The organism is Pseudomonas sp. LS_2, assembly GCF_042709235.1.
Classification (GTDB): Bacteria; Pseudomonadota; Gammaproteobacteria; order Pseudomonadales; family Pseudomonadaceae; genus Aquipseudomonas.
This window is the reverse complement of sequence record NZ_JAVAYC010000009.1, coordinates 1-56,874: the sequence shown is the minus strand read 5'-3', so window position 1 is coordinate 56,874 and position 56,874 is coordinate 1. Positions and strand designations below refer to the sequence as shown.

The window sequence follows — 56,874 nt, the reverse complement described above, 5'->3', positions numbered from 1 at the left end:
CAGCGGCTACCGCTGCGTCGACACGGTCTACGAGCATGGCGAGTTCGCCGTGCGCGGCGCCCTGATCGACCTGTTCCCGATGGGCAGTAAGCTGCCCTACCGCATCGACTTGTTCGACGACGAGATCGAGACCCTGCGCACCTTCGATCCGGAAACCCAGCGCTCGATCGACAAGGTCGACTCGGTGCGCCTGCTGCCGGCCCGCGAATTCCCCATGCAGAAAGAGGAAGTGACGCGCTTCAAGGCGCGCTTCCGCGAACGTTTCGACGTGGATTTTCGCCGCAGCGCGATCTTCCAGGACCTGACCAGCGGCATCATTCCGGCCGGCATCGAGTACTACCTGCCGCTGTTTTTCGAGGAAACCTCGACCCTGTTCGACTACCTGCCGAGCAACACCCAGGTGTTCTCGCTGCCGGGCGTCGAGCAAGCTGCCGAACACTTCTGGAACGATGTGCGCGGGCGCTATGAAGAACGCCGCGGCGACCTCACCCGCCCACTGCTGCCGCCCGCCGAGCTGTTCATGCCGGTCGAAGACTGCTTCGCCCGACTCAAGCAATGGCCGCGCGTGGTGGTCGGTGCCAACGACGTCGAGCCGGGTGGCGGCCGCGAGCGCTTCCCGGCCCGCGCCCTGCCGAACCTGGCGATCGAGGCCAAGGCCAACCAGCCGCTGGCCGAGCTGGCCAACTTCCTCGACCAGTTCCCTGGCCGCGTGCTGTTCACCGCCGAGTCCGCAGGCCGCCGCGAAGTGCTGCTGGAACTGCTCGAACGCCTGAAGCTGCGCCCACAGACTGTCGAAGGCTGGGCCGACTTCGTCACCGGCAAGGAACGCCTGGCGATCACCATCGCTCCGCTGGACGATGGCCTGCTGCTGGACGACCCTGCCCTGGCCCTGGTGGCCGAGAGCCCGCTGTTCGGCCAGCGCGTGATGCAGCGCCGCCGCCGAGAAAAGCGTGGCGAGGCGGCCAACGATGCGGTCATCAAGAACCTCACCGAGCTGCGCGAAGGCGCCCCCGTGGTGCACATCGACCATGGCGTGGGCCGCTACCTGGGCCTGGCCACCTTGGAAATCGACGGCCAGGCCGCCGAGTTCCTCACCCTGGAGTACGCCGAGGGCGCCAAGCTCTATGTGCCAGTGGCCAACCTGCACCTGATCGCCCGCTACACCGGCAGTGACGACGCCCTGGCGCCGCTGCACCGCCTGGGCTCGGAAGCCTGGCAGAAAGCCAAGCGCAAGGCCGCCGAGCAGGTGCGCGACGTCGCCGCCGAACTGCTCGACATCTATGCTCGCCGCGCCGCACGCAAGGGCCACGCCTTCGCCGACCCGGCAGCCGACTACGCCACCTTCAGCGCCGGCTTCCCCTTCGAGGAAACCCCGGACCAGCAAGCCGCCATCGAAGCGGTGCGCCTGGACATGCTCGCAGGCAAGCCCATGGACCGCCTGGTGTGCGGCGACGTTGGCTTCGGCAAGACCGAAGTGGCCATGCGTGCAGCTTTCATCGCCGTGCACAGTGGCCGCCAGGTAGCGGTACTGGTGCCCACCACCCTGCTCGCCCAGCAGCACTACAACAGCTTCCGCGACCGCTTCGCCGAATGGCCGGTCAAGGTCGAGGTGATGAGCCGCTTCAAGTCGGCCAAGGAAATCAGCAGCGCGGCAGCGGACCTCGCAGAGGGCAAGATCGACATTCTCATCGGCACCCACAAGCTGCTGCAGGACGATGTGCGCTTCAAGGACCTGGGCCTGGCGATCATCGACGAAGAGCACCGCTTCGGCGTGCGCCAGAAGGAGCAGCTCAAGGCCCTGCGCAGCGAGGTGGACATCCTCACCCTGACCGCAACGCCCATCCCGCGCACCTTGAACATGGCGGTATCGGGCATGCGCGATTTGTCGATCATCGCCACCCCGCCGGCGCGGCGCCTGTCGGTGCGCACCTTTGTCATGGAGCAGAACAAGAGCACGGTCAAGGAGGCGCTACTGCGCGAGCTGCTGCGCGGCGGCCAGGTGTACTACCTGCACAACGACGTCAAGACCATCGAGAAATGCGCTGCGGAACTGGCCGAGCTGGTGCCCGAGGCGCGCATCGGCATCGGCCACGGGCAGATGCGCGAGCGCGAACTCGAACAGGTGATGAGCGACTTCTACCACAAGCGCTTCAACGTGCTGATCGCCTCGACCATCATCGAGACCGGCATCGACGTGCCCAGTGCCAACACCATCGTCATCGAGCGTGCCGACAAGTTCGGCCTGGCCCAGCTGCACCAGCTGCGCGGCCGGGTCGGACGCAGCCACCACCAAGCCTACGCCTACCTGCTCACGCCCCCGCGCCAGCAGATCAGCAGCGACGCCGAGAAACGCCTGGAGGCGATCGCCAATACCCAGGACCTCGGCGCAGGCTTCGTCCTGGCCACCAACGACCTGGAGATCCGCGGTGCTGGCGAGTTGCTCGGGGAAGGCCAGAGCGGGCAGATCCAGGCCGTGGGCTTTACCCTCTACATGGAAATGCTCGAACGCGCAGTCAAGGCCATTCGCAAGGGCACCCAGCCGAACCTCGAGCAGCCCCTGGGCGGCGGCCCGGAAATCAACCTGCGCCTGCCGGCGCTGATTCCCGAGGACTACCTGCCCGACGTCCATGCACGGCTGATTCTGTACAAGCGCATCGCCTCGGCGGCCGACGAAGAAGGCCTCAAGGACCTGCAAGTGGAGATGATCGACCGCTTCGGCCTGCTGCCGGAACCGACCAAGAACCTGATGCGCCTGACCCTGCTCAAGCTGCAAGCCGAGAAGCTGGGCATCAAGAAGGTCGATGCCGGCCCCAACGGCGGCAAGCTGGAGTTCGAGGCTGAAACGCCGGTCGACCCGCTGACCCTGATCAAGCTGATCCAGGGCCAGCCCAAGCGCTACAAGTTCGAGGGGGCCACCCAGTTCCGTTTCCTGGTACCGATGGAACGCCCGGAAGAACGCTTCAATACCCTGGAGGCGCTGTTCGAGCGCCTGACCCCACAGCCTGCCTGAAGGAAGATCCATGCGTGTCATTCATTGCCTGACCCTGTTGCTGGCGCTGGTCGCGCCGGCCGCCTTCGCCGAAGGCCCGTATCAGGTAGAGATGCTCCTGCTGCGCCAGAACGCAGTGCCCGCAGTGACCAGCCCGTTCGCCCCGGAGGACTGGAGCGCTGGCGCACCGCGCCTGGAAAAGGCCGCCGAGCGGCCGTTGGCACTGGTTGACGAGGCGACCCGCCTGGAAGCCACGCCAGGCTACACGGTGCTGCTGCACAAGGCCTGGCAGCAGCAGGTCGGCAACGGCCCCAGCCGCATCGCCCTGGGTGCAGGCACCGAACAGTTCGGGCACTTTCCTATCGAAGGCCACCTGAGCATCAGCGAAGGCCGTTTCATCACCCTTGAGGCCAACTTCTGGGTCAACCAGCTCGATGGCAATGGCAGCGTGCTGCAGAGCGAGCAGTTCAAGCAGAGCAACAGCACGGTCAAGGCCGGTCAGCTGACGTTCCTCGATGGCGGCCACTTGGCCGTGCTGATCAAGGTCGCACCGGCCGGCATGCGCAAGGTGCCGGTGATGGACCCGGAGATGATGGAGCAGTGATGTGAGCGAGCACGAGGCACGAGCGCTTCTGCAAAGCGACGCGTCATGGATGGACGATTTCCCCAGTGGCGCACTGGGTCGAGGCTTCGACTATGCAGATGAAGGCCGGGTCACCTTGCACGGCGTACAAGGCCTCTCCATCGAGGCCACCTGCAAAGGCTCGCCGGGCAACCTCTACAGCCAGACCATCCGGCTTGTAGTGAATGCCGGTAGCGTGCGCGTGTTTGGCCGCTGCTCCTGCCCGGTCGGCATCAATTGCAAGCACTGCGCCGCCGTGCTGGTTCATCTGCAAACCGAACGGCAAGAGCAGTTGCCGCCTGAACAGGCGGCTCTGTCATTGCCCCACGACCTGAGCAAGTGGGTCGAGGCCCTGGCCAACCCCGTCCCCGACTCGACCTCTCGCGAGCCAGCACGCAAGGGGCCAGCGCTGTATTACCAAGTCAGCTTCGAGCGCGACCAATGCATGCTGAAAGTGCTGAAGGGCACCCGCCAGGCCGACGGCGAGTTGAAACTGAGCCGCATCACCTCGCTGCCCGAGATGATCTACTACACCCCGCGCTACGTGACCGAGGAAGACGCTCGCCTGCTGCGCCTGATCGACGCCCGCAGCAAGGGCTCGACGGGCCCCAACGTAGCCTTGGCAGGCAAGCCTGGCGCCGAGTTGTTCGAATACGCACTGGCAACCGGCCGAGCCTTGTTCGAGGACAACGGCACACCGCTTGTCGCCGGCCCGACACTGCACGCCGAGTTTCGCTGGGTGCGCCTGGAAAACGGCAGCTACCGGGGCGCCTGGCACCACGACGACCAGGTAGCACTCAACGCTTTGCCGCTGGAGCCGTTGTACTACGTCGACCCCAAGACCCTGCAAAGCGGCGAACTCACCCATGACCTCGACCCCTTCATAGCCAGCCAACTCGCGCGCGCACCGGTCGTGCCTGAACGCCTGGTCGTGCCCTTGAGCCATCGCCTGAACGCCTTGAACCGCCAGGTACCAACGCCAACAGCGGTGCGCAGCGAAGACATCAGCGACATCCCGCCGACCGCGCACCTGACCCTCGGCAGCATTGAATTCAGCGCCTACATGCCCAAGACAGGCCGCATGCAGCGCCAGATGCAGCACCGCGCCGCCCTGGCGTTCGATTACGACGGCCTGCGTGCCAGTGGCAACGACGACAAGCCGCTGACCCGCCTGGTGGACGCCACCAGCCAGCGCATCCGCCGCCAGCCCCAGGCCGAGCAACACCTGCGCGAGACCCTGCGCAAGCTCGGCTTCAAGCCCGCAACCCGGCAGAGCAAGGCCCTGCCCGACAGCGCCGGGGACATGTTGCAGCTGCCTGACGACGACGCCTGGCTGCGTTTTGCCCGCCATGGCCTGCCGCGCCTGCGCGAGGCGGGTTGGCACATCGACATCCACCGCGACTTCACCTTCAACCTGCAAGAGGTGGACGACTGGTACGCCAAGGTCCAGGAAGCCCCCGGCCATGAGTGGTTCGACCTGGAACTGGGCATCGTGGTCGACGGCCAGCGCCACAGCCTGCTGCCGATCGTACTCCACCTGCTGCGCAGCAACCCCGAGCTGCTGCGCCCCAGCGAACTGGCCCGGCGCAGCGACGACGAACACCTGCTGGTCGACATCAACCGCCTGCGCCAGGACAGCCCCGCCTTGCGCGTAGCCTTGCCCTACGGCCGTATCAAGGCGCTGATGGGCACCCTCGGTGGGTTATACCTGCACGAAGACACCATCGGCCCCAGCGTACGCCTGGACCGCGCCGACGCCGCGCGGCTGAACGAGATAGAACAACTGCCCTTGCAATGGGAAGGGGGCGAGCAGGTACGCGACCTGGGCCGCCGCCTGCGCGATGCCCGCGACCTGCACGTGCTGCCGCCCAAAGGCCTGGCCGCAGTCCTGCGCCCGTACCAGCAACAAGGCCTGAACTGGTTGCAGGCCCTGCGCGAGATGGGCACCGGCGGCATCCTTGGCGACGACATGGGCCTGGGCAAGACCCTGCAGACCCTCGCCCACCTGCTACTGGAAAAGGAAGCCGGGCGCCTGGTACGTCCGGCCCTGGCCGTCATGCCCACCAGCCTGGTACCCAACTGGCTCGACGAAGCCCAGCGCTTCGCCCCCGGCCTGCGCGTGCTGGCCCTGCACGGCCCTGGCCGTACCAAGCATTTCGCCACGCTGGGCGAGTACGACCTGGTGCTGACCACCTATGCCCTCGCCCCACGCGACCTCGAGCACCTGCGCGCCCAGCCCTGGCATGTGCTGGTGCTCGACGAGGCACAGAACATCAAGAGCAGCAACAGCAAGGCCGCCCAGGCCGTGCGTGAGCTGCAGGCCAGCCAGCGCCTGTGCCTGAGCGGCACGCCCATGGAGAACAACCTGGGCGAGCTGTGGTCGCTCTTCCACTTCCTGATGCCGGGCTGGCTGGGCGATAGCAAGCGCTTCACCCAGGACTATCGCACCCCAATCGAACGGCACGGCGATAGCGAGCGCATGGCCCACCTGGCCAGCCGCATCCGTCCATTCCTGCTGCGCCGCACCAAGGAGCAGGTGGCCCGCGAACTGCCGCCGAAGACCGAGATGGTCCACTGGGTGGAACTGAGCGATGCGCAACGCGACACCTACGAAGCCGTGCGGGTGGCGATGGACAAGAAAGTGCGCGACGAAATCGCTCGCAACGGCGCGGCGCGCAGCCAGATCGTCATCCTCGACGCCTTGCTCAAACTGCGCCAGGTATGTTGCGACCTGCGCCTGGTCAAGGGCAGCGAGGCCAAGGGTAGCTTCGCTGACAAGGGCAAGCTGGGCAGCCTGCTGGAAATGCTCGATGAACTGCTCAGTGAAGGGCGCAAGGTGCTGTTGTTCTCGCAGTTCACCTCAATGCTGGCGCTGATCGAGGCGGAACTGGAGAAACGCGGCATCCGCTACAGCCTGCTGACCGGCGACACTCGTGACCGCCGCGCACCGGTCCAGCAGTTCCAGAACGGCGACAGCGAGGTGTTCCTGATCAGCCTCAAGGCAGGCGGCACCGGCCTTAACCTCACCGCCGCCGACACGGTGATCCACTACGACCCGTGGTGGAACCCGGCCAGCGAGAACCAGGCCACCGACCGCGCGTACCGCATTGGCCAGGACAAGCCGGTGTTCGTCTACAAGCTGATCACCCGCGGCACGGTTGAAGAGAAAATCCAGCAGTTGCAGCACGAGAAGGCGGCGCTGGCAGCCGGGCTGCTTGAGGGCGGCGAGGCTGGGCAATGGCGGCTGGGCGATGAAGAGATCGAGGCGCTGTTCGCCCCTCTGCCGGGCAAGCGCAGCCGCTAGCCCGGCAGAGCAGCGCCTTGCCCGTCGAAGCGGGCTTGCTCGCGAAGGCAACAGCGCGGTGCATGGCACCGGCCGTGCCGATGTTCGCGGGCAAGCCTCCTACAGCCTCCCACGGGTACGGGGCAACCCTCGGACAGCGTCTCAATCGACCAACTGCGCCTCTCTCAACGCCCCCAGCGCCTCCAGCCAGCGCGGCTGCTGCCGGTAATCGGTACGCGCGAACCCGCGCCCACGCATCCCGGCCACCCGAGGCGACGGCGCTACCTTCAAGCGCTGCGCCGCACTCAACGCCAGCTCGGCCGCCGCCCGATCGTTGCACACCAGGCCCATGTCGCAACCGGCGCTCAGCGCCGCCTCGATGCGGTTGGCCGCATCGCCCACCACATGCGCACCCGCCATCGACAGGTCATCGCTGAAGATCACGCCCTGGAAGCCCAGCTCACCGCGCAGGATGTCCTGCAACCAACGGCGGGAGAACCCTGCTGGCTGGTTGTCGATCTGCGGATAGATGACGTGTGCCGGCATCACCGCCGCCAACTGGCCACGCAGCTGGGTGAACGGCACCAGGTCGGCCTCGCGCAATTGTTCAAGGCTACGCTCGTCGTTGGGGATGGCCACGTGCGAATCCGCCTCGGCCCAACCATGCCCTGGGAAATGCTTGCCACAGGCAGCCATCCCCGCAGCGTTCATGCCGCGTATGAACGCGCCAGCGAGTTGCGTGGCGCGTTGTGGGTTGCCCTCGAAGGCGCGGCTGCCGACTACCGCACTGCGCTGGTGGTCCAGGTCCAGCACCGGGGCGAAGCTCAGGTCCAGGCCAACCGCCAGTACCTCGGTCGCCATCAGCCAGCCGCATTGTTCGGCCAAGTACTCTGCGTTGGCGTTGTCGGCGATCGCGCGCATCGCCGGCAGGCGCACGAAGCCCTGGCGCAGGCGCTGGACCCGGCCGCCCTCCTGGTCGACAGCCAGGATCAGGTCGGGGCGAATGGCGCGGATCGAGGCGCAGAGTTCACGCACCTGGCGTGGGCTGTCGATGTTGCGGGCAAAAATGATAAGGCCAGCCACTTCGGGCTGGCGCAGCAGGTGACGGTCCTCGGCGGTCAGCCATTTACCGGCGATATCCACCATCAGGGAGCCTTGCAGGCGGGCAGTCATAGGGTGTCCTTGTTAAGAGCGAGGAAGGCCCATTGGGGGCAGGCGGCCTCATCGATGCGCACCGGGCAATGCGCCGGTACACGCTCGAACAGGTCCAGCAGGTCGTGGGTGTGCAGGCGCACGCAGCCATGGGACAACGCAATGCCGAGGGGTTCGGTGTCCGGCGTGCCATGAAGGTAGATGTAGCGACGGAAGGTATCGACGCGGCCAAGGCGATTGATACCCGGCTCGCAGCCGCTGAGCCAGAGAATGCGGGTGAGGATCCAGTCTCGGCCAGGGCATTGTGCATGCAGGGCGGGTGACCAGGTTTCACCGGTCCAGCGTCGGCCTTGCAACACGGCACCCGGCGGCAGGCCTGCGCCGATCTTCGCGCGTACCTGGTGCAGGCCTCGCGGGGTGCAGCCCGAGCCGTTCAACTCGCCAGCGCCGTTACGCGCGGTCGAGACCGCCATGCGCACGCGCAACTGCCCACGGGCGAAGCCGTAGAGGCATTGGTCAGCGAGGGAAATATGTAGGAAATCGAGGTCGTGCATGGGCGCCTAGCTTAGCCGAAGCGCCCTGCCCCGCCCAGTGCTCAAGCCTTGGCAGGCACCGCGCTGCTCTTGCTGCGCGGTCGCAACTGAGCGTTCGCCATGGCCTCGTCGGTGACGCCGCTGTCGGCCCGCATGCCCGCAGCCAGGAACGGCACCATCAGGCGCATCACCTGCTCGATCGAGGTGTTGACGCCGAAATCGGTCTCGGCGATGGCTCGCAGGGCCTTGATGCCCGACATGCTGAACGCCGCAGCACCAAGCATGAAGTGCACCCGCCAGAACAGCTCCAGCGGCGGCACACGAGGAGCGGCCTCGTTGACCAGCAGCATGTAGCGGCGGAATACCTTGCCGTACATGTCTTCGAGGTAACGCCGCAGGTGGCCTTGGCTCTGACTGAAGGCAAGGCCCAGCAGGCGCATGAAGATGGACAGGTCGTTGTTGCTGCGCGGCTGCACGGCCAACGCCTGCTCCACCAGCATCTCGAGCAGCTCCTCAAGGCTTGGCTTGTGCTCCGGACGCCCCTGGCGGCGCTCCAGCTCACGCTCGAGGCTGGCGCAGAACGGGCCGAGGAAACGCGAAAAGACCGCCTGGATCAGCGCCTTCTTGGAGCCGAAGTGGTAGTTCACCGCCGCCAGGTTGACCCCGGCCTTGCTGGTGATGAGGCGCAACGAGGTTTCAGCGAACCCCCTCTCCGCGAACAGCTGCTCGGCTGCATCGAGAATGCGTTCAACGGTTTCCGATTGGGCCATGACTTTTCCGCCTGACAAACAGTTGTTTGAAACATACGTTTCAACCCAACGACTGTCAAGGCTCGGTGACCACGCGGTCGCCATTTAACCACAGCGCCGCGCATTACGCTGCAAGGCACGAATCGCGCAGGCTCAGGAGCCCAACGGAGTTTCCGGCAAAACACAGTGCTTGCAGCGCGCCATGTACTGTATATAATCCCAGTCACTGTATAAAAAGACAGAGCCACTCGCCATGCTGAAACTGACGCCACGCCAAGCCGAGATCCTGGCTTTCATCAAGCGCTGCCTCGAAGACAACGGCTTTCCGCCCACCCGCGCGGAAATCGCCCAGGAGCTGGGGTTCAAGTCACCCAACGCCGCCGAGGAACACCTCAAGGCACTGGCCCGCAAGGGTGCGATCGAAATGACCCCAGGCGCCTCGCGCGGCATCCGCATTCCCGGCGTCGAGGCCAAGGCAGAAGAAAGCGGCCTGCCGATCATTGGCCGTGTCGCTGCCGGTGCGCCAATCCTCGCCGAGCAGCACATCGAGGAATCCTGCAACATCAACCCGGCCTTCTTCCATCCCCGCGCCGACTACCTGTTGCGTGTGCACGGCATGAGCATGAAGGACATCGGCATCGTCGACGGCGACCTGCTTGCCGTGCATACCTGCCGTGAAGCGCGCAACGGCCAGGTGGTGGTTGCACGCATCGGTGACGAAGTCACCGTGAAGCGCTTCAAGCGCGAAGGCAGCAAGGTCTGGCTGCTTGCCGAGAACCCCGAATTCGCCCCCATCGAAGTCGACCTGAAAGAGCAGGAACTGGTGATCGAGGGCTTGAGCGTCGGCGTCATTCGCCGCTGATCCAGGAGGCGTCATGCAGCAGTCTATTTACCAGCCCCAACCGGCCCAGCTTCCCCTGTTCGAAGCCTTCCTTGCGCAGCCGGTGCTACCAGGCCTGAAACACCGCGAGCAGCCACCCAAGCCAGCGAAGCCGGAGCTGTTCAGCGAATTGTCCCTGCGTGGCGCACCAGGCCACTGCCAGAGCCTGCTTGCCCCTATGCTGCGCGAACTGAGTGAAGAAGATGACACTCGCTGGCTGACGCTGGTCGCGCCACCTGCCAGCCTGACCCAGGCCTGGCTGCGTGATGCCGGCCTGAACCGTGAACGCATCCTGCTGCTGCAACCCGGCAGCAATCAAACTGCACTGCAGTTGGCTTGCGAAGCATTGCGCCTGGGCAACAGCCATACCGTGGTCAGTTGGCTGGACAATACCAGCACTGTCGCCCGTCAGCAGTTGAGCCGCGGAGCCACCTCCGGAAACGCAAAAAGCCTGAACATCCGCCTCGGCTGATGTTCAGGCTTTGCCTGTAATCTTTTACCGTTCGCCTCGTCGAGGCGGCGCGCTCAATGCAGAACGCGCGGACCTTCTTCGCGCTCGAAGTCGCCTTCGATCAACTTTCCAGCCATCTGCACGCCCACGCTGAGCATGGCCTTGGCCACTTCCACGTGCTGCCCCTGCAGGAAAGCCTTGGCGTCTTCGGAGAAGTCCAAGGTTACCAGCGAACCCTCGTCCTCAGCACGGCGCAGCTCGATCCGGCCATCCGGCAACTCGACAATTTCTAGAAAGGACGTTGACATATAGGGCCTGCTCTTCACGAAAGGCGATTATTGTACCAGCGCCGGCGCCCCTCAGCACTCACTCAACGCATCACGAAAACGGCGCACCAGGCCTTTCAGATCAGTACGCCAGCTTTCCAGTTCTTCCCGAGACAGCGGCACTTGCTCGACTTCATCCAGGTTGACCGCCTGGATCAACGGCTGGGTGACATCGCCTTTCGCCGTTTTCTTCGCGACCGGCGGTCGGAACAAATCGGTATAAGCCTCGATCAGCTGCGCGAGCCAAGTCTGCGGTTGACGTGCCAGCTCCAGCATTTCGGCCATTTCCGGTATGGCCACGCTTTTGAGCACCTCGTCATTGAGCAGCAGCTCGGCACGCGACGCCCCCGCCTGGGGCAGCCGGTAGAACCCCGCAATTTCATGGCACAACCCCAGCAAGGCGCCATACAGGTGAAACAGGGCCGACTCGCGCTCGGCCTGGATCAGGCCCTGGGCGTTCATGGCGCCGCTTTGCTCGGCCTTGGCCATGGACTCCAGAGCCAGCCCTGCAAAGAACAGTTTCTGGTTGGTGCGGGTATAGAGTTCCTGGGACATTTTGCAATCACCTCCCATCAAGGCGGTAAGACGTGGGGAACTACCCGCCCCTTCGCGGGCAAGCCCGCCACCGCAGGTTACGGCGAACCTGCAGGAGCGGGCTTGCCCGCGAAGGGGCACACAGCGGCCCCAGTTACATCAATTCAGCGCTTGTCTTCGACTTTCCAGGCCTTGCCATCGTAGAACGCCTTCCAGCCGGTCGGCTTGCCATCGACCTCGGTCTGCACGTACTGCTCCTTGGTCTTGCGGCTATAGCGGATCACTGCAGGACGACCCTCAGGGTCTTTCTGCGGCGCGTCGCACAGGAAGTGGTACTTCGGGTCGATTTCGTGCTTGTGCGGAATGATTTCCAGCACCAGCGGCGCACGGGTCTCACGATTCTTCGGGAACTGGCTGGCGGCCAGGAACAGCCCCGAGGCACCGTCGCGCAGCACATAGGTGTCGTCGACCTTCTCGCACTTGAGCTCCGGCATGTCCACCTTGTCCATCTTCGGTGGCGCCGCCTCGCCGCTCTTGAGCAGCTTGCGGGTGTTCTTGCACGTCGGGTTGGTGCAGCCGAAGAACTTGCCGAAACGACCGGTCTTGAGCTGCATCTCGCTGCCACACTTGTCGCACTCCAGGCTCGGCCCTTCGTAGCCCTTGATACGGTAGCTGCCCTCTTCGATCTCGTAACCTGCGCAGTCCGGGTTGTTGCCGCAGATGTGCAGCTTGTGCTTTTCATCCAGCAGGTACGCATCCATCGCCGTGGAGCAGATCGGGCAACGGTGCTTGCCACGTAGCACCAGCGACTCGGACTCACCCTCGTCATCGGCAGCGATCTCATCCCCCGGCACCAGGTTGACGGTGGCCTTGCAACGCTCCTTCGGCGGCAGGCTGTAGCCGGAGCAGCCAAGGAACACGCCAGTGGAAGCGGTACGAATCATCATCGGCCGGCCGCATTCCTTGCATGGAATGTCGGTCATGGTCGGCTGGTTGGCGCGCATGCCGCTTTCGCTGGACTCGGCATTGAGCAACTTCCGACTGAAGTCGCCATAGAACTCATCGAGCACGTTCTTCCAGTCACGCTCGCCCTGGGCAACGTCGTCCAGGTGCTCTTCCATGCCGGCAGTGAAGCCATAGTCCATCAGGTTGGAGAAGCTCTCGGACAATCGCTCGGTGACGATGTCGCCCATCTTCTCGGAATAGAAACGACGGTTATGCAGGGTCACATAGCCGCGGTCCTGGATGGTGGAAATGATCGCCGCATAGGTGGACGGACGGCCAATGCCTCGCTTTTCCATTTCCTTGACCAGGCTGGCTTCGGTGAAGCGTGCTGGCGGCTTGGTGAAGTGCTGGCTTGGGTCGAGCTGGATCAGCTTGAGCGCCTCGCCCTGGGCCATTTCCGGCAGCACATCGTCCTCGCCCGGTTTGCTTTGCTGTGGCAGCACACGGGTGTAGCCGTCGAACTTGAGGATACGGCCCTTGGCACGCAGCTCGAAGTCACCCGCAGCAACCGTGACGCTGGTGGACAGGTACTGGGCGGGCGGCATCTGGCAGGCCAGGAACTGGCGCCAGATCAGCTCGTACAGACGCTCGGCATCACGCTCCATGCCGCTGAGCTTGGTCGGATGGGTATTCACGTCCGAAGGGCGAATCGCCTCGTGAGCCTCTTGCGCGCCTTCCTTGCTGCCGTACACCACGGGGGCGGCGGGCAGGTACTGCTTGCCGAACTCACGCTCGATGTAGCTGCGGGCCATTTCCACTGCGTCGGTCGACAGGTTGGTCGAGTCGGTACGCATGTAGGTGATGTAGCCCGCTTCATAGAGACGCTGGGCCATCATCATGGTCTTCTTCACGCCGAAGCCCAGGCGATTGCTCGCCGCTTGCTGCAGGGTCGAAGTGATGAATGGCGCCGACGGCTTGCTGCTGGTCGGACGGTCTTCGCGCTTGGTGACGCTATAGCTGGAAGCCTTGAGTTTCTCCAGCGCGGCCATGGCCTGGGCTTCGTTGAGCGGCTTGAAGGCCTCGCCGTTCTCGCGCGCCACCTCGAAACGCACCTTGGCGTTCTTCGCAGTGCCCAGGTCGGCGTGCACTTCCCAGTACTCTTCCGGATTGAAGGCACGGATCTCGCGCTCACGCTCGACCACCAGCTTCACCGCCACGGACTGCACGCGCCCTGCGGACAAGCCACGGGCGATCTTGGCCCATAGCAAGGGCGAGACCATGTAGCCCACGACCCGGTCGAGGAAGCGCCGCGCCTGCTGGGCGTTGACCCGGTCGATGTCCAGGTCGCCCGGCTGGGAGAATGCTTCTTGGATGGCCTTCTTGGTGATTTCGTTGAACACCACGCGCTTGTAGCGGCTGTCATCGCCACCGATGGCCTCGCGCAGGTGCCAGGCAATGGCCTCCCCTTCACGGTCCAAGTCGGTTGCGAGGTAGATGGTGTCGGCATCCTTGGCCAGGCGGCGCAGTTCGTCGATCACCTTCTCCTTGCCGGGAAGGATCTCGTACTTGGCCTTCCAGCCGGCTTCGGGGTCGACGCCCATGCGTGCCACCAGCTGACGACGGGCCTTTTCCTTCGGCGACAGCGCCGGAGCCTCACCCGCAGTCTTGCCGCGCTTGGCGGCCGGTTCCTTGGCCGTGCTGGCCGAACCGCTGGTGGGAAGGTCTCGGATATGGCCGATACTCGACTTCACCACGTACTGGTTGCCCAGGTACTTGTTGATGGTCTTGGCCTTGGCCGGGGATTCCACAATGACCAGCGATTTGCCCATGGATCGGAAGATTCCTGAATCTGAAGATGAAAAACGCGTCAGGTGCCGGACGCGGCACCGCTATATATAGTGGCGAAAGAGCGAGGTCAAGCGCGGACGATCACTCTTGGGGCTTCCCAGCCGATGCTGGCAGCCCGTCTTCGGCCTTGACCAAAGCAAAGCGTGGCACCTGCTCGCCGTCAACCTCGACGGACTCCTGAAACATCGAAAGTGGTCGTACCCAGAAGCTGTAATCACCATACAGGCACTGGTAGAACACCATCCACTCCTCGCTCTCGGAATGCCGCGCAGCACTGAAGACTCGGTACTCCGGCCCTTTGTAATGCCGGTACACGCCGGGTTGTATCTGCATGTCGCGCCAGCCTCCTGAAAAAAATCCTGTAAAAAAACAAAAACCGGGGCACATGGCCCCGGCTGCTGCCTTGCAAAGCGATCAGACGCGTTCGAAGACAGTGGTGATGCCTTGACCCAGGCCGACACACATGGTGGCGACGCCCAGGGTTCCGCCATTTTGCTTCATGACGTTGAGCAGGGTGCCGGAAATACGTGCACCGGAGCAACCAAATGGATGGCCCAGGGCGATCGCACCGCCGTGCAGGTTAACCTTCTCATCCATCTTGTCGAGCACTTTCAGGTCCTTGAGCACTGGCAGGGCCTGTGCGGCGAAGGCTTCGTTGAGCTCGAAGAAGTCGATGTCGGCGATGGTCAGGCCCGCGCGCTTGAGCGCTTTCTGGGTAGATGGGACCGGGCCGTAGCCCATGATCGCCGGGTCGACGCCCGCAACGGCCATGGAGCGAATCACCGCCAGCGGCTGGATGCCCAGGTCCATGGCACGCTGGCCGGACATGACGATCATGCACGAAGCGCCGTCGGTGATCTGCGACGAAGTGCCGGCAGTGACGGTACCACCTTTCGGGTTGAACGCGGGCTTCAGAGAGGCCAGGCCTTCCAGGGTGGTTTCAGGACGAATGGTTTCATCGAAGTCGAAGACCTTGAGGAAGCCGTTCTCATCATACCCCTGCATGGGGATGATCTCGTCCTTGAACTTGCCCTCTACCGTGGCCTTGTGCGCCAGCTGATGCGAACGCAGGCCGAACAGGTCTTGCTGCTCGCGGGTAATGCCGTGCATCTTGCCGAGCATCTCGGCAGTCAGGCCCATCATCCCGGAAGCCTTTGCAGCGTGCAAGGACAGGTGCGGGTTGGGGTCGACGCCATGCATCATGCTGACGTGACCCATGTGCTCGACGCCACCGACCACGAACACGTCGCCGTTGCCGGTCATGATCGCCTGGGCGGCAGTGTGCAGCGCGCTCATCGACGAGCCGCACAGGCGGCTGACGGTCTGGGCCGCGGAGGTGTGCGGGATTTGCGTCATCAAAGACGCCATGCGGGCGATGTTCCAGCCCTGCTCCAGGGTCTGGTTGACACAGCCCCAGATCACGTCTTCGACTTCTTTGGGGTCAACCTTGTCGTTGCGCTCCAGCAGTTTGCTGATGAGGTGCGCCGACATGTCTTCGGCGCGGGTGTTGCGGTGCATGCCACCCTTGGAGCGGCCCATCGGGGTGCGACCGAAGTCGACAATCACCACGTCTCTTGGATTCAGGCTCATATCAATATTCTCGCTCTAGCTCGTTGGCCGCTCAGTTGAAGAAGCGCTGGCCGTTCTTGGCCATTTCACGCAGCTTCGCAGTGGGGTGGTACAGCGGCCCCAGGTCGGCGTACTTGTCGGCCAGGGCGACGAATTCGGCGACCCCGATCGAATCGATGTAGCGCAGCGCGCCACCGCGGAAGGGAGGGAAGCCGATGCCGTAGACCAGGCCCATGTCCGCTTCGGCAGCGGTTTCGACGATGCCGTCTTCCAGGCAGCGCACGGTCTCCAAGCACAGCGGCACCATCATCCAGTTGATGATGTCTTCGTCGCTGACCTCACGCTGTTCGAAGACGACTGGCTTGAGCACCTCGAGCACAGTGGCATCGAATACCTTCTTCGGCTTGCCGCGCTTGTCGGTCTCGTAGGCATAGAAGCCCTTGCCGTTCTTCTGGCCCAGGCGGTTGGCCTCGTACAGAGCGTCGACCGCGGAACGACGGTCGTCCTTCATGCGCTCGGGGAAGCCCTCTGCCATCACGTCGCGGCCATGGTGGCCGGTGTCGATACCGACCACGTCCATCAGGTAGGCCGGGCCCATCGGCCAGCCGAACTTCTCCATCACCTTGTCGATGCGCACGAAGTCGACACCCGCGCTGACCAGCTTGGCGAAGCCGCCGAAGTACGGGAACAGCACGCGGTTGACCAGGAAGCCCGGGCAGTCGTTGACCACGATCGGGTTCTTGCCCATTTTCTTGGCGTAGGCCACGGTGGTGGCCACCGCCACTTCGCTGGACTTCTCGCCACGAATGACTTCCACCAGCGGCATCATGTGCACCGGGTTGAAGAAGTGCATGCCGACGAAGTTCTCAGGGCGCTTGAGGGCTTTGGCCAGCAGGTTGATGGAGATGGTCGAGGTGTTGGAGGCGAGGATCGCATCTTCCTTGACCTGGCCTTCCACCTCGGCCAGCACCGCTTGCTTGACCTTCGGGTTTTCGACGACGGCCTCGACGACGATGTCGACGTTGGCGAAGTCGCCGTAGGACAGGGTCGGACGAATGGCATTAAGCGCCTCGGCCATCTTCGCCGGGGTCAGGCGACCTTTCTCGACGCGTTTGCCGAGCAGTTTGGAGGCCTCGTTCAGGCCCAGCTGGATGGCTTCCTCGCGGATGTCCTTCATCAGGATCGGGGTACCCTTGACCGCCGACTGGTAGGCGATGCCACCCCCCATGATGCCGGCGCCGAGCACGGCGGCCTGCTTTACATCGGATGCGATTTCGTCATGCGACTTGGCCTTGCGCTTGAGCTCCTGGTCGTTCAGGAACAGGCCGATCAGGCTTTCGGCGACCGAGGTCTTGGCCAGTTTGGCGAAACCGGCGGCCTCGACTTCCAGCGCCTTGTCGCGACCGAAGTTGGCGGCTTTCTGGATGGTCTTGATGGCTTCGACCGGGGCCGGGTAGTTCGGGCCGGCCTGGCCAGCGACGAAGCCCTTGGCGGTCTCGAACGCCATCATCTGTTCGATGGCGTTGAGCTTGAGCTTTTCAAGCTTGGGCTGGCGCTTGGCCTTGTAATCCAGCTCACCACTGATGGCGCGCTTGACCAGGTCCAGGGCACCGGCCTGCAGCAGTTCCGGGGCGACCACGGCGTCGACGGCGCCGACTTTAAGGGCGTCTTCGGCGCGGTTCTCCTTGCCGGAGGCAATCCATTCGATGGCGTTGTCCGAACCGATCAGGCGGGGCAGGCGGACCGTGCCGCCGAAACCTGGGTAGATGCCCAGCTTGACTTCCGGCAGGCCGATCTTGGCGCTGCTGGACATGACGCGGTAGTCGGCCGCCAGGCACATTTCCAGGCCGCCACCCAGGGCGATGCCATTGATGGCTGCGACGGTCGGGACGCCGAGGTCTTCGAAGTCATTGAAGATGCGGTTGGCTTCCAGGTTGCCAGCGACCAGTTCGGTCTCGGGCAGCTTGAAGTTGTCGACGAATTCGGTGATGTCGGCGCCGACGATGAACACGTCCTTGCCGCTGCTGACGATCACACCCTTGATGGAGGCGTCGGCCTTGATGGTGTCCACCGCCTGACGCAGTTCGTTCAGGGTAAGGCGGTTGAATTTGTTGACGGACTCACCCTTGAGGTCGAACTTCAGTTCGACGATGCCGCTTTCAAGAGCCTTAACCGTGATGGCTTTACCTTCGTAAATCATCAACTGATCTCCACGATATGGAAGCTGAACTGTACACGCCGAACGCTGGTGGAAGGCGGCTTGCCGCCCTTGTCCAGGCACACCCGTCAGCGCGATAGTCGGGATTCTGTAAGAGCGTTCTCACATACAAACGCTCAATTCATACGCCCGTTTGATTTGGGTACGCACACATTCTCCGAAAAGATCGACGTTGTCAAATGCTCGAAAGCACCCGAAAAACGCGACTTTGCGGTCATTTTGTACTACCGGGGGGATAAGCCATGATGACAGTGATCGCGCGTCATTCACGCCAGCGATAAACCTCGCCTTGCACGAGGGGCGCATTTTTTCACAGACGCCTGGCCGCCACCCGGCTACACTGCGTGGCAACGAAACGCTTCCCGGCCTGCCTGGCCTTTCTGCGCGAGCAGAACGCATAGCGGCGACCTCCTTACGGGGGCCGCCGCTATGTCGTTACAGGGTTCGGAAAGTCAGGGTCAAGCCAGGGTTTCAAGGGTGTGGGCAATATCCTGCAATACAGATTTGTCGCCACGCTCACTCCAACACAGGGCGATCATCCGGGTATCGGCCTCGACCTTGTAGACACTGGCCGGCAGCCGCGCGAAGCACTCGTTCAGGTGCGGTTGGTCGCAAGGTTCACGCCATTGGTTGCACCACACCCCAGGGCTTACCTGCCAGTAGCACCAGCTGTCCTCACGCCCCCGTCGCCGGGCACGATGGTATTGCGGGCATGGGCTCGGCGGCTCGTTTTCCAGCCAGTGCGGCCACTGCTGGGGCGCCAGCTGCATGGCCAGGCCCATGCGGCGCCCTTCCAGGCGCAGACTCATCTGCTCGCTCTGTTTGCGCGACGGGCGCAGCCAGGCCAGCGGACTGAGAATCAGCGCAAGGATTGACACCACCAGCCATACCGTCATATCTGTAGTTCCCATAAAGCGTTGCAAATAAGGGGGTTAGCCGATTCACGGAAGACCCGCCCGAAAGCGACCATACTTCTACTATCGCGATTGTCAGGAGTACCGCCCATGTCCTACGAACATATCCTGGTCGCCGTCGACCTGACCGAAGAGTGCGACCCGGTCATCAAGCGGGCCAAAACACTGGCCCTGGCCTCGAACACCAAGGTGTCACTGGTGCATATCGTCGAGCCCATGGCCATGGCCTTCGGGGGTGACGTACCGATGGACCTTTCGCAACTGCAACAGCAGCAGTTCGACCAGGCCAAGGAGCGCATGGAACGACTCTTCAACAAGTATCCGGACATCAACAAGGGCGACTCGCACCTCGTCTACGGCCAGCCCCGCCAGGAAATTCACCAGTTGGCCAAGGACCAGAAATGCGACCTGATCGTGGTAGGCAGCCACGGGCGCCATGGCCTGGCCCTGTTGCTGGGCTCGACGGCCAACGACGTACTGCATGGCGCGCCCTGCGACGTACTGGCGGTGAGGCTGCAGAAGAAAGAGTGACGCAACCTGCACCGGCCTCTTCGCGGCACGCCTGCGAAGAGGCCGGTGCGCTTTGTCAGCCTTCCAGCTCGGCCCAGCGCTCTACCAGGCCATCCAGTTCAGCCTGCATTTGCTCGAGCCTGGCCAGCACCGCCGAGGTTTCGCCAATCGGCCGCTGGTAGAAGCCCGGCGCATTGACCTCTTCCTGGGCCGCCGCCATCTTCTGCTCCAGGGCGTCAATCTGCCCCGGCAGTGCCTCGAGTTCGCGCTGCAGCTTGTAGCTGAGCTTTTTCTTGTTCGCATCGGCAACCGATGCCGCCGCCGCTACCGGAGCCGGCGCCTGCTCCACCACCTTTTCGACCACCGCGCTGCCCAGCTCGGACTTGCCGCCCTTGCTCTCGCTCACGCCCAGCAATTTCGGCGAGCCACCCTGGCGGATCCAGTCCTCGTAGCCACCCACGTACTCACGCACCCGCCCCTCACCTTCGAACACCAAGGTGCTGGTCACCACGTTGTCGAGGAAGGCCCGGTCGTGGCTGACCATCAGCACGGTGCCCTTGAAGTTCGACAGCACCTCTTCGAGCAGCTCGAGGGTCTCCACGTCCAGGTCGTTGGTCGGCTCGTCCAGGACCAGCAGGTTGGCCGGCTTGCTGAAAAGCTTGGCCAGCAGCAGCCGCGCCCGCTCACCACCCGACAAGGCCTTGACCGGCGTACGTGCACGCTGCGGGCTGAACAGGAAGTCGCCCAGGTAGCTCAGCACGTGGCGGCTCTGGCCATCGATGTCGATGAAGTCGCGACCTTCGGCGAGGTTGTCGATGACCGTCTTTTCCAGGTCCAACTGGTGGCGCATCTGGTCGAAATAGGCGACTTCCAGCTTGGTGCCGCGCTCGACCTTGCCAGCGGTGGGCTCCAGGTCGCCCAGCATCAGCTTGAGCAGCGTGGTCTTGCCGGTACCGTTGGCACCCAGCAGGCCAATACGGTCCTGGCGCTGCAACACCATGGAGAAATCCTTGACCAGCTTCGGCCCCTCGGGGTGGGCGAAGCTGACGTTCTCCAGCAGCATGACCTGCTTGCCGGACTTGTCTGCCACTTCGATCTGGATGTTCGCCTTGCCCTGGCGCTCACGTCGCTCGCCACGCTCCACCCGCAGCGCCTTGAGCGCCCGTACGCGGCCTTCGTTACGGGTGCGACGGGCCTTGATGCCCTGGCGAATCCACACTTCCTCCTGGGCCAGGCGCTTGTCGAACAGCGCATTGGCGGTTTCCTCGGCGGCCAGTGCGGCCTCCTTGTGCACCAGGAAGCTTGCGTAGTCGCCGTTCCAGTCGATCAGGCCGCCACGGTCCAGTTCCAGGATGCGCGTGGCAAGGTTCTGCAGGAAGGAGCGGTCGTGGGTGATGAACAGCACGGCACCATTGAAGCTGCTGAGCGCTTCCTCGAGCCAGGCGATGGCGCCGATATCCAGGTGGTTGGTCGGCTCGTCGAGCAGCAGCAGGTCGGGCTCGGACACCAGCGCCTGGGCCAGCAATACACGACGGCGCCAGCCACCGGACAGCTCGGCAAGGGTCTTGTCGGCGGGCAGTTGCAGCCGGCTCAGGGTACTGTCCACCACCTGCTGCAGGCGCCAGCCGTCGCGGGCCTCCAGCTCGTGCTGGACGTGCATGAGTTTTTCCAGGTCTTCGTCGCCGTGGATGTTCTGGCTCAGGTGGTGGTATTGGGCAAGCAACGCGCCGACACCATCCAGGCCCTCGGCCACCACGTCGAATACGCTGCGCTCGTCGGCAACCGGCAGCTCCTGGGGCAGCTCGCCGATCTTCAGCCCAGGGGCACGCCAGATATCACCGTCATCGGGTTTCTGCTCGCCCTTGACCAGGCGCAGCATGCTCGACTTGCCCGTACCGTTGCGGCCGATGATGCACACCCGCTCGCCACGGGCGATCTGCCAGGACACGTTGTCCAGCAGCGGCATCGCGCCGAACGCAAGGGACACATCGCTGAATTTGAGCAGGGTCATGATCATCTCCAAAAACCGGGCGCGCATTCTACCTGACTTACCCAGCGAAGGCATGCGCCAACCGGTAACCGGGACGCTTTGCGACGCTTGGTCGAGGTAAACGATTCGATACAAGCGCAGTGCTTTCATCCACTGCCGGCAAACGGCTAAGCTAAGGCAATAGACCCCAACAGTGCTGGCTTCGCCGTCACTTTTTCATGGTTCAACTGCCCGGACGTATCATGCGCAGCCGCCTGTTCCAAATCGTTTCCTGCCTGTTGCTTACCGCCACCACCGCGGGCGCAGCCCACGCCATCGACATCAGCCAGCAACGCCAGCACTACGACGAAGCCAAACGAGCCCTGGCCAAGGGCGACAAGGGGCCGTACCTGCGCTACGCCAAGGCCCTGAGCGACTATCCGCTGACCCCCTACCTGGCCTACGACGAACTCACCGCCCGCCTGAAAAACGCCAGCAACGAGGAGATCGAAGGCTTTCTGGCCAAGCACGGCGACCTGCCCCAGGCCAACTGGATGAAACTGCGCTGGCTACGCTGGCTGGCCGAGCGCGGCGACTGGAAACCCTTCGTCAAATACTACGATCCCAAGCTCAACTTCACCGAGCTGGACTGCCTCAACGGCCAGTATCAGCTGACCCACGGCCTTCGTGCAGAAGGCTTCGCCAGCGCCGAGAAGCTGTGGAATGTCGGCAAGTCGCAACCGGCGGCCTGCGACACCTTGTTCGGCATGTGGGCCGCCGAAGGCCAGCTCACCGAAGCCAAGCGCTGGAACCGAGCCAAGCTGGCGGCGCAAGCGCGCAACTACACCCTGGCCAACAGCCTGGTCAATTCGCTGACCACCCTGGCGCCCCAGGGCAAGCTGCTGATCGACGTGGCGCAGAAGCCCGAGCTGCTCAACCAGCCTTCACGCTTCACGCCGGTCAGCGAGGCGATGTCCGATGTGGTCAGCCTGGGCTTGCGTCGCCTGGCCCGGCAGGACCCCGACCAAGCCATGGCGCTGCTCGACGACTATGCCCAGCGCATGCACTTCTCCCGAGACGAAAAAGTCGCCATCGCCCGCGAAATCGGTTTGACCCTCGCCCGGCGCTACGACCCTCGCGCCCTCGACCTGATGACCCGCTACGACCCCGAGCTGCGCGACAACACCGTCAGCGAATGGCGCATGCGCCTGTTGCTGCGCCTGGGCCGTTGGGAGGAAGCCTACGAGCTGAGCCGACGCCTGCCCCAGGACCTCGCCGGCAGCAGCCGCTGGCGCTACTGGCAGGCACGCAGCCTGGAGCTGGCCCAGCCGCAGAACCCGCAAATTCCGCTGCTGTACAAGAACGTGGCCCGTGAACGTGACTTCTACGGTTTCCTCGCCGCCGACCGCACTCAATCGCCCTACCAGCTGAACAACAAGCCACTGGTGCTCAGCCAGCAGTTGATGAACAAGGTGCGTAACACCCCTGGCGTGCGCCGGGCCATGGAGTTCCACGCCCGCGGCCAGATCGTCGAGGGCCGCCGCGAGTGGTACCACGTGAGTCGGCATTTCAACCGCGACGAAATGGTCGCCCAGGCTCGCCTGGCCTACGACATGCGTTGGTACTTCCCGGCCATTCGTACCATCAGCCAGGCGCAATACTGGGACGACCTGGATATCCGCTTCCCGATGGCACACCGCGACACCCTGGTGCGCGAGGCCAAGGTACGCGGCCTGCATTCGAGCTGGGTGTTTGCCATCACCCGCCAGGAAAGCGCCTTCATGGAAGACGCCCGCTCCAGCGTCGGCGCCAGTGGCCTGATGCAACTGATGCCGGCTACCGCCAAGGAGACTGCCCGCAAGTTCAACATCCCGCTGGCCTCGCAAGCGCAGGTGTTCAACCCCGACAAGAACATCCAGCTCGGCGCCGCCTACCTGAGCCAGGTGCATGGCCAGTTCAATGGCAACCGTGTACTCGCCTCGGCCGCCTACAACGCAGGCCCAGGGCGCGTACGCCAGTGGCTCAAGGGCGCCAGGCACCTGAGCTTCGATGTGTGGGTAGAGTCGATTCCCTTCGACGAAACACGCCAATACGTACAGAACGTGCTGTCGTATTCGGTGATCTACGGGCAGAAGCTCAATTCACCACAGCCGCTGGTGGATTGGCATGAACGCTATTTCGACGACATGTAGGACGTCTGCGGCCTCTTCGCGGGACAAGCCCGCGAAGAGGCCGGTACTGCCGCTTACTCGATGACCTCGACCGGCATCCCGACTTCGAAGCGCCCCTCGCCATCCACCGCCACGTTCTGCCCGAACAACACATCCCCTTCACGCTCACGGAATGTCTTGAGCGTCGTCAAAGGCTCGCGGTCAGGGCTGCGCTCGCCAGTCTGCGGGTCGAGCGTGGTAAGGATGCAACGCACGCTGGGCTTGAGCAGGCGCAAGGTCATGTCGCCGATACGGATGCGTTTCCAGCCATCCTCGGCGAACGGCGCGCTGCCTTCGACGACGAGATTGGGCCGAAAGCGCAGCATCTCCATGGGCCGACCGATGCGACAGCTGAGTTCATCCAACGATGACTGGCCGATCAGCAGCAAGGGAAAGCCATCGGGAAACGCCGCCTTGTCGCTGTTCAGGCCATAGCCGCCAGGCAGGTAACGGGCGCGCGACACAGGGCAATGCACCAGGCGCACGGCCTTGCCCAGCAGCGTACTCAGCCAGGCAGCTGCCGCGTCGCCTGCATCCGGAACCCGCAGGCTGTCACGCCAGATGGTCACCCCACGCAGGTTGTCGTCGGCGGGCGGCACCGCTACCACGAGGGAAGCCTGCCCCGAGGTCTCCAGCAACAGCCCGCCAGCCGGGTCATGGCTTGCCTTGAGCCTTCCCAACTGCGGCCAGGCACGCTGGGTGAGGAAACGGCCAGTGTCCTCTTCCACCACCATCCAGCGCCGATCGCCACACAAACCCATGGCGTCGACCCGCGACGCAGACAGTTGCTCTGCCTGGCCGGACTTCACCGGGTATCGATACAACGCACTCAGAAACATCACTTCACGCCTTGTGCCAGCCCAAAAACCCTAGCTTATACCCGGCTCGTGCCTGCTGCTGGCCTCATGCCGGGGTGCGCGCGAGGGTCAGGCGCTCGCGCACTACTTCCACCAGGCGGTCCGGCTGGAACTTGGAGAGGAAGTTGTCGCAGCCGACCTTCTTCACCATCGATTCGTTGAAGCTGCCCGACAGCGAGGTATGCAGCACTACGTAGAGCCCGCGCAAGCGTGGGTCGTTGCGGATCTCGGTGGTCAAGCGGTAGCCGTCCATCTCGGGCATCTCCGCGTCGGTGAAGACCATCAGCAGTTTCTCGCACACGTTTTCGCCCGCATCGGCCCAGCCCTTGAGCAGGTTCAGGGCCTTGAGGCCATCACTGGCCACGTGCAGCTTCATGCCCAGTTGCGAGAGGGTGTCGCGCAACTGCGCCAGGGCCACGTTGGAGTCGTCCACCAGCAGCACCTCGCAGCCGCGTGCGCGGGCCAGCACCGGATCCTCGAGCTTGTCGCGAGAAACCTTGGCACTGTACGGTACGATCTCCGCCAGCACCTTCTCCACGTCAATGATCTCCACCAACTGCTCTTCGACCTTGGTAATGGCCGTCAGGTAGTGCTGGCGCCCAGCGCTGGTGGGAGGCGGCATGATGGCTTCCCAGTTCATGTTGACGATACGGTCCACGCCACCGACCAGGAAGGCCTGCACCGAACGGTTGTACTCGGTGACGATGATGGTGCTGTTCGGTCCCGGTTGCAGTGGACGCATGCCGATTGCCTGGGACAGGTCGATCACCGGCAGGGTCTGGCCACGCAGGTTGACCACGCCGCAGACAAACGAGTGTCGTTGCGGCATCAGGGTCAGCTTGGGCAGTTGCAGGACCTCTTGGACCTTGAAGACATTGATCGCGAACAGCTGGCGACCTGCCAGACGGAACATCAGGATTTCCAGGCGGTTCTCACCCACCAGTTGCGTACGTTGGTCTACTGTGTCGAGAATACCGGCCATTGGACAACTCCCAGGCTCTGATCGGGAAAAGTGGTTGCATCTGCGTTGTATCGGCGAGTCTGCCCGCGACTTGACCCCTGGCAGAAAATGCTGCGCAGGCAATTGATATCACTTTACCATCATGCTTTACTGGCACCACCTCCTTCCTGGCCAGCCGCCCTCCGAACCCCTCCCCGACGGCCTGCCACCCTCACTCCCTCATCAGGGATTCCCCTAGTAGCAATCGGGCGCAACCTGATATTCGCGATATCCAATAGCCATTAATGTGACGCCAATCTCAATGCATGAATGGAGTCAGGCTTTTGTCAGTGTTTTTCTCGGCGTGGCCCACCCCTGCTCCAGCACGTTCTCCCGGAGACGTCTGATGGAAAGACCGCCATTGAACAGCAGCGCCCTGCAGGATTTCCTGCTGGACGCACAGGTCTTGCTGACCAAGGCCCAGGAGTGCCTGCACCATCTTGAGCTGATCGATAACGACCCGGACGCGTGCCATTGTCTGAACGACAGCCTCGACGCGCTGTATCGTCGCGCCGAAGCCCTGGGCTTGCTCGAGGTGGCCCAGTACGCCTCGGGCTTGCAGCAATTGCTTGAGCCCTCATGCGCCCATTTGCGCCTGCAAGGCCCTTCGCTTCCTGCAGTGAACGCCTGCCTGACCCTGCTCGCCTGGCAACTGGAACTGGTCGACCCCCGGACCGGACGCCTGAACCTGGACACCACGGAACAGCAAGCGCTGCTCGACGAGCTGGCCATTGCCCTGGGCAGCCCTGTGGCGGCCGACAGCCAGCGCGCGCACGCCACTTCCGACAACCTCAACTAAGCCAAACGCCACTTTTAAGCGCCCGGGCAACTAACGGCCCTGTTGCGGTGCAAACAATGTACAACTTGGCAAGTTGTACAAGTTCCAGCAAACGCACTAGCGTTAGTTGCACAAGGAAGTGCAGCCAACGTGAATCAATAATGGCCATTAGCCACTTACCCTGACCCGAGAAGCGTCGCATCGTCCCGGAAAACCCTGGGTTTTCCGGCAACTAGCCAATCGCGACCAAAGCAACTCGAAGTGATACCATGCGCCCACGCGAACACACGCCTCCTTGATATAACAGGTGGAAAGCTGTGCTCAACGTTGATTGAAAACAGGATGCCAGGCTCTCTGAATAGAGATGCGCAGCCTGCGACAGTAACAATATCAGTGGCTCTCCTACCTATGCTTCCACGCGTGAAGATTCTCCAGCGTTGCTGCTCCCGCACCGCCTTGTGGCGTTGGGCGACGGCCTTGCTGTGCGTCGCATCGCTGGCCATCAACCTGCTGCACTACCTGCAGGCCCAACCGCTGTCATTGCTGGTGGTGATGCTGCAAGGGGCGGCCATGGCCGCCGTTGTCTGGCAACTGCGCCACTTGGCCCGGTCGATCAACCTGCGCCCAGCGGAACTGGCCGATCGCATGCTCAAGGTGCAGGAGAGCGAACGCCAGCGCCTGAGCCGCGAACTGCACGACGACATTGGCCAGTTGCTGACCGCCGCCAAGCTCCAGCTGGAGTGGCTGCAACGCCGTATGCCAGCCGAGCTGCAAGATAAATGCGAAACGTTGCGCGGCACTCTGGACAACACCCTGGCCAACGTGCGCGACGTCTCTGCCCTGCTCAACCCACGGCAGCTGGCCAGCCTGGGCCTTGAGGCCAGCCTGCGCGCGCACCTGATGCGCGCCCTGGAGAACAGTGACGTGCACTGGAGCCTTGAGTGCCAGCAACGTCTGGGCGGCATCTCCGAAGATGTCTCCATGGCCGCCTTCCGTATCACCCAGGAGGCGGTCACCAACGTGCTGCGCCACGCCCAGGCCCGCAACCTGGTCATTCGCCTGCAACGCACCCCTGCAGGCCTTGCCTTGTCGATCCATGACGACGGCCTGGGTTTCGTACCGGCACAGAACCCGGCCGATGCCGGGCAACGTGGCATGTCCGGCATGCACGAACGTGCCACCGCCTTGCAAGGTACCCTGACCATCACCAGCCAACCCGCCCAGGGCACACGGATCGACGTATTGTTCCCGTGGCCACCGCGCAGCGGCGAACGCGCCAGGACCCCCGCTCTTGATGACTAGACTGCTATTGGTCGATGACCACTCGCTGATTCGCGCCGGCGTGCGTGCGCTGGTGTCCGACATCCCCGGCTATGTAGTGGTCGGCGAAGCCGATGACGGCGGCCAGTTGATGGAACTGGTGCAGCAACTGACGCCCGACATCATCCTGCTGGACATCTCAATGCGCTCCACCAACGGCCTGGACGTACTCACGCAACTGCGCGCAAACGGTTGCACCTGCAAGGTGCTGATCCTATCGATGCACACCGACCCGGACTTGATCATGCGCGCCCTGGAAAGCGGCGCACACGGTTACCTGCTCAAGGACACCACGGCCACCGAGCTCGAGCACGCCCTGGCAGCACTGAGCAACGATGAACGCTACCTCAGCCCCGCCATCGCCCATACCGTAATCAACCAGGCGTTGCTGCGCGCGCAAAACGGCAAGTCCGCCAACAGCGACCGCCACAACCTGACCGCGCGGCAACTGGAGATCCTGCGTCTGATCGTACGCGGCAAGTCGACCCGGGAAATCGCCGCTGGCCTGGGCCTGTCGATCAAGACCGTGGAAACCCACCGCTCGCAGATCATGAAACGCTTGCAGATCTACGACGTGGCGGGCCTGGTGCTGTTCGCCGTGCGCGAGAAGATCATCAGCCTGGATGACTGAGCAGCGGCGAGTCGGCCGGCAGATGCACGCGCAGGGCTGCCGGGCAGGCCTCGAAGCGCAGGCTGTCGACCTGCAACGGCTCGCCGTCGAGATTGATGTCCAGCCCCTGCGAACTCTTGATCTCCACCCAGGGGAGGCGCGCGTGAACGAATACCCCCTCCCCGGCCACCAGATCGCGCAATGCCCCCACCACTTCCTTCGGAGCCGGCAGGATGCCGATATCCAACAGGCCATCGTCCGCCAGCGCGTCGGGGCACAGCACATGCCCTCCGCCAGCCTGACGACCATTGCCGATGCCCAATGCCAGCAGCTCGCCCTGCCAATGGAAATCCGGCCCTTGCAACTCCACCGAAGCTGCCTGTAGCTCGCTGAAGCGGCTCAAACCAGTGACCAGGTAGGCAGCTGCCCCCAGCACTTTCTTCAAGTCCTCTGAGGTATTGGCGGTGACCTGGCTGCCAAAACCACCCGTGGCCATGTTGAGGAACCTCTGCTCGCCGACTTTGCCCAGGTCGATCGCGCGCGGCGTGTGCTCCAGCAGCGCGAGGGCGGCGGCAGGCTCCAGCGGCACACCGGCTGCCCGAGCAAAATCATTGGCGGTACCCAGGGGCAACAGTGCCAGGCTGACCTCCGTGCCCGCCTGCCCCATGGCTTCGGCGACATCACGCAGCGTCCCATCGCCGCCACCGGCCACCACCTGCGAGTAGTCGCCCGCCAGCGCCTCGCCCACCAGGCGCTGGGCATCCCCGCCCTCCCAGGTCAGGCGCACATCCAAGGTCCAGCCACGCTCGCGCATTTCGCTGACTGCGGCACGCACCTCTTCGTTCATGGCTTGCTTGCCATGCAGGATCAACATTGCCTTGCGCCCGTCCATCTGAGTGCCCTTCCCAAAACGCCATTGCCAATCTCGACCACAGCAGGGTCCGAATTGCTGCATACGTGCGAGAAAATCGTACGGACGAACAGCACCCACCCATCGACAAATACTTGGCTATCCTTAAAAAGGCATCTGCATCCGCGTCATATTCTTGACAAACCCTATCAAAACCTGACAGGAGTGGGCCATGCGCATACTCTGGACGCTGCCCTACCTGCCCTGGCCTACCACCAGCGGCAGCAAGACCCGGCAATACCACCTGCTGCGCGAGCTGGCGAAGCATGGCCACCGGATCACCCTGCTGGTGCAATCGAAAGTCCCGCTGTCCGAACCTGCCCGTGAGGCCCTGGGACCCTTCCTGGAGCGCTTGATCGTACTGCCCCGGCGCCCGGTCCAAAGCCCGCTGAACCTGCTGGCATCGCCGATCATCGATTACCCCATGCGCACCATCATCAATGGCCTGGCGCCCTGCCTGCGGCACCGTTTCGAACAGTTGCTGGACGAGCCCTGGGACGTGATCCAGATAGAGCACAGCTATGCCTTCCAGCCCTTCGAAAAGGCCCTGCAAGCCCGCGGGCTGCCGTTCATGCTCAGCGAGCACACGCTGGAGTCGGTGATGGGCGCTGCCTGCCACGACCGCCTGCCGCTGTGGCTGCGCCCCCTCAATGCCTTCGACCGCTGGCGCTACCGGCGCTGGGAACAGCGAGTGCTGAGCCAACCCAGCGAAGTGGTGGCGGTATCCACCCACGATGCCGAACTCATCGGCCAGATCAGCGGCCGCCCGGTGAATGTGGTGGTCAATGGTGTCGACTGCGACTACTACCAGGCAGTGCGGCCCGCGCTGCACAGCCAGCGCCTGCTGTTCGTAGGAAATTTCGAGTACGGCGCCAATCTCGAGGCGATCGAGTGGGCGCTGGAAGAGATCCTGCCCCAGGTCTGGCAAAGCAACCCGGCAGTGCGACTGGCCATCGCCGGCCACGCCCTACCGGCGCACTGGAAGCTGCACTGGAACGACCCGCGCATCGAGTGGGTCGGTTACTGCCCCGACCTGCGCGAGTTGCAACGCCGCTCGGCGCTGTTCTTCGCGCCGCTGCGCTACGCCGGTGGTTCCAAGGTGAAGATTCTCGAGGCGATGGCCGCCGGCCTGCCGGTGGTCACGACCCGCAAGGGGGTATCGGGGCTTGCGGTAAACAACGGCGAGCACTACCTGGGCAGCGACGAAGGTGACCAATTGGCGCTGTTGATCAACCAGTTGCTCACCCAACCCTGGCGCATGAGCCAGCTGAGCGAGGCCGCACGCCAGCTGGCGCGTCAACGTCATGACTGGAGCGTGGCCGCGCAGCAACTGGAAACCGTGCACATGCGCCTGACCCAGCTGGCGCCCGCGCAGCCGGCGCCGATGAGCGAAGTGCTGCTCGGCCGTTCAGCCAAGTAGCTCGCTGAGCGGAATGAAGGTCACGCTGTCGCCCTGGCTGACCGTCGTGCCCTCGCGCACCTCGACCAGGCCATCGGCCCAGGCTGCGCTGCGCAGCACGCCGGAGCTCTGGTTCTTGTAGATGCACGCCCGCCCCTGTTCGAGGCGTGCTCGCAGGTACTCGCGACGCGTGCCAGGCTTGGGCCAGTCGAACCCGGCGGGCACCTCGAAGCGCATCGGCGTCACGTCCGCAACGCCCAGGCGGCGCAGCAGGTACGGGCGGGTCAGCAGCGCGAAGGTCACCAGGGTCGAAGCCGGGTTGCCCGGCAGGCCAATCACCGGCACGCCACGGAAATGCCCGAAGGTAAGCGGCTTGCCCGGTTTGATGGCCAGCTTCCACAAGGCCAGCTCGCCGGCTTCGCGCAGGGCGAGGCCGAGGTAGTCGGCCTCACCCACCGACACACCGCCCGTGGAGAGGATCAGGTCCACCTCGCCCAAACCCGCAAGGCAGTGCCGGGTCAGCGCCAGGTCATCGGCGAGAATGCCCGCGTCCACGACTTCGCAGCCCAAGCGCCGCAGCCAACTGACCAGCAGGTGACGGTTGCTGTTGTAGATCTGCCCCGGCCCCAGCGCCAAGCCTGGCTCGACCAGCTCATCGCCGGTGGAGAGCACCGCCACCCGCGCCCGTCGCACCACCTTGAGCCGGGCATGCCCCAGGGTCGCGGCGAGGCCCAGTTCGATCGGCCCGAGGCGCGTGCCGGCGTTCAGCACACGCTCGCCAAGCCGGGTTTCCTGACCCTGGGGGCGCACGTTCTGGTCGATGACCAAGCGCTCGAGCAGTCGCACACGGCCATCGCCCAGCACTTCGACGTTTTCCTGCATCTCGACGCAATCGGCCCCTTCGGGCAGCGGCGCTCCGGTGAAGATGCGCGCGCAGGTGCCAGGCTGCAAAGGGGCTGGGGCGTGGCCGGCGAAGATCCGCTGGCTGACCGCCAGCGGCTCGCCCTGCCAGTCGGCCAGGCGCAGCGCGTAGCCGTCCATGGCGCTGTTCGGCCAGGGTGGCAGGTCAAGGGTGGCCATCAGGTCTTCGGCGAGGATGCGCCCATCGGCGTCGGCCAGATCCAGCGCCTCGGTCTCGCGCACAGGCGTAGCCTCGGCCAGCGCCAGCAGTTGCTCCAAGGCTTGTTCCACCGGCATCAGCGGCGGGTTGGACACGGTTTCAACCACGGCTTTCACACGCCGGGGCCTGCTTGAGGTGAGCCACGAAGTTGCAGGGGCGGTGCCGGGCATCCAACTGTTCGGCCAGAATGCCATCCCAGCCGGTGCGCACTGCGTTGGTCGAACCCGGCAGGCAGCAGACCAGGGTGCCATTGGCCAGCCCGGCCAAGGCGCGGGATTGAATGGTGGAGGTGCCGATGTCGGCTACCGAGATCTGCCGGAACAGCTCGCCGAAACCATCGACCTGTTTGTCCAGCAGGCAGGCCACCGCTTCCGGGGTGCTGTCGCGCCCGGTAAAGCCGGTGCCGCCGGTGATCAACACCACCTGCACCAGGTCGTCGGCGATCCAGGTGGCGACCTGGGCGCGGATCTTGTACAGGTCGTCCTTGAGCAGCACGCGCTCGGCCAGGCGGTGACCTGCCGCGTTGAGGCGGTCGACGTACAGTTGCCCGGAGGTGTCGGTGTCGAAGGTGCGGGTGTCGCTGACCGTCAGCACGGCGATGTTCAGCGGCACGAAGGGGGTGTCTGCCTTGGTTTTCATGGGAATCCGTTGCAGGTAGGGAGGAAATGCCAGCTGTTATATCACAGGGCGGGCCCCGCGCCGATGCAGCCGGACCGGGGCCGGAACTTGCGTAATGGCGCTATGCTGCACGATGCAAGGAACTTGCATGGACGCGCTGCGTCTTAAATGACATCACCGCACTGGAGAAACACCATGATCCAAAGGACCCTTCCCGCCCTCATGCTCGCCCTCGGCCTGGGTGCCCTCGCTGGCTGCGCATCGCCGACCGTCATCACGCTGAACGACGGCCGCGAGATCCAGGCCGTGGATACCCCACAGTATGACGATGACTCCGGCTTCTACGAATTCGAGCAGCTCGATGGCAAGCGCGCGCGTATCAACAAGGACCAGATCCGCACCGTGAAAGAGCTCTGATTGGCAGCTGCTTTTCGGCAAAGGTCCTTTTGACAACAAGGGCTTGCGTTGAAAAAGGGCATGCAGTAGGATTTTGAAATCGGAGTGTAGCGCAGCCAGGTAGCGCGTCTCGTTCGGGACGAGAAGGCCGCAGGTTCGAATCCTGTCTCTCCGACCAAATCCTTTCAAGAAGCCCGCCTCGCGCGGGCTTTTTGTTGTGTGTGGAAAACTGTCGTGTCTGGAAAACTGTCGTGCCGGGAAAGTGACCTCACGCCGTCAGGCGCGAGGTCACCTGGCCCAATTGCCCAGACAGCCCATGCAACTTCTGCCCGGCCTGTTCGGTGTGCTGCACCGCCTGCTGGTTGGCGGTGGCGATACGAGTGATCTCGACCAGGTTGCGCGAGATGTCTTCGGCGACGCTGGTCTGCTCCTCCGCAGCCGTGGCGATCTGCCGGTTCATGTCGCGGATCGCCTCGACCGACTGGGTAATGCGGCGCAGCATCTGTCCGGCCTGTTGCACCTGCTCAGCGCCCTCCTCGCTGCGCTGCTGCCCCCCCTCGATGGCCTTGACCGCCTCGAGCGCGCCTCGCTGCACGGCCTCGATGATCTGGTGAATCTCGGCGATCGAGGCGGCCGTGCGCTGGGCCAGGCTGCGCACCTCGTCGGCCACAACCGCGAAGCCGCGCCCCGCCTCGCCAGCCCTCGCGGCCTCGATCGCGGCATTGAGTGCCAGCAGGTTGGTCTGCTCGGCAATACCGCGGATCACTTCCAGCACCTTGCCGATGCGCGTGCTGTCGCTTTCCAGGTGGCGAATCACCAGGGCGGTACCGGCGATTTCGCGGTTGACCACGCCAATGATATCGATGGTCTGCTGCATCACCTGCTCGCCCGCCTGGGCGCTGTGGTCGGCATCGTCCGCTGCGCGTGCGGCTTGGGCGGCATGACGTGCCACCTCCTGGGCGGTGGCGGACATTTCGTGCATGGCCGTGGCCACCTGGTCGGTACGCTGGAACTGGTCATGGGTGCCGGTAGCCATGTCCCCTGCGATACTGCGCAACTGGCCGCTGGCGTTTTCCAGCTCCACCGCGTTGTCCTTCAGGCGCCCGATGGTGTCGGCCAGAAAGTCGCGCAGGGTGTTGGCGGCACTGGCCAGGCGGCCCAGTTCATCCTCGCGACGGCTGTCGACGCGGTCGGCGAACTGCCCCTGGCTGAGCTGGGCGACGTAGTCGATCAGGCGACGAATCGGCTCGATCAGACTGCGGTTTACCAGCCACAAGCTGAACACCCCGACCAGCAGCGCCGAGCCCAGCATCACCAGCACCCCGAGCCATACCGTGCGCTCGGCTCCGGCGCTGATGGCGCTGGCGCGGGTCGCGGAATCGGCCCGCAGTTGCTCCACCAGCGCGCTCATCTGCTCGCTGGCGGCACGATCCACACCCTTGACCGCCTGGTCGCCTACCGCAGGGTCACCACCGGCAGCGAGGAACGCCTCGCGGCCCTTGCCATAGGCCTGGCCCAGTTGACGGTGGCTGTCACGCAGTTGTTGCAGGCGCACCTCGAGCTCGCCGTCGCTCTCGTCGATCAGTTGCCCGAGCACTGCCTGCACTTGCCGCTCGCGGTCCTGGAACTGCTGCCAGTACCTGTCCAACTCTGCCGGCTGACGGCCGCGCAGCAGCACGTTCTTCCACTCCTGCACCTGGATCTTGAATTGCAGGTTGGCCTCGTCGATCAATTGCGAGGCGCGCAAGGGCCCGTCGACCAGCTCGGCATAACCGCGCACGCTCGAGGACAGAAACTGGAAACACACCAGGGCAATCAGCAGCATCGCCGCCAGGCTGCCCGCCAACAGGGTGAGGATTTGCATTCGCAAGGATCGACGCAGCATCGGGAAGGTCTCGAACAAGGAGAAAAGAAACGACGCGCTCAGCGCACCGCCTAGCAGACGTCCTTGTCCTCGTTCGCAAGCCAAAAAAAAGCTGCCATCGGGCGATAGCAGCCAGGTCGAGCACTTGCACAACAGTTAAGCCCGATACTCTCAGGCAATTGCTACAGAAATGTTACAAGGCAACGTCAGCCACCACTGAACTGCAAGGCCGCCAGACGCGCATACAGCGGGTTGTGCTCGATCAACTGGCGATGGCTACCGACCGCCACCAGGCGCCCTTGGTCGATCACCGCGATGCGATCGGCATGTTGCACCGTGGCCAGGCGGTGGGCGATCACCAGGGTAGTGCGCCCGGCCATGAGCTGCGGCAGGGCCTGCTGGATCAGGTGTTCGCTCTGGGCGTCGAGGGCGCTGGTGGCTTCGTCCAGCAGCAGTATCGGCGCATCCACCAGCAACGCGCGGGCGATAGCCAGGCGCTGGCGCTGACCGCCGGACAAGCCCACGCCCCCCTCGCCCAACGGGGTCTGGTAGCCCTGGGGCAGTTGCTCGATGAACGCGTGAGCGTGAGCGCTGCGCGCCGCCGCCTCGACCTGGGCCTGGGTCGCCTCGGGCCGGCCGTAGCGGATATTGGCCTCCACCGTGCCCCGGAACAGCGCCGGGTTCTGCGCCACCAAGGCAAACTGGCGGCGTAGGTCGTGCGGCGCCAGGGTGGTGATGGGTTGGCCGTCGAGCAGGATGCAACCCGTCTGCGGGTCATGGAAGCGCAGCAGCAGGTCGAACAAGGTCGACTTGCCCGCGCCGGAGGGCCCCACCAGCGCCACCGTCTGCCCCGGCTCGATGATCAGGCTCAGGCTATCGATCGCCGCCACCGCAGGCCGCGAGGGGTAGGCAAAGGTCACGCCCTGCAACTCGATGCGCCCACTGGCCCGTTGGCCTGGCAGGCTGTGCGGCTGCTCGGGCGGCAGGATCGCGCTACGCGCCGCCAACAGCTCGCCGATGCGCTCGGCAGCACCGGCGGCCCGTTGCAGCTCGCCGAGCACTTCGCTGAGGGTACCGACGGCGCTGCCGACGATCAGGCTGTAGAACACGAACGCCGCCAGCTCACCGCCCGAAATGCGCCCGCCTATCACATCCATGCCGCCGACCCACAGCATCACCGCAACGGCGCCCATTACCAACACGATGACCAGGGTAATCAGCCAGGCTCGCTGGGCAATGCGCCGACGAGCCACGCTGAAGGCCGCCTCCACCGTCTCGGCGAACAGCGCCTGGTCGCGCGCCTGGTGGTTGTAGGCCTGCACGGTCTTGATCTGGCCGAGGGTCTCGGCGACGTAGCTGCCCACGTCGGCCACCCGGTCCTGGCTCTGCCGCGACAGGCTGCGCACCCGCCGCCCGAACAGCAGGATCGGCGCCAGCACCAGCGGCAGGGCCAGCACCACGATGCTGGTGAGCTTAGGGTTGGTGACGAACAACAGCACCACGCCGCCCACCACCATCAAGGCGTTGCGCAGGAACATCGACAGCGACGAGCCGATCACCGATTGCAGCAAAGTGGTGTCGGCGGTCAGGCGCGACTGGATCTCGGAGCTGCGGTTGTCCTCGAAAAACCCCGGGTGCAGGCCGACCAGATGGTCGAACACCGCGCGGCGGATATCGGCCACGCAGCGCTCGCCGATCCACGACACCAGGTAGAAGCGGCTGAAGGTGCCGACCGCCAGCGCCAACACCAGCAGCATGAACAGGCCGAGGGTCTGGTTCAGTTGGTGCGGCGAGCGGGTCATGAAGCCTTGGTTGACCAGCAAGCGAATGCCCTGCCCCATGGACAAGGTGATGGCTGCCGTGGCGATCAACGCAAGCATGGCCAGCAGCGTCTGCCGACGATAAGGACGAATGAATTGCCAGGCCAGGCGCAAGGCGCGGCGTTGGCGAGAGGAGACCGGTTCGGGCATGGCGCGGGCCGAGTCCAGGGGGAAACGTGCAGACTACCACTCATCTACCTGCGCGGAACTCTCGCGTGCACGCGAAGATCGCAAACCAGGCAAGCGAAGCGGCTATAGCCTATTGATATAAGCCCCGACTTCAGCTTTGCCGCACATTCTGGTGGACTGTAAACGTTCTGGTACAGAGTGCTGTCACAGGCCATTCACGACAGAAACGTAACCTGAACTTGCAACCTGAAGAGGAGACAGCAAATGAGCTTGCAGCATAGCAGCGATACCCCGAAAAACCCTGCCCAAGCACAGAAGCCTTATGGTTCGGTGATCGATGCCCAGGGCAAGGAAGTGCCCATTACCGAGCAGATGATCCAGCAAGCCTGCAAGGAACTGGAAAACAGCCAGGTCAAGCGCGTCGGCAAAGGCTGAGGCCAGATGATTTTTCTGCAACCCGGCGCTTGCGCCGGGTTTTTGTTTTGTACAGCCAAAGGCTCAGACCAGCACCCCGCCCAACGCACTGACCACCTGCGCCAACTGTGGCGCCTCGCCGTGCAAGTGCACTGCCAGCCCCTCGATCTCGCGCCGTACCGGGTAATGCTTGCGCAGCAGGTCGAAGGCCGCGCGCTGTTGCGCGGCATCGTCGCTGAGGCTGCGCCGGAAGTCGGCATCGTCACGGCGCGGGTCGTAGACCGCGCGGCACAGGGTCGCCAGCGCCCAGGCCGGTTCGGCACTGGCGGCCAGGTCCAGACGCGCCAGCGCCGGCGGGGGCAGCAGGTCGGCCAACTGGACCTGTTCGGCAAGGCCTTGCCAGCGGCAGAACGCCTGGTATATCTGCGCAGTGCCACGCTGCTTGCCGTCCAGGCTGTAGCCGGCGATATGCGGCGTGGCCAGGGTGCACAGGTCGGCAAGCGCAAGGTTTACCTGCGGTTCTTCCTCCCACACATCCAGTACCGCGTGCACATCGTCACGGCGCAGCAGCAGCTCGCGCAGTGCGTTGTTGTCCACCACCGGCCCGCGCGCTGCATTGACCAGCCAGGCACCGGTCCGCAAGCGCGACAGCTGCGGCGCGCCAAGCAGATGCCAAGTAGGGTGTTCGCCGCCACGCTGCAACGGGGTGTGCAGGCTGATCGTGTCGCACTCGGCAAGGATCGTATCGAGGCTGACGAAGTCGCCGCCTTCACGGGCCTGACGCACCGGGTCGCAGACCAGCACTTTCCAGCCCAGGCCACGAAGCACCCGCACCAGGCGCCCGCCTACCTCGCCTGCGCCGACCACGCCATACACCCGCTTGGAAAGCTCCACGCCTTCGAGCTCGGCCAGGGTCAGCAGGCTGCCCAGCACATAGTCCACCACGCCACGGGCATTGCAGCCGGGGGCGCTGCTCCAGTGGATGCCCGCCAGGGCGAAATAGTCGAGGTCGAGGTGATCGGTGCCGATGGTGCAGGTGCCGACGAAACGCACCCGGCTGCCCTCGAGCAGTTGCTGGTCGACCCGGGTCACGGAGCGCACCAGCAATAGGTCGGCATCCTTGACGCAGGCCGCGTCGATGGCACGCCCCGGGTATCGCCGGATTTCGCCGAAGCCCTCGAAGAAGGCATCGAGCAGCGGGATATTCTCGTCGGCAACTATCAGCATGGCGCTCTCCTGTCAGGGGAACGCATTTTAGGCGCTGTGCCCGGTGCTAGCCAGCTTAGGTTTTGTGCGGAAAATGCCGGCGTGACGGTTATGCTGCGTTGAAAACAGGCTCGCAATGCTCATTGACAACCGGTCAAGTCGAGCGCGACCCCGGCCGTTCCTCGCCTGTTTTCGCCTTGCCTAATCGCCACTCGGCTATTTTCCGTACAACCCCTAGTCGGCCTTCTTGCGGATCCAGTACAGGTAGGTGCCGGCCTCTTCCTGCTGTTGCAGCAGTTCATGGCCCAGGAAGGTGCAGAACTTGGGAATGTCGCGGCGCGTGGACGGGTCGGTGGCGATCACCTTGAGCAGGCCGCCGCCGGCCAGGTCGCGCACGTGCTGGTGCAGCATCATCACCGGCTCCGGGCAGTTCAGGCCGGTGGCGTCGAGGATGGCGTCGGGGGTGAAGTCGGTCATTGAGAGGCTCCGCTGAATAGGGGCATTGTCGCGTCTATCGAGGTTTAAGGTCGAGTCTGCGCAGATGACAGGTCACTTCCTCGCGGTCGTGGTAGAGCTGCTTGCAGGCGATCGATACCTTCACCTTGCGCGCCTTGAACGCGGCTTCCATACGATCGAGCAACTTGCGCACCTCGGCGTGGCGCTGCTTCATCGGCAGCTTGAGGTTGACCACCGCTTCGCGGCACAGCCCCTCGCCCAACCAGGTCTCGATCAACGAGGCGGTGCGCGCGGGCTTCTCGACGATGTCGCAGACCATCCAGTCCACCGTCTGCCTCGGTTTCCAGGTGAAGCCGTCGGCCATCAGGTGCTCGACCAGGCCGGTGTCTATCAGGCTTTCGGCCATGGGGCCATTGTCGATGGCGGTCACCAGCATGCCACGCTTGACCAGTTGGTAGGTCCAGCCGCCGGGCGAGGCGCCGAGGTCCACGCCGGTCATGTCGTCGTTCAGGCGCTGCTCCCATTGCTCACGCGGGATGAACTGATGCCAGGCCTCCTCGAGCTTCAGGGTCGAGCGGCTCGGCGCCTCGCGTGGAAACTTCAGGCGCGGGATGCCCATGGGCCAGAGCGCTGAGTTGTCGGCATCGGCCACACCAACGAACACCCGCCGACCACTGATGAAGGTCAGCAGCAGGCGTGCTCCGCTCGGCTCCTGGACCAGGCGCCCGGCTTTCTCCAGCGCCTTGCGCAGCGGCACCTCGAACTTGCGGCAAAAGGTCGAAAGTTCCTTGCCGTCATTGCTGTCCAGCACTTCCAGCCACAGGCTGCCAAACACCGGGTACGCGGCCAAATGCTCCAGCAGCAGGCTGACCCGGTCGGTCTCCGGCAGCTCGACGAATGCGCCACGCGCCCATTGGCGCGGGAAGATCAGGCTGTCGAAGCGCAACTCACGCATCAGCCGCTCGGCACCGCCGTCCTCAGTGCAGACGAACTCGGCACAAGCGCTTTGCGGCTTGCCCTTGGCATAGCCGGCAATGCCCAGCAGGGCAGCATGTTCGCTGATTTCGGCGCAGACCTCGCCCTCGAAGCCGGGCCGGCAATGCATGAACAGGGTATTCATCTTTCACTCCACATCACTGGCGCAGGTTCCCGCCAGGGGGGCGAATGATAAAGGAAGATCGGAACCTGCGACACGCCCGCTCGGTCCAGAACAAAGTCGGGTGCGCCAAATCGGTCTACCCTGACGTTTCAGCCAGGCCCGTACCGTGCGGGCCGAAACACAGCGGTGACATCGGCGAGCATCCAGCATGCGCCGGGCACCGACGCAGAAGGAGTTGGCAATGCCCTCGCTCGATAGCCTGAAAACCCTCAAGACCCTCGAGGTCGCCGGCCACACCTACCACTATTTCAGCCTGGCCGAAGCGGCCGGGCCGCTAGGCGACCTGCAGCGCCTGCCAATGTCGCTAAAGGTGCTGTTGGAGAACCTGCTGCGCTGGGAGGATGGCGAAACCGTCACCCGCGACGACCTCACGGCCCTGGCCGCCTGGCTGCAGCAGCGGCGCTCGGACCGCGAGATCCAGTACCGCCCGGCGCGGGTATTGATGCAAGACTTCACCGGCGTACCCGCCGTGGTCGACCTGGCCGCCATGCGCGCGGCCATGGCCAAGGCCGGCGGCGACCCGCAGCGCATCAACCCACTGTCGCCGGTAGACCTGGTGATCGACCACTCGGTGATGGTCGACCGCTACGCCAGCCCCGCCGCCTTTGGCGAAAACGTCGACATCGAGATGCAGCGCAACGGCGAACGCTATGCCTTCCTGCGCTGGGGCCAGAACGCCTTCGACAACTTCCGTGTGGTGCCGCCGGGCACCGGCATCTGCCATCAGGTCAACCTGGAGTACCTGGGCCGCACGGTGTGGACCCGCGAGGAAGACGGACGCACCTACGCCTTCCCCGACACCCTGGTGGGCACCGACTCGCACACCACCATGATCAACGGCCTGGGCGTGCTCGGCTGGGGCGTCGGCGGCATCGAGGCCGAAGCCGCCATGCTCGGCCAGCCGGTATCGATGCTGATTCCCGAGGTGATCGGCTTCAAGCTCACCGGCAAGCTGCGCGAGGGCATCACCGCCACCGACCTGGTGCTGACGGTGACGCAGATGCTGCGCAAGAAAGGCGTGGTGGGCAAATTCGTCGAATTCTATGGCGATGGCCTGGCCGACCTGCCGCTGGCCGACCGCGCCACCATCGCCAACATGGCGCCGGAGTATGGCGCAACCTGCGGCTTCTTCCCGGTAGACGACGTCACCCTCGACTACCTGCGTCTTTCTGGCCGCCCGGAGCAGAGCGTGCGCCTGGTCGAGGCCTACAGCAAGGAACAGGGGCTGTGGCGCCTGCCCGGCCAAGAGCCATTGTTCACCGACACCCTGGCACTGGACATGGCCGAGGTCCAAGCCAGCCTCGCCGGGCCCAAGCGCCCGCAGGACCGAGTTGGCCTGGGCAGCGTGAGCCAGGCGTTCGACAGCTTCATCGAGCAACAACCCAAGGTGCTGGCCAAGGACGTCGGACGCCTGGAAAGCGAAGGCGGTGGCGGCGTGGCCGTGGGCAATGCCGACCAGGCTGGCGAGGTGAGCTACACCCATGCGGGCAACACCTACAGCCTGCGCGACGGCGCCGTGGTGATCGCCGCCATCACCTCCTGCACCAACACCTCCAACCCCAGCGTGATGATGGCCGCCGGGTTGGTCGCCAAGAAGGCCGTGGAAAAGGGCCTGTCACGCAAGCCCTGGGTCAAGAGCTCGCTGGCCCCGGGCTCCAAAGTGGTCACCGAATACTTCAAGGCAGCCGGTCTTACGCCGTTCCTCGACCAACTGGGCTTCGACCTGGTGGGCTATGGCTGCACCACCTGCATCGGCAACTCAGGGCCACTGGACGACGCCATCGAGAAGGCCATCGGCAGCGCCGACCTCACGGTCGCCTCGGTGCTCTCGGGCAACCGCAACTTCGAAGGCCGTGTGCACCCGCTGGTGAAGACCAACTGGCTGGCCTCGCCGCCGCTGGTGGTGGCCTATGCCCTGGCCGGCAGCGTGCGCATCGACCTGACCCAGGATGCCCTGGGCACCGGCAAGGATGGCCAGCCGGTGTACCTGCGCGATATCTGGCCGAGCCAGCGGGAAATCGCCGAGGCAGTGGCCAGTGTCGATACTGCGATGTTCCACAAGGAATATGCCGAGGTGTTCGCGGGCGATGCGCAATGGCAAGCCATCGAAGTGCCGCAAGCCGCCACCTATGTGTGGCAGGACGACTCCACCTATATCCAGCACCCACCGTTCTTCGACGATATCGGCGGACCCCTGCCGGAGATTGCCGATGTGCACGGCGCACGCATTCTCGCCCTGCTGGGCGACTCGGTGACCACCGACCACATCTCCCCGGCCGGCAACATCAAGGTCGACAGCCCTGCCGGCCGCTACCTGCGTGACAAGGGCGTGGAACCGCGTGATTTCAACTCCTATGGCTCGCGACGCGGCAACCATGAAGTGATGATGCGCGGCACCTTTGCCAACATTCGTATCCGCAACGAGATGCTCGGCGGCGAGGAAGGCGGAAATACCCTTCACGTGCCGAGCGGTGAAAAGCTGTCGATCTTCGATGCGGCCATGCGCTACCAGGCCGAGGGCACGCCGCTGGTGGTGATCGCCGGCCAGGAGTACGGCACCGGTTCCAGCCGCGACTGGGCCGCCAAGGGCACCAACCTGCTGGGGGTGAAGGCCGTGCTGGCGGAGAGCTTCGAGCGTATCCACCGCTCCAACCTGGTGGGTATGGGCGTGTTGCCGTTGCAATTCAAGGCCGGTGACAACCGCAAGACGCTGAGGCTTACGGGCAAGGAGCGCATCGATGTGCTGGGGCTGAGCAATGCGCAGGTGCGCCCAGGCATGGACCTTGCGCTACGTATCACCCGCGAGGACGGGCAGCAGGAGCAAGTCACCGTGCTGTGCCGGATCGACACGCTGAACGAGGTGGAGTACTTCAAATCGGGAGGCATCCTGCATTACGTGCTGCGGCAGCTGATTGCCCGACGCTAGCCCATTCGCACGGTCATCGCGGCCCTGTGCCGCGATGGCCCTGGCGAGGCGCGGCGTCTGGAATCCCGGCGACTCATACCAGCCTGACCGAGGAACTGCTGTTGCCTGGCTACCCTGGGTGGCGGCTGGCAGTGGTTCTACCTGCAGTTGACGCTCTTCACCTGGCTCATGCTGGCCACATCCGCAGCAAAGGGCCCCAGCAGGCATAATTTCCCAGGATCCCGAAAAATCGCCGCAAACATGCAGAGAAATATCGATTTCGCCTAGCGCACGGCCACAATAGTGGCATTGCGCCACGTCAACCCCGGTCAAATATCCATTCAACAAATCCCTCTGTCTGCCGATACGTGTCCAAAGCCCTGCGGAAACACAGCCCATGCGTAACAACCAGCCGATTACCCAGAGAGAGCGGACGTTCCCTGCCCAGCAGCGGTTGATATCCACTACCAACGCCAAGGGCGTGATCACCTACTGCAACGACGCCTTCATCGAAATCAGCGGTTTCTCGCGCGAGGAACTGAACGGTGCCGCGCACAACCTGGTACGCCACCCTGACGTGCCGTCCGCGGTGTTCGCCCACATGTGGCAGACCCTCAAGCAAGGCCAGCCCTGGATGGGCATCGTCAAGAACCGTTGCAAGTCGGGTGACCACTATTGGGTCAACGCCTATGTCACGCCGATCTTCGAGAACAACCAAGTGGTCGGTTTCGAGTCGGTGCGCATCAAGCCGACCGCTGAACAGATTCGCCGTGCCGAAGCCCTGTACCAGCGCCTGAACCAGAACAAGCCTGCAGTGCCTCGCCGCGACAAGTGGTTGCCGGTGCTGCAGGACTGGCTGCCGTTCATCCTGGTCAGCCAGATAGGCTTCCTGATCGGCAGCTGGCTCGGCCACTGGTGGGGCTTCGCCCTGGCGGCGGCCCTTTGCGTACCCATGGGCCTGCTCGGCCTGAGCTGGCAGCAGCGCGGCCTCAAGCGCCTGCTGCGCCTGGCCGAGCAAACCACCTCCGACCCGCTGATCGCGCAGATGTACACCGACAGCCGCGGCGTGCAGGCACGCCTGGAAATGGCCATGCTCAGCCAGGAATCACGCCTGAAGACCTGCCTTACCCGCTTGCAGGACAGCGCCGAGCATCTCAGTGAGCAGGCACGCCAGTCCGACGTGCTCGCCCACAAGAGCTCTTCGGGCCTTGAGCGCCAGCGCGTGGAAACCGAGCAGGTCGCCACTGCGGTCAACCAGATGGCCGCCACCACCCAGGAAGTGGCCAACCACGTGCAGCGCACTGCCGACGCCACCCAGGAAGCCAACCGGCTGACCCACGAAGGCCGGCACATTGCCGGAGAAACTCGGGAGGCGATCGAGCGTCTGTCCACTGCTGTGGGTGAAACCGGGCAGACCGTCACCCAGCTGGCCAAGGACAGCGACGAGATCGGGGGCGTTGTGGATGTCATCAAAGGCATCGCCGACCAGACCAACCTGCTGGCATTGAACGCCGCCATCGAAGCCGCACGCGCCGGTGAAATGGGTCGCGGTTTCGCCGTGGTCGCCGACGAAGTGCGCCAGTTGGCCCAGCGCACGGCCGAATCCACCGGGCAGATCCACACCCTGATCGCCAAGCTGCAACAAACCGCCAACAATGCCGTGCAAACCATGGAGACCGGCCATCGCCAGGCCCAGGAAGGCGTAGAGCGAGTGATGCAGGCGGACCAGGCGCTGGTGGGCATCAGCGAGGCTGTGGCCAATATCACCGACATGGCCACGCAGATCGCCGCCGCCACCGAAGAACAGACTGCCGTCGCCGAAGAAATCAGCCGCAACATCAGCACCATCGCCGACCTTGCCGACCAGACCGCCGAACAGGCCCAGCATTCGGCGCAACTCAGCGAGGAGTTGACCAGCACCGCCGGTACCCAGTACTCGCTGGTAGAGCGTTTCAACCGCTGAATGCACAGCGGGGCGAGCCGTTGGCTCACCCCGCTATGCTCATCCCTCAGGCTACCAGTCCAGGCTCAGCCGACTTTCGAAGTAACGTTCCTCTCCGCTCAGCGGGTCGTTGAAGCGCAGGCTCCGGGCCAACAGCTTGAGCGGTCGTTGCAGGTCGTCCTGTTCATTGCGCAGCACCGGGTAGAACGGGTCGTTGCAGATAGCCGCGCCCAGCGCCGCCATGTGCACCCGCAACTGGTGGGTCTTGCCGGTCACCGGCGACAAACCGTAGCGCCACAGCTCACCGTTTTTCTCCAGCACTTCGGCCAACGTCTCGGTATTGGGCGCACCTTCGACCTCACGCATGCGAAAGAACGGCTCGCCATGTTCCAGGCGGCTCTTGTGTACCCGTGGAAAGGCATGCTGCGCAAGGGCAGCGGCGATGGCCTGGTATTGCTTGTCGATGCGCCGCTCGGGGAACAGCCGCTGGTAGGCGCCACGCGTCTGCGGGTTGGCCGAGAACAGCACCAGCCCCGCGGTGTGCCGGTCGATGCGGTGCAGAGGCACCAGGTGAGGGTTGCCCTGGCTACGGATCAAACGCCGCAACAGTGTTTGCTCGACGTACTCGCCGGTGGGCGTGACCGGCAGGAAATGGGGTTTGTCCGCCACCACCAAGTGCTCGTCACTGTAGAGAACCGACTCTTGCACCGGAATCGGTTTTTCGTTCGGCACTTCACGAAAGTAATGCAAGCGCATGCCGGGTCGATAACGCAGCTGGGCAGCGATCGGTTGGCCTTGGGCATCGAGTACTCGCCCACGGTCGAAGCGATCCAGCCATTGCTCGCGCCCAACGCCCTTGAAGTGGTCGCACAGGCAATCGAGCACCGTCGCCCAATTGCCTGGCGGCAGGCACACGGTGCTGGCTTGTTGCTGCGCGGGGTCGAAAGGTCTGTTCATGGCGGGCTCGGAGATCGGCGGCCGGGCATTATCCCCGATGCGGCTCGGCTCAACCAGCTTCGCGGCCTTGCTCGCAGCGTGCCTTGAGCCAACGCAGCACCTGCACGGGCTCCCAACGGCCAGGGTCGTACAAGGCATACAGCGCCCCTTGGTAACCCACCACGTCCAGCGGGCGATGAAACCCCGCACGCTGGAACAGGGCTTCGATTTCTGCGAAGCAGGTGTTGAAATGCACCTTGCCGAAGGGCGTACGGTCGTCGGTGACCAGCCCTTCCAGGCGTAGCTCCAGAACAGCATCAAGCACACGCTCAGGTGGCATTCGGTTGATGCTGTATTTCAATTGCTCGACGTTGAGCATCGCTGACCTCAATACTGTATCTTTATACAGCATACGAACAGGACCGGTGACGCGTCAATCAGCGAATACCGGGCAGGTAGCCCGTACCACGACGAACGGTCAATACTTCGCGCCTGGGGGTGTCGGGGGTCACGGCGAGGTGCACCCATTGGTCGAACTCGAGAATCAGTTGGTCGAACACCAGCTCGCTATCGCGGATACGCTCGGCCAACTCCCTGGGGCTGCAGGCTGGCGAGCTGAAGTCAGCTGCCAATCCTCGTACATGGGCGCTATCGACTGCGCCACCGACCCGCCGGTTCAGTTCGGCACAGCGAAAGCCGCTGCTGATGATGATCGGCGCCGCCACCAGTTCACGCACCTGCTCCAGCACCAGGCACAGTAACTTCAGGTTGGCCTGGACATCAGGCGCGGGTGTATTGAGCAAGCCGTCGCGCGCGGCGACCTGCGAGAGGGTGAGCTCTTGGAGGGTGAAATGGGGAGTGAGATACATCGGGGCGTTCTCCGTGGTAGCTGCAAGCTTGCGGTCGGCGCGACCGGCTTGCATCTTCACGCCCACGGCGGGCAGGTGGCTGAGGGAAGGCCCCCCGGCGTGCCTACTGCAGGAACGCCACCACCTGGTCTGCCTCGAATGGCCAGGCCAGTTCGGCGCCGCTGTCGCAACGCCTCAGCACCGGGATACTCAAGCTGTAGCGTTCGAACAACACCTCGCTCTCGGCGATATCGACCAATTCCACCAGCAGGCCGCGCTCCACGAACGGCATCAGCACCCCTTCGGCCACCTCGCACAGGTGGCACCCCAGGGTGCCGAACAATTGGCATTCAGGCAGCATGCGACAGCTCCGGATGATCGACAGAGATGCTCATTCTAGCCAATGCCAGGGCTGCCGGGTTCAATCCTGGCTGGTGGAGCCGATGCGGTGTACCGCAAGGTCGGCGCCCTGGAACTCCTGTTCGTGGCTCAGGCGCAAGCCATGCAGGGCCTTGACCAGGCCATAGACGGCAAAGCCGCCTGCCAGCGCCAGCACCACGCCTGCCAGGCTGCCAATGAGCTGGCTGGCCAGGCTGACTCCACCCAGCCCGCCGAACGCTACCTGGCCGAAAATGCCACAGGCAATGCCCCCCCAGACACCACACAGCCCATGCAGTGGCCAGACACCCAGCACATCGTCGATTTTCCAGCGGTTCTGCGCGGCAGTGAAACACCAGACGAACAGCGCCCCGGCCACCAGCCCGGTCACCAGCGCGCCGACGGGGTGCATCAGGTCGGAACCTGCGCAAATCGCCACCAGCCCGGCCAGCGGGCCGTTATGCAGGAAGCCTGGGTCGTTGCGCCCGGCCAGTAACGCCGCCAGGGTACCGCCGACCATCGCCATCAGCGAGTTGATCGCCACCAGGCCACTGACGCCCTGGAGGGTCTGGGCACTCATGACGTTGAAGCCGAACCAACCGATGATCAGGATCCACGAGCCCAGCGCCAGGAACGGAATGCTCGACGGCGCGAACGCCACCAGGCGTCCATCGCGGTAACGCCCACGGCGCTCGCCCAGCAGCAGCACCGCCGCAAAGGCCAGCCAGCCACCCATGGCATGCACCACCACGGAGCCTGCGAAGTCATGGAACGGCGCGCCAAAACGCGCCTCCAGCCAGGCTTGCGCGCCGAAATTGCCGTTCCACACCAAGCCCTCGAAGAAGGGGTAGACAAAGGCGACGATCAACGCCGTGGCGCACAGCTGTGGCGCGAACCGTGCACGCTCGGCGATGCCACCGGAGATGATGGCCGGAATCGCTGCTGCAAAGGTCAGCAGGAAGAAGCACTTGACCAGGGCATAGCCATGGTCGGCGGCCAACACGGCGGCAGGCTCGAGAAAGCTCACGCCATAGGCGATCCAGTAACCGATGAAGAAATACACCAGGGCCGAAACTGCAAAATCGCTGAGGATCTTGCACAGGGCATTGACCTGGTTCTTGTGCCGTACGGTACCGACTTCCAGGAAGGCGAAGCCGGCGTGCATGGCCAGGACCAGAATGGCCCCCATGAGGATGAACAACGTGTTGGAACCGTGGACGAGAGCGTCCATCGCGCTTTGCGTGTTTTCCATGGAATCGGCAGACCTGCTGAAGTGCACCAGGACAGTTCAAAAAGCAGTACTCACGCACCTGTTCGGTGCTTACCTGCCGCCCGGTCTAGCTGAACGGGGCTGGCGGTGAGCGTTTTTTCTTGGGTTTGTCGTGGATTGGGTTAAGGTTTAGCGGTGTACGCCGCAGTTGCGCTCGATAATGGCGCAGCCACCGGCATCCACGCCCCGCTACATAGCAAGCGCCGTACCAGCGGCCTTGTACTGAACCTTCCGCTACCCACGTCACTCGAAATAGCCACACACATTCACAGGGAGAGACCCATGGCCAGCAAATCGGCAAAGACTGCACAAGAGATATTGATGGCTGACTTCCAGGCCCTTGTCCGTGATACCGAAAAGCTGCTCGCCGACACCGCCAACCTGGCCGGAGACCAGGCTGATGAGCTGCGCGGCCAGATCCACGACCGCTTGGTGCAGGCGCGCGAAACCCTGCAACTGACCCAGGAATCTGTGCGCGAACGCGGCGAGGCGGCACTGGGCAGCGCCGAACAGTACGTCCAGGCGAACCCCTGGCAGGCCATCGGCATTGCCGCTGGTGTAGGCCTGCTGATCGGCCTGCTGGCCAACCGGCGCTGAGGTAACCCATGGAAAACGACGCCATCGGCGCTTCGGGCAAACGCCTGGGTGCAGCCGTGCTTGGCATGCTGCACAGCCATATCGAACTGTTCGGTATCGAGTTGCAGGAGCAGAAAGGCCGGACCCTGCGCTTGCTCCTGTTCGCCGGGCTCGGCCTGGTATTCGCCCTGCTGCTGCTGACGGCATTGTCCGGGCTGCTGCTGGTGTTGCTGTGGGATAGCTACCGGCTGGCCGGTATCATCGGCCTGTGTGTGTTCTACGGCATTGCTGCGCTGTATTGCGGATTGCGCCTGAAGGCGGCGGTGTTCGACGAATCATCGCCGTTCAGCGCCACCCTCGAAGAGCTGGCCAAGGACCGGGAGCGCCTACTGCCATGAATTTGCCTGAACTGCCAAATACCCGGAACCCGCGGGAGCTGCGCAAAGCCTTGCTACGCCTGCGCCTGGAAATGCATCGCCAGCAAATCCGCCATGAAACCGCGCAGTTGCTCGAACCGGTGAAGCGTTTGAGGGGGGCCGGCGCCTCGCTGCAGGCCGGCCTGGGCATCAAGCATGCGCCGCTATGGGGGCTGGGTGCAGTGGTCGCGGCGGGCTTTCTCACCGGCAAGGGGGTGCGTAGCGGTAACCTGGCGCGTCTGCTGCGCCTGGGTAGCAGCCTTGCACCGCTGGTCCGTCTGTTCCTGAAGAGTGGCCGACGCCCTTGAAGGGGGTGCCCGGCGCTTGCGCGGGTGCGCCCGAAGCGGTGAAGCTATGACGACCACCTGATGGGAGAAAGAGCCTTGGACTGGCACACCCTGCTGACCCGCGAACGCCTGGGCAAAGCCCTGTACAGCACCGAAGAAATGGGCCGCAGCCCCTTCCACAAAGACCACGACCGCATCATCTTCTCCGGCGCCTTCCGCCGCCTGGGGCGCAAGACCCAAGTCCACCCGGTATCCAGCAACGATCATATCCATACCCGTCTGACCCATTCCCTGGAAGTCAGTTGCGTGGGCCGCTCGCTTGGCATGCGCGTCGGCGAGACCCTGCGCTCGAGCCTGCCGGACTGGTGCGAGCCCAGCGACCTGGGGATGATCGTGCAGTCGGCCTGCCTGGCCCACGATATCGGCAACCCACCCTTCGGCCACTCCGGCGAGGATGCCATTCGCTACTGGTTCCAGCAGGCTGCCGGCCGGGGCTGGCTGGACGACATGCATGACGACGAACGCGCCGACTTCCTCAATTTCGAAGGCAATGCCCAGGGCTTCCGAGTGCTGACGCAGCTCGAATACCACCAGTTCGATGGCGGTACCCGGCTGACCTACGCCACCCTCGGCACCTACCTGAAGTACCCCTGGAGCGCGCGCCATGCCGACGCGCTGGGCTACAAGAAGCACAAGTTCGGCTGCTACCAGAGCGAGCTGGCGCTGCTCGAGCAGATCGCTCGCAAGCTGGGCCTGCCACAACTGGAGGCGCAACGCTGGGCACGCCACCCGCTGGTGTACCTGATGGAGGCGGCCGACGACATCTGCTATGCATTGATCGACCTCGAAGACGGCCTGGAAATGGACCTGCTGCAATATGCCGAAGTCGAAGCCTTGCTGCTTGACCTGGTCGGCGACGACCTTCCGGAAACCTACCGCCAACTCGGCCCCGGCGATTCACGTCGACGCAAGCTGGCGATCCTGCGTGGCAAGGCCATCGAGCACCTGACCAACGCCGCAGCCCAGGCCTTTGTCGAACAGCAGCAGGCGTTGCTGGCCGGCCATCTGGCGGGCGACCTGGTGGAGCACATGCATGGCCCGGCCAAGCATTGCGTGTTGCAAGCCAAGGACATCGCGCGCAAGAAGATTTTCCAGGACAAACGCAAGACCCTGCACGAAATTGGTGCCTACACCACCCTGGAAATCCTCCTCGACGCCTTCTGTGGCGCTGCACTGGAGCAGCATGGAGGGCGCACGCCTTCATTCAAGAGCCAACGCGTCCTGGACCTGATCGGCAACCACGCTCCCGATCCACATGGCTCGCTACACAACGCGTTCCTGCGCATGATCGATTTCATCGCCGGCATGACCGACAGCTATGCCAGTGAAATGGCCAGCGAGATGACTGGACGTTCCAGTCCGACCTGACTCACGCGCGGTGACGTAAAACCACCTCGACGTCACCGCGCCTGCTCCGAGAGAAACTTCCTACACCACAGCCAAAAAACAGACAAATTAGTAAAAATAAGAATAAATAGTTACACAAGTCAGAATTGACATTTCTCGCAAGCGAAATAAATTGTAGCCACTGTGGCTTTTTGCTGTAGGTATTTTCCCATATAGCACTAACACTCCAACCTTCCGTGCCCGGCGACTTTTATCTGCGATAAGGTGCACCTGCCACCGAGTCCTGCAGCAGGGAAGTTTTATATGCACTCAGTATTTATCGTCGATGACCATCCCGTTATTCGTCTCGCTGTTCGCATGCTATTGGAAAACCAGAACTACAAGATCGTCGGTGAGTCGGACAATGGCGTCGACGCCATGCAGATGGTTCGCGAGACCCGGCCGGACCTGGTGATCCTCGACATCAGCATTCCCAAGCTCGATGGCCTGGAAGTGCTATCGCGACTCCAGGCCATGTCCATGCCAATGAAAGTGCTGGTATTGACTGCGCAATCCCCCGCTATCTTCGCCGTTCGCTGCATGCACTCAGGCGCCTCAGGTTACGTCTGCAAGCAGGAAGACTTGAACGAGTTGCTCAGTGCCATCAGGGCGGTCCTCTCGGGGTACAACTATTTCCCTAGCGAGGCAATCAAATCATCCCAAGAACTTGCAACCCAGGACTTGGAACTTTTCCGACTGGTCAACGATAGAGAGCTGATGGTATTGCAACTCTTCGCACAAGGCCGTAGCAACAAGGACATTGCCGAAGGCATGTTTCTCAGCAATAAAACCGTCAGCACCTACAAGAAACGCCTGATGCAGAAGTTGCGTGCCGCCAGCCTCGTGGACCTGATCGAAGTGGCCAAGCGCAACGCATTGGTATGAAGAAGGTCATGAAAGGGTATTTCCCTGCCCTGTTGTGTTCACTCATCACCCTGTCGGCGCACGGCGGACAGGCAGCGCTTGCCGACGCCAAGCCCTACAACCTGCTGGTGCGCTCGAGCGCACCCGTGAATACCCTCGTTCCAGCGCCAAGCCACCGCTCGTGGCTCCACGGCAAGCAGCAGCTGACCCTTGGCACCTCGGCGCCGGACAATCCGCCCTTCGACATCACCAGCGGCCATGAGTACCAAGGGCTCACGGCCGAGTACGCCAACGTGGTAGGTAAGTCCCTGGGGTTACCCGTGCGTGTCCTGCGTTTCCCCAACCGCAAGTCGGCCATCGAGGCGCTCAAGGCCGGGCACATCGACCTGCTGGGCAGTGCCAACGGCTACGAGGCCGCGGTCGCCGACCTTCTGCTATCACAGCCTTATGCGATCAACCGCCCGGTACTGGTGACCCGAGAAGACGAAAGTCGCCCGCTGGAGCACGGTCTTGCAGGGTTGCGCCTCAGCATGCTCTACCACTATCTGCCAGCCGATGACGTGCTCGCCAGCTACCCTCAGGCCGACCTGCTCAGGTTCGACTCCACGAGCCTGGCGCTGAACGCCGTGGCCTTTGGCCAGGCCGACGTGTTTATCGGCGATGCCATTTCCACGCACTTCCAGCTCAACCGCAGCCACTTGCCTCGCTTGCGCATGGCCAACTTCGGTAAACAGGAAGCGGTCGGCTTCGGATTCGCCATGCGCCGCCAGGACATCGCATTGATGGAACTGGTCAACGAGGCGCTGCAAAGCCAGCCGAGCGGCATCGACACGAGCATCTTCAAACGCTGGAGCGCAGGTGGGGACGTTCTGCTTGGCGACAGCAAGCTGCAATTGTCCAGCCAGGAAAAACAGTGGCTGCGAGAAAACCCCACGATGCGCGTGGCCGTCAGCGACACCGCGGCCCCATTGTCGTTCTTCGACAGTGCCAGTCACTTTCGGGGGGTCGCCGCCGACCTGCTGGAGCTGGTCCGCCTGCGCACCGGCCTGGTCTTCGAAATCCAGCGCGCCAGCGGTACCCAAGACATGCTGGAGCAGCTCAAGGACGGTCGCGCCGACCTGATCGCTGCACTCCCGACCGAAGATTATCTCGACGCCGACATCAACAGCAGCCACCCCTACCTGGAAAGCCCTTACGTACTCATGACGCGCGCCGCAGATGGACAACTCACCTCCCTGCAGGCGCTACAGGGTCGCCGTGTGGCCGTCAGTCGCAACAGTGGCATCGCCAACGAACTGAGCCGTGTCCACCCTCAGATAGGGCAGGTGGAAACCGACAGCACTTTCTATTCGGTGGCCCTGCTCAAAAGCGGCGCGGTCGACGCCGTGATCACCACCTTGATTGACGCCAACCATGCCCTGGCCGTCAACAACGATCTGCGGATCCGCAGTACGGTCGGAGCAGAACCCGCCTCATTCTCCATCGCCAGCACCCGGCGATTACCAGAGCTGGCCTCGATTCTCGACAAGGCACTGCTGAGCATCTCGCCGGAGGAGCTTGGCGCCATCAACAATCGCTGGCGGGGCGACACGCTGCACGATGGCAGCCAGTGGCGTGACTACCAACGCCTGGTCGTGCGCCTGGTGCTGGGCATTGCACTATTGCTGGCGCTGGCGATGGTCTGGAACGCCTACCTGCGACGCCAGATCCGCCACCGCCAGCGCGCCGAACGGGCACTGAACGACCAGCTCGAGTTCATGCGTGCATTGCTCAACGGCACGCCCCACCCCATTTATGTACGTGACCGGGACGGGCGCCTGCAAAGTTGCAACGACAGTTACCTGGAGGCTGTCGATGCAAGCGCCGAGGAGGTCATGGGCAAACGCCTGCAAGAGAGCCTGCTGGGCAATTGTGACTACACCCAACAGATCCACACCGACTACCTGCAGGTCATGGCCGCAGGCACCCCATTGATCGTCGACCGGCCATTACGCCTGAAAGACCGGGAACTGACCATCTACCACTGGATCCTGCCCTACCGCGACTCCCTGGGAGAGGTGCAGGGCATCATCGGTGGCTGGATCGACATCAGCGAGCGACGCGTACTGATCCAGGACCTGCGCGCTGCCAAGCAGCAGGCGGACGACGCCAACCGAGCCAAAAGTACCTTCCTGGCGACCATCAGCCATGAAATCCGTACCCCCATGAACGCCGTGATCGGCATGTTGGAACTCGCCCTGCGACGAGCCGATCAGGGGCAGTTGGATCGCGCCGCCATCGATGTCGCCTATCACTCGGCTAAGGACCTGCTCGGCCTGATCGGCGACATCCTCGACATCGTCAGAATCGAATCCGGTCACCTGTCACTGGTCCCCGAACCCGTCGACATCTCCAGCCTGATCGAGACCGTGCGCCGAGTGTTCGACGGCCAGGCACGGCAGAAGGGCCTGGCGCTGGAGGTCGCAGTCGAGCCATCAGCGCATTGCCAGGCCCTGCTCGACCCGCTGCGCTTCAAACAGGTGTTGTCCAACCTGCTCAGCAATGCCATCAAGTTTACCGAGCAGGGGCAGGTACGCATCAGCGCAAAGGTCCACCCCCCCGGCCCAAGCGGCTTGCCAAGCCTCGACCTGGAAGTGTGCGACAGTGGCATCGGCATTCACGACGACGACCTGCCGCGGCTGTTCACCCCTTTCGCCCAGGCCAACCCGCATAGCGAAGGTGCCCGTGCCGGCACCGGCCTTGGCCTGGCCATCAGTCGCACCCTGTGCGAAATGATGGGCGGGGATCTACAGCTCAAGAGCCTTCAGGGCGTGGGGACCCAGGTGAGCCTGACAATGCCGCTGCAATGCGTGAACATCACCCCGCCCGTCGACGTCAAGGCCGAGCACATCGCATTGCCGGACCTGAACCTGAAGGTACTGGTCATCGACGACCACCCCGCCAACCTGCTGCTGATGGCTCAGCAACTCAGCTACCTCGGCCTGCCCCACGACAAGGCCCGCGATGGCCACGAAGGCCTGCGCAAGTGGCACGACGGTGCCTTCGATGTGCTGATCCTGGACTGCAACATGCCCCGCATGAACGGGTACCAGTTGGCTGAAACCGTGCGCGCCGAGGAACATCGGCTCGGCAAGGCACCCTGCACCATCCTGGGCTACACCGCCAATGCCCAGCCGGAAGTAATGCAGCGATGCCTTGACGCCGGCATGGACGGTTGCCTGCTCAAGCCCATCAGCCTGAATACGCTCGGCCAGCACCTGGCGCGTGTTGTACCCAGCGCTCATCGGCAACCGTCGAGCAAGCTGTTCCATTCAGAGGGCCTGGGCGCCATCGTTGGCAACGACCCCAAGGACCGTCGGCGAATGCTTGTGGCACTGCACCTGAGCCTGCAAGAGGACCTGGCCGAGCTGATGGCGCTGGACCCGACGACCCAGGCCGAAGCCTTGGCCGCACAGGCGCACAAGATCCTCAGCGTGGCACGCATACTGGAAGCCAAGGAGCTGATGCTGGCCTGCGAAGTACTGGAGCAAAGCGAGCTACCCGTACCGCAGCTCAAGCGCCACCGCCAAGCACTCGCACGGCACATGCGTCGGCTGGAGAAGGCATTGGCTCGCGAACTTCAAGCCGACTGAGCGATCGCCCTTTCAGACGCCAGCAACGCCCGGGCCAAGGCTAAGCGCTGGCGCTACCCACCCATGGGCGCTTGGACTGCTGTGAAAATCCAACTGATTTTTGATGGTTAAGTGAATTTTTCTAACAAATGGTCAGCGATTTCCCAACAAACGAGCCCATTAAAGCCCTGCAAATTGAGGTAACATTTTCCTACAGCGTGGCCAGTAGATTTGGGTATGAAATAGATCTTCTCCTCTCCCCGGTGCTGGAGATTTGCTCATGCGACAAGACCACCTCGATGGGCTGATTACCTTCATCGCCGTCGCCGAAGAAAAAGGCTTCTCTACCGCCGCCGTTCGCCTCGGCGTCTCACCCTCGGCCGTCAGCCAAAGCATCCGCAACCTTGAACAACGACTGGGTATGGTCCTGTTCAACCGCACTACCCGCAGTGTCAGCCTCACCGAGATCGGCCAGCGCTTCCTGGCTCGGGTGCAACCGGCCTTGGCGCAACTGACCAGCGCCTCGGAGGAACTCGGCCGCGAGGCCGAACTGCCGACCGGCCTGCTGCGCCTGAGCGTGCCGCGTGCCGGCTACCGGATCGTGTTGCAGCCGATCCTGCGGCGATTCATGCGGGCGTACCCGCAGATCAACCTGGAAATCCGTGTCGAGAATGGCTTGGTTGATATCGTCAGCCAAGGTTGCGACGCCGGCATTCGCTTCGGTGACGCAGTGGAAAAAGACATGGTCGCGCTCGCCGTAGGGCCTGCACTCAGGGCCCAGGTCGTTGCTTCACCCGAATACCTGGCACGTCACGCAGCCCCGCAGCATCCTCGCGACCTGCTGAGCCACGACTGCCTGACCCTGCGTAATGAAAGTAGCGGGCAGATCGAGCGCTGGTCGTTCGCCCGCGCCGATGAGCGCCATGACTTGAACGTCAAGGGGCGCCTGGTACTCAACGACTCGCAGATCCTGGTGAGTGCGGCACGGGATGGCTTGGGCATCGCCTACGTCATAGGCGCGGACACGCCCCCCTTGGCCGACGATAGCCACCTGGTAATGCTGCTGGAGGACTGGTGCCCGGCATTCCCGCCACTGCAGCTCTACTACCCCGACAGGCGCCGAGTACCTGCCAAGCTGAGGGTACTGATCGCCTTCCTGCGCACCGAGCGGGAAAACCCATCGGTGCTTGTCCATGCGCAAAACACCAGCCATTGCACGCCGACAGAATCAGGCAAAAAGGCGGCACTTATCGAATAACGCCCAGCGGGGGCAGGCCGTAGTCTGAACCCATGCAGAGACGGACACCCATCACTGCCCCTACTGGACACATTCGGAGTCATCGTCATGAAAAGCCTTTCCTCGCTGATCGTCGCCGTTGCCCTCATCGCCAGCAGTGCCACCAGCTTCGCTGCCTACCAACAACTGCCAGCGACCACGGCAGAAGCTGAAAACGCCCAAAAGCGCCTGCTTGTCGAAGATGGCTCCGGACGCACCAGTATCGGCCAGCGCGTCGCCGAAGGTGGCTTCGAACGTACGCCTGCAGGCCAACGCATTGCCGAGGGGGGTGCCGACCGCCTTGCCGAACGCGGGCGCATCGCCTGAAACACCTTTCAACCTCAAAGCCCGGCACAAGCCG

General features: G+C 63.6%; 49 protein-coding genes, 1 tRNA gene and 1 pseudogene (1 of these 51 only partly in view). 24 read left to right on the top strand and 27 right to left on the bottom strand.

Annotation, left to right across the window (positions count from 1 at the left end; genetic code table 11):
* The 3 genes in view from mfd to RAC97_RS10560 are tightly spaced (at most 49 nt apart) and all read left to right on the top strand, a layout consistent with a single transcriptional unit that may run on beyond the window.
* Positions 1-3,010 carry the 3' portion of a transcription-repair coupling factor gene (mfd, locus tag RAC97_RS10570; RefSeq protein ID WP_375100172.1) on the top strand. 440 nt of this gene lie to the left of the window's left edge, so only the last 3,010 of its 3,450 coding nucleotides appear in the window; its start codon lies off the left edge, out of view; the stop codon is at positions 3,008-3,010.
* A 10-nt stretch (positions 3,011-3,020) separates the two neighbouring features.
* Positions 3,021-3,593: a CsiV family protein gene (locus RAC97_RS10565; protein WP_375100173.1), complete on the top strand. Its 573-nt coding sequence runs from the start codon at positions 3,021-3,023 to the stop codon at positions 3,591-3,593.
* Positions 3,594-3,642: 49 nt separating this feature from the next.
* On the top strand, positions 3,643-6,915 hold the full coding sequence (locus RAC97_RS10560) for an SNF2-related protein (protein ID WP_375100219.1): 3,273 nt from the start codon (positions 3,643-3,645) through the stop codon (positions 6,913-6,915).
* A 141-nt stretch (positions 6,916-7,056) separates the two neighbouring features.
* On the opposite strand, the gene nagZ is transcribed toward RAC97_RS10560, so the two are convergent.
* The 3 genes from nagZ to RAC97_RS10545 are packed head-to-tail and all read right to left on the bottom strand — an operon-like array spanning position 7,057 to position 9,349.
* On the bottom strand, positions 7,057-8,055 hold the full coding sequence (gene nagZ / locus RAC97_RS10555; RefSeq protein WP_375100220.1) for a beta-N-acetylhexosaminidase: 999 nt from the start codon (positions 8,053-8,055) through the stop codon (positions 7,057-7,059).
* 8 nt (positions 8,056-8,063) lie between these two features.
* Entirely contained in the window at positions 8,064-8,600 is a 537-nt protein-coding gene (locus RAC97_RS10550) for a L,D-transpeptidase family protein (RefSeq protein ID WP_375100174.1), read from the bottom strand.
* A gap of 41 nt (positions 8,601-8,641) precedes the next feature.
* A complete protein-coding gene (locus RAC97_RS10545) occupies positions 8,642-9,349 on the bottom strand; it encodes a TetR/AcrR family transcriptional regulator (RefSeq protein WP_375100175.1) in 708 nt (235 codons plus the stop codon).
* Between the two features lie 232 nt (positions 9,350-9,581).
* Here RAC97_RS10545 and lexA point away from each other — a divergent pair, with 232 nt between their 5' ends.
* Complete coding sequence (gene lexA, locus RAC97_RS10540; RefSeq protein WP_375100176.1) at positions 9,582-10,190, top strand: transcriptional repressor LexA; 609 nt, start codon at positions 9,582-9,584, stop codon at positions 10,188-10,190.
* A gap of 13 nt (positions 10,191-10,203) precedes the next feature.
* Entirely contained in the window at positions 10,204-10,680 is a 477-nt protein-coding gene (gene sulA, locus RAC97_RS10535; RefSeq protein ID WP_375100177.1) for an SOS-induced cell division inhibitor SulA, read from the top strand.
* Between the two features lie 53 nt (positions 10,681-10,733).
* Here the strand turns inward: sulA and RAC97_RS10530 are convergent, their stop codons facing one another.
* The 7 genes from RAC97_RS10530 to RAC97_RS10500 form a co-directional block, all read right to left on the bottom strand.
* On the bottom strand, positions 10,734-10,967 hold the full coding sequence (locus RAC97_RS10530; protein WP_375100178.1) for a hypothetical protein: 234 nt from the start codon (positions 10,965-10,967) through the stop codon (positions 10,734-10,736).
* A gap of 51 nt (positions 10,968-11,018) precedes the next feature.
* On the bottom strand, positions 11,019-11,540 hold the full coding sequence (locus RAC97_RS10525; RefSeq protein ID WP_375100179.1) for a DUF6586 family protein: 522 nt from the start codon (positions 11,538-11,540) through the stop codon (positions 11,019-11,021).
* A 143-nt stretch (positions 11,541-11,683) separates the two neighbouring features.
* Complete coding sequence (gene topA, locus RAC97_RS10520; protein ID WP_375100180.1) at positions 11,684-14,293, bottom strand: type I DNA topoisomerase; 2,610 nt, start codon at positions 14,291-14,293, stop codon at positions 11,684-11,686.
* 100 nt (positions 14,294-14,393) lie between these two features.
* A complete protein-coding gene (locus tag RAC97_RS10515) occupies positions 14,394-14,645 on the bottom strand; it encodes a DUF1653 domain-containing protein (RefSeq protein ID WP_375100181.1) in 252 nt (83 codons plus the stop codon).
* Positions 14,646-14,726: 81 nt separating this feature from the next.
* On the bottom strand, positions 14,727-15,902 hold the full coding sequence (gene fadA, locus RAC97_RS10510) for an acetyl-CoA C-acyltransferase FadA (RefSeq protein ID WP_375100182.1): 1,176 nt from the start codon (positions 15,900-15,902) through the stop codon (positions 14,727-14,729).
* Between the two features lie 31 nt (positions 15,903-15,933).
* Positions 15,934-18,081, bottom strand: coding sequence for a fatty acid oxidation complex subunit alpha FadB (fadB, locus tag RAC97_RS10505; protein ID WP_375100183.1), 2,148 nt, complete (start codon positions 18,079-18,081; stop codon positions 15,934-15,936).
* Positions 18,082-18,557: 476 nt separating this feature from the next.
* Positions 18,558-18,995, bottom strand: coding sequence for a hypothetical protein (locus RAC97_RS10500; protein ID WP_375100184.1), 438 nt, complete (start codon positions 18,993-18,995; stop codon positions 18,558-18,560).
* 108 nt (positions 18,996-19,103) lie between these two features.
* Between RAC97_RS10500 and RAC97_RS10495 the strand changes: the two genes are divergently transcribed.
* Positions 19,104-19,544 (top strand): universal stress protein, encoded by a 441-nt coding sequence (locus RAC97_RS10495; RefSeq protein ID WP_375100185.1) that lies wholly within the window; start codon positions 19,104-19,106, stop codon positions 19,542-19,544.
* A 55-nt stretch (positions 19,545-19,599) separates the two neighbouring features.
* Here RAC97_RS10495 and RAC97_RS10490 read toward each other — a convergent pair whose 3' ends face one another.
* Complete coding sequence (locus tag RAC97_RS10490; protein ID WP_375100186.1) at positions 19,600-21,534, bottom strand: ATP-binding cassette domain-containing protein; 1,935 nt, start codon at positions 21,532-21,534, stop codon at positions 19,600-19,602.
* A 221-nt stretch (positions 21,535-21,755) separates the two neighbouring features.
* On the opposite strand from RAC97_RS10490, the gene RAC97_RS10485 reads away from it, so the two are divergent.
* Positions 21,756-23,684, top strand: a complete 1,929-nt coding sequence (locus RAC97_RS10485; protein ID WP_375100187.1) for a transglycosylase SLT domain-containing protein — start codon at positions 21,756-21,758, stop codon at positions 23,682-23,684.
* 53 nt (positions 23,685-23,737) lie between these two features.
* Here the strand turns inward: RAC97_RS10485 and RAC97_RS10480 are convergent, their stop codons facing one another.
* Together RAC97_RS10480 and RAC97_RS10475 are read right to left on the bottom strand one after the other, a co-directional pair.
* Positions 23,738-24,541, bottom strand: coding sequence for an MOSC domain-containing protein (locus tag RAC97_RS10480; protein ID WP_375100188.1), 804 nt, complete (start codon positions 24,539-24,541; stop codon positions 23,738-23,740).
* 64 nt (positions 24,542-24,605) lie between these two features.
* On the bottom strand, positions 24,606-25,541 hold the full coding sequence (locus RAC97_RS10475) for a chemotaxis protein CheV (protein ID WP_375100189.1): 936 nt from the start codon (positions 25,539-25,541) through the stop codon (positions 24,606-24,608).
* A 364-nt stretch (positions 25,542-25,905) separates the two neighbouring features.
* On the opposite strand from RAC97_RS10475, the gene RAC97_RS10470 reads away from it, so the two are divergent.
* The 3 genes from RAC97_RS10470 to RAC97_RS10460 all read left to right on the top strand — a co-directional run bounded on the left by RAC97_RS10470 (position 25,906) and on the right by RAC97_RS10460 (position 28,288).
* On the top strand, positions 25,906-26,358 hold the full coding sequence (locus RAC97_RS10470; RefSeq protein ID WP_375100190.1) for a histidine kinase: 453 nt from the start codon (positions 25,906-25,908) through the stop codon (positions 26,356-26,358).
* A 387-nt stretch (positions 26,359-26,745) separates the two neighbouring features.
* A complete protein-coding gene (locus RAC97_RS10465; protein ID WP_375100191.1) occupies positions 26,746-27,639 on the top strand; it encodes a sensor histidine kinase in 894 nt (297 codons plus the stop codon).
* A complete protein-coding gene (locus RAC97_RS10460; RefSeq protein ID WP_375100192.1) occupies positions 27,629-28,288 on the top strand; it encodes a response regulator in 660 nt (219 codons plus the stop codon). The genes RAC97_RS10465 and RAC97_RS10460 overlap by 11 nt, the downstream gene beginning before the upstream one ends.
* Here the strand turns inward: RAC97_RS10460 and yegS are convergent.
* Complete coding sequence (gene yegS, locus RAC97_RS10455) at positions 28,272-29,159, bottom strand: lipid kinase YegS (RefSeq protein ID WP_375100193.1); 888 nt, start codon at positions 29,157-29,159, stop codon at positions 28,272-28,274. The genes RAC97_RS10460 and yegS overlap by 17 nt on opposite strands.
* Before the next feature lie 190 nt (positions 29,160-29,349).
* On the opposite strand from yegS, the gene RAC97_RS10450 reads away from it, so the two are divergent.
* Positions 29,350-30,597: a glycosyltransferase family 4 protein gene (locus tag RAC97_RS10450; RefSeq protein WP_375100194.1), complete on the top strand. Its 1,248-nt coding sequence runs from the start codon at positions 29,350-29,352 to the stop codon at positions 30,595-30,597.
* Here the strand turns inward: RAC97_RS10450 and glp are convergent.
* A complete protein-coding gene (gene glp, locus RAC97_RS10445; protein ID WP_375100221.1) occupies positions 30,586-31,773 on the bottom strand; it encodes a gephyrin-like molybdotransferase Glp in 1,188 nt (395 codons plus the stop codon). The two genes, RAC97_RS10450 and glp, sit on opposite strands and share 12 nt — an antisense overlap.
* A gap of 22 nt (positions 31,774-31,795) precedes the next feature.
* A complete protein-coding gene (moaB, locus tag RAC97_RS10440; RefSeq protein ID WP_375100195.1) occupies positions 31,796-32,335 on the bottom strand; it encodes a molybdenum cofactor biosynthesis protein B in 540 nt (179 codons plus the stop codon).
* Positions 32,336-32,509: 174 nt separating this feature from the next.
* Between moaB and RAC97_RS10435 the strand changes: the two genes are divergently transcribed.
* Both RAC97_RS10435 and RAC97_RS10430 read left to right on the top strand, forming a co-directional pair.
* Complete coding sequence (locus tag RAC97_RS10435) at positions 32,510-32,731, top strand: YgdI/YgdR family lipoprotein (protein ID WP_375100196.1); 222 nt, start codon at positions 32,510-32,512, stop codon at positions 32,729-32,731.
* A gap of 80 nt (positions 32,732-32,811) precedes the next feature.
* Positions 32,812-32,888, top strand: a tRNA-Pro gene (locus RAC97_RS10430).
* 90 nt (positions 32,889-32,978) lie between these two features.
* On the opposite strand, the gene RAC97_RS10425 is transcribed toward RAC97_RS10430, so the two are convergent.
* From RAC97_RS10425 to RAC97_RS10415, 3 genes and pseudogenes are all read right to left on the bottom strand, one after another.
* On the bottom strand, positions 32,979-33,683 hold the full coding sequence (locus RAC97_RS10425; RefSeq protein WP_379671488.1) for a methyl-accepting chemotaxis protein: 705 nt from the start codon (positions 33,681-33,683) through the stop codon (positions 32,979-32,981).
* A gap of 228 nt (positions 33,684-33,911) precedes the next feature.
* Positions 33,912-34,022: pseudogene (locus RAC97_RS10420) on the bottom strand (hypothetical protein); the annotation flags it as partial.
* A gap of 758 nt (positions 34,023-34,780) precedes the next feature.
* Entirely contained in the window at positions 34,781-36,544 is a 1,764-nt protein-coding gene (locus tag RAC97_RS10415) for an ABC transporter transmembrane domain-containing protein (protein WP_375100197.1), read from the bottom strand.
* 243 nt (positions 36,545-36,787) lie between these two features.
* Between RAC97_RS10415 and RAC97_RS10410 the strand changes: the two genes are divergently transcribed.
* Positions 36,788-36,958 carry a PA1571 family protein gene (locus RAC97_RS10410; RefSeq protein ID WP_375100198.1) on the top strand — a complete coding sequence of 57 codons (171 nt, stop codon included), beginning with the start codon at positions 36,788-36,790 and terminating at the stop codon, positions 36,956-36,958.
* A gap of 63 nt (positions 36,959-37,021) precedes the next feature.
* Here the strand turns inward: RAC97_RS10410 and pdxB are convergent, their stop codons facing one another.
* The 3 genes from pdxB to rlmM all read right to left on the bottom strand — a co-directional run bounded on the left by pdxB (position 37,022) and on the right by rlmM (position 39,719).
* Complete coding sequence (gene pdxB / locus RAC97_RS10405) at positions 37,022-38,164, bottom strand: 4-phosphoerythronate dehydrogenase PdxB (protein WP_375100199.1); 1,143 nt, start codon at positions 38,162-38,164, stop codon at positions 37,022-37,024.
* A 213-nt stretch (positions 38,165-38,377) separates the two neighbouring features.
* Positions 38,378-38,620, bottom strand: a complete 243-nt coding sequence (gene tusA / locus RAC97_RS10400; RefSeq protein WP_375100200.1) for a sulfurtransferase TusA — start codon at positions 38,618-38,620, stop codon at positions 38,378-38,380.
* Positions 38,621-38,654: 34 nt separating this feature from the next.
* Positions 38,655-39,719, bottom strand: a complete 1,065-nt coding sequence (gene rlmM / locus RAC97_RS10395; protein ID WP_375100201.1) for a 23S rRNA (cytidine(2498)-2'-O)-methyltransferase RlmM — start codon at positions 39,717-39,719, stop codon at positions 38,655-38,657.
* A 220-nt stretch (positions 39,720-39,939) separates the two neighbouring features.
* Between rlmM and acnA the strand changes: the two genes are divergently transcribed.
* Positions 39,940-42,684: an aconitate hydratase AcnA gene (acnA, locus tag RAC97_RS10390; RefSeq protein WP_375100202.1), complete on the top strand. Its 2,745-nt coding sequence runs from the start codon at positions 39,940-39,942 to the stop codon at positions 42,682-42,684.
* Between the two features lie 376 nt (positions 42,685-43,060).
* Positions 43,061-44,626: a methyl-accepting chemotaxis protein gene (locus RAC97_RS10385; RefSeq protein WP_375100203.1), complete on the top strand. Its 1,566-nt coding sequence runs from the start codon at positions 43,061-43,063 to the stop codon at positions 44,624-44,626.
* Positions 44,627-44,677: 51 nt separating this feature from the next.
* On the opposite strand, the gene RAC97_RS10380 is transcribed toward RAC97_RS10385, so the two are convergent.
* The 5 genes from RAC97_RS10380 to RAC97_RS10360 form a co-directional block, all read right to left on the bottom strand.
* Complete coding sequence (locus tag RAC97_RS10380) at positions 44,678-45,562, bottom strand: pseudouridine synthase (RefSeq protein ID WP_375100204.1); 885 nt, start codon at positions 45,560-45,562, stop codon at positions 44,678-44,680.
* A 49-nt stretch (positions 45,563-45,611) separates the two neighbouring features.
* Positions 45,612-45,920, bottom strand: a complete 309-nt coding sequence (locus tag RAC97_RS10375) for a transcriptional regulator (protein WP_375100205.1) — start codon at positions 45,918-45,920, stop codon at positions 45,612-45,614.
* A gap of 58 nt (positions 45,921-45,978) precedes the next feature.
* Positions 45,979-46,410, bottom strand: a complete 432-nt coding sequence (locus RAC97_RS10370) for a D-Ala-D-Ala carboxypeptidase family metallohydrolase (protein ID WP_375100206.1) — start codon at positions 46,408-46,410, stop codon at positions 45,979-45,981.
* Between the two features lie 103 nt (positions 46,411-46,513).
* Positions 46,514-46,750 carry a glutaredoxin family protein gene (locus RAC97_RS10365; protein WP_375100207.1) on the bottom strand — a complete coding sequence of 79 codons (237 nt, stop codon included), beginning with the start codon at positions 46,748-46,750 and terminating at the stop codon, positions 46,514-46,516.
* 60 nt (positions 46,751-46,810) lie between these two features.
* Positions 46,811-48,019, bottom strand: a complete 1,209-nt coding sequence (locus tag RAC97_RS10360) for an ammonium transporter (protein WP_375100208.1) — start codon at positions 48,017-48,019, stop codon at positions 46,811-46,813.
* Between the two features lie 300 nt (positions 48,020-48,319).
* Between RAC97_RS10360 and RAC97_RS10355 the strand changes: the two genes are divergently transcribed.
* The 8 genes from RAC97_RS10355 (at position 48,320) to RAC97_RS10320 (ending at position 56,840) form a co-directional block, all read left to right on the top strand.
* A complete protein-coding gene (locus RAC97_RS10355; protein WP_375100209.1) occupies positions 48,320-48,634 on the top strand; it encodes a YqjD family protein in 315 nt (104 codons plus the stop codon).
* Between the two features lie 8 nt (positions 48,635-48,642).
* The gene (locus RAC97_RS10350) at positions 48,643-49,011 is read left to right on the top strand and encodes a phage holin family protein (protein ID WP_375100210.1); all 369 of its coding nucleotides are present in this window, start codon (positions 48,643-48,645) and stop codon (positions 49,009-49,011) included.
* Entirely contained in the window at positions 49,008-49,337 is a 330-nt protein-coding gene (locus RAC97_RS10345) for a hypothetical protein (protein ID WP_375100211.1), read from the top strand. Before RAC97_RS10350 ends, RAC97_RS10345 begins: the two co-directional genes overlap by 4 nt.
* Before the next feature lie 75 nt (positions 49,338-49,412).
* Positions 49,413-50,744, top strand: coding sequence for a deoxyguanosinetriphosphate triphosphohydrolase (locus tag RAC97_RS10340; RefSeq protein WP_375100223.1), 1,332 nt, complete (start codon positions 49,413-49,415; stop codon positions 50,742-50,744).
* Positions 50,745-51,026: 282 nt separating this feature from the next.
* Positions 51,027-51,647 (top strand): response regulator, encoded by a 621-nt coding sequence (locus tag RAC97_RS10335; RefSeq protein ID WP_375100212.1) that lies wholly within the window; start codon positions 51,027-51,029, stop codon positions 51,645-51,647.
* Positions 51,648-51,655: 8 nt separating this feature from the next.
* Positions 51,656-55,258 (top strand): ATP-binding protein, encoded by a 3,603-nt coding sequence (locus RAC97_RS10330; RefSeq protein ID WP_375100213.1) that lies wholly within the window; start codon positions 51,656-51,658, stop codon positions 55,256-55,258.
* 259 nt (positions 55,259-55,517) lie between these two features.
* Positions 55,518-56,495, top strand: a complete 978-nt coding sequence (locus RAC97_RS10325) for a LysR family transcriptional regulator (protein WP_375100214.1) — start codon at positions 55,518-55,520, stop codon at positions 56,493-56,495.
* 87 nt (positions 56,496-56,582) lie between these two features.
* Positions 56,583-56,840 (top strand): hypothetical protein, encoded by a 258-nt coding sequence (locus RAC97_RS10320; protein WP_375100215.1) that lies wholly within the window; start codon positions 56,583-56,585, stop codon positions 56,838-56,840.
* Positions 56,841-56,874: the final 34 nt, after the last annotated feature.

Excerpts from the sequence above, each read along its gene's own strand:
- RAC97_RS10370 (WP_375100206.1), bottom strand. The coding sequence starts at position 46,410 with ATGTATCTCACTCCCCATTTCACCCTCCAAGAGCTCACCCTCTCGCAG.
- rlmM (WP_375100201.1), bottom strand. The coding sequence starts at position 39,719 with ATGAATACCCTGTTCATGCATTGCCGGCCCGGCTTCGAGGGCGAGGTC.
- RAC97_RS10360 (WP_375100208.1), bottom strand. The coding sequence starts at position 48,019 with ATGGAAAACACGCAAAGCGCGATGGACGCTCTCGTCCACGGTTCCAAC.
- RAC97_RS10365 (WP_375100207.1), bottom strand. The coding sequence starts at position 46,750 with ATGCTGCCTGAATGCCAATTGTTCGGCACCCTGGGGTGCCACCTGTGC.
- RAC97_RS10495 (WP_375100185.1), top strand. The coding sequence starts at position 19,104 with ATGTCCTACGAACATATCCTGGTCGCCGTCGACCTGACCGAAGAGTGC.
- RAC97_RS10335 (WP_375100212.1), top strand. The coding sequence starts at position 51,027 with ATGCACTCAGTATTTATCGTCGATGACCATCCCGTTATTCGTCTCGCT.
- RAC97_RS10325 (WP_375100214.1), top strand. The coding sequence starts at position 55,518 with ATGCGACAAGACCACCTCGATGGGCTGATTACCTTCATCGCCGTCGCC.
- RAC97_RS10490 (WP_375100186.1), bottom strand. The coding sequence starts at position 21,534 with ATGACCCTGCTCAAATTCAGCGATGTGTCCCTTGCGTTCGGCGCGATG.
- fadB (WP_375100183.1), bottom strand. The coding sequence starts at position 18,081 with ATGATTTACGAAGGTAAAGCCATCACGGTTAAGGCTCTTGAAAGCGGC.
- topA (WP_375100180.1), bottom strand. The coding sequence starts at position 14,293 with ATGGGCAAATCGCTGGTCATTGTGGAATCCCCGGCCAAGGCCAAGACC.
- yegS (WP_375100193.1), bottom strand. The coding sequence starts at position 29,159 with ATGGACGGGCGCAAGGCAATGTTGATCCTGCATGGCAAGCAAGCCATG.
- moaB (WP_375100195.1), bottom strand. The coding sequence starts at position 32,335 with ATGAAAACCAAGGCAGACACCCCCTTCGTGCCGCTGAACATCGCCGTG.
- lexA (WP_375100176.1), top strand. The coding sequence starts at position 9,582 with ATGCTGAAACTGACGCCACGCCAAGCCGAGATCCTGGCTTTCATCAAG.
- RAC97_RS10410 (WP_375100198.1), top strand. The coding sequence starts at position 36,788 with ATGAGCTTGCAGCATAGCAGCGATACCCCGAAAAACCCTGCCCAAGCA.
- RAC97_RS10560 (WP_375100219.1), top strand. The coding sequence starts at position 3,643 with ATGGACGATTTCCCCAGTGGCGCACTGGGTCGAGGCTTCGACTATGCA.
- RAC97_RS10350 (WP_375100210.1), top strand. The coding sequence starts at position 48,643 with ATGGAAAACGACGCCATCGGCGCTTCGGGCAAACGCCTGGGTGCAGCC.
- RAC97_RS10525 (WP_375100179.1), bottom strand. The coding sequence starts at position 11,540 with ATGTCCCAGGAACTCTATACCCGCACCAACCAGAAACTGTTCTTTGCA.
- RAC97_RS10450 (WP_375100194.1), top strand. The coding sequence starts at position 29,350 with ATGCGCATACTCTGGACGCTGCCCTACCTGCCCTGGCCTACCACCAGC.
- RAC97_RS10515 (WP_375100181.1), bottom strand. The coding sequence starts at position 14,645 with ATGCAGATACAACCCGGCGTGTACCGGCATTACAAAGGGCCGGAGTAC.
- RAC97_RS10500 (WP_375100184.1), bottom strand. The coding sequence starts at position 18,995 with ATGACGGTATGGCTGGTGGTGTCAATCCTTGCGCTGATTCTCAGTCCG.
- RAC97_RS10475 (WP_375100189.1), bottom strand. The coding sequence starts at position 25,541 with ATGGCCGGTATTCTCGACACAGTAGACCAACGTACGCAACTGGTGGGT.
- RAC97_RS10470 (WP_375100190.1), top strand. The coding sequence starts at position 25,906 with ATGGAAAGACCGCCATTGAACAGCAGCGCCCTGCAGGATTTCCTGCTG.
- RAC97_RS10415 (WP_375100197.1), bottom strand. The coding sequence starts at position 36,544 with ATGCCCGAACCGGTCTCCTCTCGCCAACGCCGCGCCTTGCGCCTGGCC.
- RAC97_RS10380 (WP_375100204.1), bottom strand. The coding sequence starts at position 45,562 with ATGAACAGACCTTTCGACCCCGCGCAGCAACAAGCCAGCACCGTGTGC.
- RAC97_RS10485 (WP_375100187.1), top strand. The coding sequence starts at position 21,756 with ATGCGCAGCCGCCTGTTCCAAATCGTTTCCTGCCTGTTGCTTACCGCC.
- RAC97_RS10425 (WP_379671488.1), bottom strand. The coding sequence starts at position 33,683 with ATGTCCGCCACCGCCCAGGAGGTGGCACGTCATGCCGCCCAAGCCGCA.
- RAC97_RS10530 (WP_375100178.1), bottom strand. The coding sequence starts at position 10,967 with ATGTCAACGTCCTTTCTAGAAATTGTCGAGTTGCCGGATGGCCGGATC.
- RAC97_RS10435 (WP_375100196.1), top strand. The coding sequence starts at position 32,510 with ATGATCCAAAGGACCCTTCCCGCCCTCATGCTCGCCCTCGGCCTGGGT.
- RAC97_RS10550 (WP_375100174.1), bottom strand. The coding sequence starts at position 8,600 with ATGCACGACCTCGATTTCCTACATATTTCCCTCGCTGACCAATGCCTC.
- RAC97_RS10320 (WP_375100215.1), top strand. The coding sequence starts at position 56,583 with ATGAAAAGCCTTTCCTCGCTGATCGTCGCCGTTGCCCTCATCGCCAGC.
- RAC97_RS10345 (WP_375100211.1), top strand. The coding sequence starts at position 49,008 with ATGAATTTGCCTGAACTGCCAAATACCCGGAACCCGCGGGAGCTGCGC.
- RAC97_RS10355 (WP_375100209.1), top strand. The coding sequence starts at position 48,320 with ATGGCCAGCAAATCGGCAAAGACTGCACAAGAGATATTGATGGCTGAC.
- RAC97_RS10330 (WP_375100213.1), top strand. The coding sequence starts at position 51,656 with ATGAAAGGGTATTTCCCTGCCCTGTTGTGTTCACTCATCACCCTGTCG.
- RAC97_RS10465 (WP_375100191.1), top strand. The coding sequence starts at position 26,746 with ATGCTTCCACGCGTGAAGATTCTCCAGCGTTGCTGCTCCCGCACCGCC.
- tusA (WP_375100200.1), bottom strand. The coding sequence starts at position 38,620 with ATGACCGACTTCACCCCCGACGCCATCCTCGACGCCACCGGCCTGAAC.
- RAC97_RS10375 (WP_375100205.1), bottom strand. The coding sequence starts at position 45,920 with ATGCTCAACGTCGAGCAATTGAAATACAGCATCAACCGAATGCCACCT.
- RAC97_RS10480 (WP_375100188.1), bottom strand. The coding sequence starts at position 24,541 with ATGTTTCTGAGTGCGTTGTATCGATACCCGGTGAAGTCCGGCCAGGCA.
- pdxB (WP_375100199.1), bottom strand. The coding sequence starts at position 38,164 with ATGCTGATAGTTGCCGACGAGAATATCCCGCTGCTCGATGCCTTCTTC.
- fadA (WP_375100182.1), bottom strand. The coding sequence starts at position 15,902 with ATGAGCCTGAATCCAAGAGACGTGGTGATTGTCGACTTCGGTCGCACC.
- RAC97_RS10545 (WP_375100175.1), bottom strand. The coding sequence starts at position 9,349 with ATGGCCCAATCGGAAACCGTTGAACGCATTCTCGATGCAGCCGAGCAG.
- acnA (WP_375100202.1), top strand. The coding sequence starts at position 39,940 with ATGCCCTCGCTCGATAGCCTGAAAACCCTCAAGACCCTCGAGGTCGCC.
- RAC97_RS10565 (WP_375100173.1), top strand. The coding sequence starts at position 3,021 with ATGCGTGTCATTCATTGCCTGACCCTGTTGCTGGCGCTGGTCGCGCCG.
- RAC97_RS10385 (WP_375100203.1), top strand. The coding sequence starts at position 43,061 with ATGCGTAACAACCAGCCGATTACCCAGAGAGAGCGGACGTTCCCTGCC.
- sulA (WP_375100177.1), top strand. The coding sequence starts at position 10,204 with ATGCAGCAGTCTATTTACCAGCCCCAACCGGCCCAGCTTCCCCTGTTC.
- glp (WP_375100221.1), bottom strand. The coding sequence starts at position 31,773 with ATGCCGGTGGAACAAGCCTTGGAGCAACTGCTGGCGCTGGCCGAGGCT.